This window comes from Streptomyces sp. NPDC042346, assembly GCF_055581845.1.
Map to the genome: position 1 here is coordinate 206,620 of NZ_JBVJEH010000006.1, position 55,416 is coordinate 262,035.

At 73.3% G+C, this 55,416-nt stretch carries 51 protein-coding genes (1 of these 51 only partly in view); 18 read left to right on the forward strand and 33 right to left on the reverse strand.

From position 1 onward, the window contains the following. The 3 genes in view from argB to argC are tightly spaced (each overlapping or abutting the next) and all read right to left on the reverse strand, a layout consistent with a single transcriptional unit that may run on beyond the window. Nucleotides 1-436, reverse strand: partial view of an acetylglutamate kinase gene (gene argB, locus ACZ6K0_RS24815; protein WP_376411358.1) — the 5' end (the start) only. Its footprint begins 488 nt before the window's first position; 436 of the gene's 924 nt are visible here — the first part of the coding sequence; its start codon is at nt 434-436; its stop codon lies beyond the left edge, outside the window. Next, nucleotides 433-1,608: a bifunctional glutamate N-acetyltransferase/amino-acid acetyltransferase ArgJ gene (gene argJ, locus ACZ6K0_RS24820; protein WP_469234633.1), complete on the reverse strand. Its 1,176-nt coding sequence runs from the start codon at nt 1,606-1,608 to the stop codon at nt 433-435. The genes argB and argJ overlap by 4 nt, the downstream gene beginning before the upstream one ends. Beyond that, a complete protein-coding gene (gene argC / locus ACZ6K0_RS24825; RefSeq protein WP_376411363.1) occupies nt 1,605-2,633 on the reverse strand; it encodes an N-acetyl-gamma-glutamyl-phosphate reductase in 1,029 nt (342 codons plus the stop codon). The genes argJ and argC overlap by 4 nt, the downstream gene beginning before the upstream one ends. A gap of 142 nt (nt 2,634-2,775) precedes the next feature. Here argC and ACZ6K0_RS24830 point away from each other — a divergent pair, with 142 nt between their 5' ends. The 3 genes from ACZ6K0_RS24830 to ACZ6K0_RS24840 all read left to right on the forward strand — a co-directional run bounded on the left by ACZ6K0_RS24830 (nt 2,776) and on the right by ACZ6K0_RS24840 (nt 6,944). After that, a complete protein-coding gene (locus ACZ6K0_RS24830; RefSeq protein WP_469234632.1) occupies nt 2,776-4,155 on the forward strand; it encodes a M48 family metallopeptidase in 1,380 nt (459 codons plus the stop codon). 127 nt (nt 4,156-4,282) lie between these two features. Then, nucleotides 4,283-5,194, forward strand: coding sequence for a DUF4440 domain-containing protein (locus ACZ6K0_RS24835; RefSeq protein ID WP_469234631.1), 912 nt, complete (start codon nt 4,283-4,285; stop codon nt 5,192-5,194). A gap of 151 nt (nt 5,195-5,345) precedes the next feature. Next, nucleotides 5,346-6,944, forward strand: a complete 1,599-nt coding sequence (locus ACZ6K0_RS24840) for an ABC-F family ATP-binding cassette domain-containing protein (protein WP_469234629.1) — start codon at nt 5,346-5,348, stop codon at nt 6,942-6,944. Here ACZ6K0_RS24840 and ACZ6K0_RS24845 read toward each other — a convergent pair. Together ACZ6K0_RS24845 and ACZ6K0_RS24850 are read right to left on the reverse strand one after the other, a co-directional pair. Continuing rightward, the gene (locus tag ACZ6K0_RS24845) at nt 6,931-7,344 is read right to left on the reverse strand and encodes a MerR family transcriptional regulator (protein ID WP_469234699.1); all 414 of its coding nucleotides are present in this window, start codon (nt 7,342-7,344) and stop codon (nt 6,931-6,933) included. The two genes, ACZ6K0_RS24840 and ACZ6K0_RS24845, sit on opposite strands and share 14 nt — an antisense overlap. 44 nt (nt 7,345-7,388) lie before the next feature. After that, nucleotides 7,389-8,411 (reverse strand): MDR family NADP-dependent oxidoreductase, encoded by a 1,023-nt coding sequence (locus ACZ6K0_RS24850; RefSeq protein WP_469234626.1) that lies wholly within the window; start codon nt 8,409-8,411, stop codon nt 7,389-7,391. A 132-nt stretch (nt 8,412-8,543) separates the two neighbouring features. On the opposite strand from ACZ6K0_RS24850, the gene ACZ6K0_RS24855 reads away from it, so the two are divergent. Further along, nucleotides 8,544-8,945, forward strand: a complete 402-nt coding sequence (locus ACZ6K0_RS24855; protein WP_469234625.1) for a VOC family protein — start codon at nt 8,544-8,546, stop codon at nt 8,943-8,945. A 4-nt stretch (nt 8,946-8,949) separates the two neighbouring features. Here the strand turns inward: ACZ6K0_RS24855 and ACZ6K0_RS24860 are convergent, their stop codons facing one another. From ACZ6K0_RS24860 to ACZ6K0_RS24875, 4 genes are all read right to left on the reverse strand, one after another. Next, on the reverse strand, nt 8,950-10,131 hold the full coding sequence (locus ACZ6K0_RS24860) for a methyltransferase (protein WP_376411379.1): 1,182 nt from the start codon (nt 10,129-10,131) through the stop codon (nt 8,950-8,952). A 117-nt stretch (nt 10,132-10,248) separates the two neighbouring features. Beyond that, a complete protein-coding gene (locus ACZ6K0_RS24865) occupies nt 10,249-10,824 on the reverse strand; it encodes a histidine phosphatase family protein (RefSeq protein ID WP_376411382.1) in 576 nt (191 codons plus the stop codon). Between the two features lie 69 nt (nt 10,825-10,893). Beyond that, a complete protein-coding gene (locus tag ACZ6K0_RS24870; RefSeq protein WP_469234623.1) occupies nt 10,894-11,355 on the reverse strand; it encodes a GNAT family N-acetyltransferase in 462 nt (153 codons plus the stop codon). A 104-nt stretch (nt 11,356-11,459) separates the two neighbouring features. Continuing rightward, nucleotides 11,460-13,151: an aminotransferase-like domain-containing protein gene (locus ACZ6K0_RS24875; protein WP_469234621.1), complete on the reverse strand. Its 1,692-nt coding sequence runs from the start codon at nt 13,149-13,151 to the stop codon at nt 11,460-11,462. Between ACZ6K0_RS24875 and ACZ6K0_RS24880 the strand changes: the two genes are divergently transcribed. Both ACZ6K0_RS24880 and ACZ6K0_RS24885 read left to right on the forward strand, forming a co-directional pair. Continuing rightward, complete coding sequence (locus ACZ6K0_RS24880; protein ID WP_469234619.1) at nt 13,051-13,872, forward strand: DMT family transporter; 822 nt, start codon at nt 13,051-13,053, stop codon at nt 13,870-13,872. The two genes, ACZ6K0_RS24875 and ACZ6K0_RS24880, sit on opposite strands and share 101 nt — an antisense overlap. A gap of 83 nt (nt 13,873-13,955) precedes the next feature. Continuing rightward, nucleotides 13,956-14,159, forward strand: a complete 204-nt coding sequence (locus tag ACZ6K0_RS24885) for a DUF1918 domain-containing protein (RefSeq protein ID WP_376411394.1) — start codon at nt 13,956-13,958, stop codon at nt 14,157-14,159. Here ACZ6K0_RS24885 and ACZ6K0_RS24890 read toward each other — a convergent pair. Then, nucleotides 14,135-15,448, reverse strand: a complete 1,314-nt coding sequence (locus ACZ6K0_RS24890) for a glycoside hydrolase family 10-like protein (protein WP_469234617.1) — start codon at nt 15,446-15,448, stop codon at nt 14,135-14,137. The two genes, ACZ6K0_RS24885 and ACZ6K0_RS24890, sit on opposite strands and share 25 nt — an antisense overlap. Nucleotides 15,449-15,618: 170 nt before the next feature. Here ACZ6K0_RS24890 and ACZ6K0_RS24895 point away from each other — a divergent pair, with 170 nt between their 5' ends. Next, the gene (locus ACZ6K0_RS24895; protein WP_376411400.1) at nt 15,619-16,479 is read left to right on the forward strand and encodes a 3-hydroxybutyryl-CoA dehydrogenase; all 861 of its coding nucleotides are present in this window, start codon (nt 15,619-15,621) and stop codon (nt 16,477-16,479) included. Between the two features lie 83 nt (nt 16,480-16,562). Here ACZ6K0_RS24895 and ACZ6K0_RS24900 read toward each other — a convergent pair whose 3' ends face one another. The 3 genes from ACZ6K0_RS24900 to ACZ6K0_RS24910 form a co-directional block, all read right to left on the reverse strand. Continuing rightward, nucleotides 16,563-17,093 (reverse strand): NUDIX hydrolase, encoded by a 531-nt coding sequence (locus ACZ6K0_RS24900; RefSeq protein ID WP_376411403.1) that lies wholly within the window; start codon nt 17,091-17,093, stop codon nt 16,563-16,565. Between the two features lie 62 nt (nt 17,094-17,155). After that, on the reverse strand, nt 17,156-18,499 hold the full coding sequence (locus ACZ6K0_RS24905; protein WP_469234614.1) for a transcriptional regulator: 1,344 nt from the start codon (nt 18,497-18,499) through the stop codon (nt 17,156-17,158). Nucleotides 18,500-18,790: 291 nt separating this feature from the next. Next, the gene (locus ACZ6K0_RS24910; protein ID WP_469234613.1) at nt 18,791-19,858 is read right to left on the reverse strand and encodes a PP2C family protein-serine/threonine phosphatase; all 1,068 of its coding nucleotides are present in this window, start codon (nt 19,856-19,858) and stop codon (nt 18,791-18,793) included. A gap of 313 nt (nt 19,859-20,171) precedes the next feature. Between ACZ6K0_RS24910 and ACZ6K0_RS24915 the strand changes: the two genes are divergently transcribed. Together ACZ6K0_RS24915 and ACZ6K0_RS24920 are read left to right on the forward strand one after the other, a co-directional pair. Beyond that, nucleotides 20,172-20,753 carry a hypothetical protein gene (locus ACZ6K0_RS24915; RefSeq protein ID WP_376411411.1) on the forward strand — a complete coding sequence of 194 codons (582 nt, stop codon included), beginning with the start codon at nt 20,172-20,174 and terminating at the stop codon, nt 20,751-20,753. A gap of 41 nt (nt 20,754-20,794) precedes the next feature. Further along, nucleotides 20,795-21,520: a hypothetical protein gene (locus ACZ6K0_RS24920; RefSeq protein WP_376411413.1), complete on the forward strand. Its 726-nt coding sequence runs from the start codon at nt 20,795-20,797 to the stop codon at nt 21,518-21,520. Between the two features lie 86 nt (nt 21,521-21,606). Here ACZ6K0_RS24920 and pheT read toward each other — a convergent pair whose 3' ends face one another. The 7 genes from pheT to infC all read right to left on the reverse strand — a co-directional run bounded on the left by pheT (nt 21,607) and on the right by infC (nt 29,232). Next, a complete protein-coding gene (pheT, locus tag ACZ6K0_RS24925; RefSeq protein WP_469234610.1) occupies nt 21,607-24,135 on the reverse strand; it encodes a phenylalanine--tRNA ligase subunit beta in 2,529 nt (842 codons plus the stop codon). Further along, entirely contained in the window at nt 24,135-25,262 is a 1,128-nt protein-coding gene (gene pheS / locus ACZ6K0_RS24930) for a phenylalanine--tRNA ligase subunit alpha (protein ID WP_317593859.1), read from the reverse strand. Before pheS ends, pheT begins: the two co-directional genes overlap by 1 nt. Nucleotides 25,263-25,399: 137 nt before the next feature. Beyond that, a complete protein-coding gene (locus tag ACZ6K0_RS24935) occupies nt 25,400-26,659 on the reverse strand; it encodes a sensor histidine kinase (protein ID WP_469234607.1) in 1,260 nt (419 codons plus the stop codon). A gap of 81 nt (nt 26,660-26,740) precedes the next feature. Beyond that, complete coding sequence (locus tag ACZ6K0_RS24940) at nt 26,741-27,580, reverse strand: TrmH family RNA methyltransferase (protein WP_376411421.1); 840 nt, start codon at nt 27,578-27,580, stop codon at nt 26,741-26,743. Between the two features lie 112 nt (nt 27,581-27,692). Then, entirely contained in the window at nt 27,693-28,079 is a 387-nt protein-coding gene (rplT, locus tag ACZ6K0_RS24945) for a 50S ribosomal protein L20 (RefSeq protein ID WP_024760684.1), read from the reverse strand. A gap of 107 nt (nt 28,080-28,186) precedes the next feature. Then, on the reverse strand, nt 28,187-28,381 hold the full coding sequence (gene rpmI, locus ACZ6K0_RS24950; RefSeq protein ID WP_024760685.1) for a 50S ribosomal protein L35: 195 nt from the start codon (nt 28,379-28,381) through the stop codon (nt 28,187-28,189). Between the two features lie 122 nt (nt 28,382-28,503). After that, a complete protein-coding gene (gene infC / locus ACZ6K0_RS24955; protein ID WP_469234697.1) occupies nt 28,504-29,232 on the reverse strand; it encodes a translation initiation factor IF-3 in 729 nt (242 codons plus the stop codon). 381 nt (nt 29,233-29,613) lie between these two features. Between infC and ACZ6K0_RS24960 the strand changes: the two genes are divergently transcribed. After that, nucleotides 29,614-29,991, forward strand: coding sequence for a DUF1844 domain-containing protein (locus ACZ6K0_RS24960; RefSeq protein WP_376411425.1), 378 nt, complete (start codon nt 29,614-29,616; stop codon nt 29,989-29,991). Nucleotides 29,992-30,074: 83 nt separating this feature from the next. Here ACZ6K0_RS24960 and ACZ6K0_RS24965 read toward each other — a convergent pair whose 3' ends face one another. From ACZ6K0_RS24965 to ACZ6K0_RS24975, 3 genes are all read right to left on the reverse strand, one after another. Then, nucleotides 30,075-30,806 carry an SseB family protein gene (locus tag ACZ6K0_RS24965; protein ID WP_469234605.1) on the reverse strand — a complete coding sequence of 244 codons (732 nt, stop codon included), beginning with the start codon at nt 30,804-30,806 and terminating at the stop codon, nt 30,075-30,077. A 113-nt stretch (nt 30,807-30,919) separates the two neighbouring features. After that, entirely contained in the window at nt 30,920-32,059 is a 1,140-nt protein-coding gene (mycP, locus tag ACZ6K0_RS24970) for a type VII secretion-associated serine protease mycosin (RefSeq protein WP_469234695.1), read from the reverse strand. Nucleotides 32,060-32,181: 122 nt separating this feature from the next. Next, nucleotides 32,182-33,696, reverse strand: a complete 1,515-nt coding sequence (locus tag ACZ6K0_RS24975; protein ID WP_469234603.1) for a hypothetical protein — start codon at nt 33,694-33,696, stop codon at nt 32,182-32,184. Nucleotides 33,697-33,819: 123 nt separating this feature from the next. Here ACZ6K0_RS24975 and ACZ6K0_RS24980 point away from each other — a divergent pair, with 123 nt between their 5' ends. Both ACZ6K0_RS24980 and fabV read left to right on the forward strand, forming a co-directional pair. Further along, complete coding sequence (locus tag ACZ6K0_RS24980; RefSeq protein ID WP_469234601.1) at nt 33,820-35,022, forward strand: amino acid deaminase/aldolase; 1,203 nt, start codon at nt 33,820-33,822, stop codon at nt 35,020-35,022. A 237-nt stretch (nt 35,023-35,259) separates the two neighbouring features. After that, complete coding sequence (fabV, locus tag ACZ6K0_RS24985; protein ID WP_376411436.1) at nt 35,260-36,471, forward strand: enoyl-[acyl-carrier-protein] reductase FabV; 1,212 nt, start codon at nt 35,260-35,262, stop codon at nt 36,469-36,471. Here fabV and ACZ6K0_RS24990 read toward each other — a convergent pair. The 4 genes from ACZ6K0_RS24990 to ACZ6K0_RS25005 all read right to left on the reverse strand — a co-directional run bounded on the left by ACZ6K0_RS24990 (nt 36,468) and on the right by ACZ6K0_RS25005 (nt 41,342). Next, nucleotides 36,468-37,715 (reverse strand): HAD family hydrolase, encoded by a 1,248-nt coding sequence (locus ACZ6K0_RS24990; RefSeq protein WP_469234599.1) that lies wholly within the window; start codon nt 37,713-37,715, stop codon nt 36,468-36,470. The two genes, fabV and ACZ6K0_RS24990, sit on opposite strands and share 4 nt — an antisense overlap. Before the next feature lie 81 nt (nt 37,716-37,796). Continuing rightward, a complete protein-coding gene (locus ACZ6K0_RS24995) occupies nt 37,797-38,585 on the reverse strand; it encodes a 3-oxoacyl-ACP reductase (RefSeq protein WP_376411442.1) in 789 nt (262 codons plus the stop codon). Nucleotides 38,586-38,591: 6 nt separating this feature from the next. Then, nucleotides 38,592-39,947: an aldehyde dehydrogenase family protein gene (locus ACZ6K0_RS25000; RefSeq protein WP_376411445.1), complete on the reverse strand. Its 1,356-nt coding sequence runs from the start codon at nt 39,945-39,947 to the stop codon at nt 38,592-38,594. Nucleotides 39,948-39,977: 30 nt separating this feature from the next. Further along, complete coding sequence (locus tag ACZ6K0_RS25005) at nt 39,978-41,342, reverse strand: glutamine synthetase family protein (protein WP_469234596.1); 1,365 nt, start codon at nt 41,340-41,342, stop codon at nt 39,978-39,980. Nucleotides 41,343-41,432: 90 nt separating this feature from the next. Between ACZ6K0_RS25005 and ACZ6K0_RS25010 the strand changes: the two genes are divergently transcribed. The 3 genes from ACZ6K0_RS25010 (at nt 41,433) to ACZ6K0_RS25020 (ending at nt 44,455) form a co-directional block, all read left to right on the forward strand. After that, nucleotides 41,433-42,161, forward strand: coding sequence for a FadR/GntR family transcriptional regulator (locus ACZ6K0_RS25010; protein WP_056650167.1), 729 nt, complete (start codon nt 41,433-41,435; stop codon nt 42,159-42,161). A 112-nt stretch (nt 42,162-42,273) separates the two neighbouring features. Further along, nucleotides 42,274-43,731 carry an ethanolamine permease gene (eat, locus tag ACZ6K0_RS25015; RefSeq protein WP_469234594.1) on the forward strand — a complete coding sequence of 486 codons (1,458 nt, stop codon included), beginning with the start codon at nt 42,274-42,276 and terminating at the stop codon, nt 43,729-43,731. Between the two features lie 34 nt (nt 43,732-43,765). Beyond that, on the forward strand, nt 43,766-44,455 hold the full coding sequence (locus ACZ6K0_RS25020) for a gamma-glutamyl-gamma-aminobutyrate hydrolase family protein (RefSeq protein WP_469234592.1): 690 nt from the start codon (nt 43,766-43,768) through the stop codon (nt 44,453-44,455). Nucleotides 44,456-44,599: 144 nt separating this feature from the next. Here ACZ6K0_RS25020 and ACZ6K0_RS25025 read toward each other — a convergent pair whose 3' ends face one another. Beyond that, entirely contained in the window at nt 44,600-46,057 is a 1,458-nt protein-coding gene (locus ACZ6K0_RS25025) for a purine-cytosine permease family protein (RefSeq protein WP_469234590.1), read from the reverse strand. A gap of 91 nt (nt 46,058-46,148) precedes the next feature. Between ACZ6K0_RS25025 and ACZ6K0_RS25030 the strand changes: the two genes are divergently transcribed. Next, complete coding sequence (locus tag ACZ6K0_RS25030; protein ID WP_469234589.1) at nt 46,149-46,841, forward strand: TetR/AcrR family transcriptional regulator; 693 nt, start codon at nt 46,149-46,151, stop codon at nt 46,839-46,841. A gap of 55 nt (nt 46,842-46,896) precedes the next feature. Continuing rightward, nucleotides 46,897-48,528 carry an amidohydrolase gene (locus ACZ6K0_RS25035; protein ID WP_469234587.1) on the forward strand — a complete coding sequence of 544 codons (1,632 nt, stop codon included), beginning with the start codon at nt 46,897-46,899 and terminating at the stop codon, nt 48,526-48,528. 19 nt (nt 48,529-48,547) lie between these two features. On the opposite strand, the gene ACZ6K0_RS25040 is transcribed toward ACZ6K0_RS25035, so the two are convergent. After that, the gene (locus ACZ6K0_RS25040) at nt 48,548-49,510 is read right to left on the reverse strand and encodes a LysR family transcriptional regulator (protein ID WP_469234585.1); all 963 of its coding nucleotides are present in this window, start codon (nt 49,508-49,510) and stop codon (nt 48,548-48,550) included. 70 nt (nt 49,511-49,580) lie between these two features. Between ACZ6K0_RS25040 and ACZ6K0_RS25045 the strand changes: the two genes are divergently transcribed. Then, nucleotides 49,581-50,762, forward strand: coding sequence for a TDT family transporter (locus ACZ6K0_RS25045; RefSeq protein ID WP_469234583.1), 1,182 nt, complete (start codon nt 49,581-49,583; stop codon nt 50,760-50,762). Here ACZ6K0_RS25045 and ACZ6K0_RS25050 read toward each other — a convergent pair. The 4 genes from ACZ6K0_RS25050 to ACZ6K0_RS25065 form a co-directional block, all read right to left on the reverse strand. Then, complete coding sequence (locus ACZ6K0_RS25050) at nt 50,689-51,444, reverse strand: helical backbone metal receptor (RefSeq protein ID WP_469234581.1); 756 nt, start codon at nt 51,442-51,444, stop codon at nt 50,689-50,691. The genes ACZ6K0_RS25045 and ACZ6K0_RS25050 overlap by 74 nt on opposite strands. Next, nucleotides 51,441-51,992: a helix-turn-helix domain-containing protein gene (locus tag ACZ6K0_RS25055; protein WP_376411473.1), complete on the reverse strand. Its 552-nt coding sequence runs from the start codon at nt 51,990-51,992 to the stop codon at nt 51,441-51,443. Before ACZ6K0_RS25055 ends, ACZ6K0_RS25050 begins: the two co-directional genes overlap by 4 nt. Nucleotides 51,993-52,181: 189 nt before the next feature. Then, the gene (locus ACZ6K0_RS25060) at nt 52,182-53,990 is read right to left on the reverse strand and encodes an ABC transporter permease/substrate binding protein (RefSeq protein WP_469234578.1); all 1,809 of its coding nucleotides are present in this window, start codon (nt 53,988-53,990) and stop codon (nt 52,182-52,184) included. Beyond that, a complete protein-coding gene (locus ACZ6K0_RS25065; RefSeq protein ID WP_376411479.1) occupies nt 53,983-55,050 on the reverse strand; it encodes a quaternary amine ABC transporter ATP-binding protein in 1,068 nt (355 codons plus the stop codon). Before ACZ6K0_RS25065 ends, ACZ6K0_RS25060 begins: the two co-directional genes overlap by 8 nt. Between the last annotated feature and the right edge of the window lie 366 nt (nt 55,051-55,416).

The following is a 55,416-nucleotide window of genomic DNA, read 5'->3' on the forward strand; positions in this document are numbered from 1 at the left end:
TGGTGGCGGTGATGGTGTGCGCGTCCTCGCCGGTCATGCCGATGGCGAACGGACCGTGCTGGTTGAGCAGGCCGACGAGCTCGCGCTGGACCTGGCCGGCGAGGACCATCCGTACGACGTCCATGGCGTCCTCGGTGGTGACGCGCAGGCCGGCCTTGAACTCGCTGACGATGCCGTGCCGGTCGAGGGCGGCGCTGATCTGGGGGCCGCCGCCGTGCACGACGACCGGCTTGAGGCCGGCGTGGCGCAGGAAGACGACGTCCTGGGCGAACGCGGCCTTGAGGTCCTCGTCGATCATGGCGTTGCCGCCGAACTTGATGACGACGGTCTTGCCGTGGTGGCGGGTGAGCCAGGGCAGGGCCTCGATGAGGATCTGGGCCTTCGGCAGGGCGGTGTGCTTCCGCGCGGGGGTGTTGGGGTTGTCGGCCTTGGTCATGACGAGTACGCGCTGTTCTCGTGGACGTAGTCGGCGGTGAGGTCGTTCGCCCAGATGACGGCGGTCTCGGAGCCGGCGGCGAGGTCGGCGGTGATGGTGACCTCGCGGTAGCGCATGTCGACGAGCTCGCGGTCCTCGCCGACGGAGCCGTTCCTGCAGACCCACACGCCGTTGATGGCGACGTTCAGCCGGTCCGGGTCGAAGGCGGCCCGCGTCGTGCCGATGGCGGAGAGCACCCGGCCCCAGTTGGGGTCCTCGCCGTGGATGGCGCACTTGAGGAGGTTGTTCCGGGCGATGGAGCGGCCCACCTCGACGGCGTCGTCCTCCGTCGCGGCGTTGATCACCTCGATGCGGATGTCCTTGCTGGCGCCCTCGGCGTCGCCGATGAGCTGGCGGGCGAGGTCGTCGCAGACGGCCCGTACGGCCTCGGTGAACTCGTCCTGCGCGGGGGTCACGCCGGAGGCGCCGGAGGCGAGGAGGAGCACGGTGTCGTTGGTGGACATGCAGCCGTCGGAGTCGACCCGGTCGAAGGTGACGCGGGTGGCGCCCCGGAGGGCGCTGTCCAGGCCCTTGGCGTCGACGTCGGCGTCGGTGGTGAGGACGACGAGCATGGTGGCGAGGCCGGGGGCGAGCATGCCGGCGCCCTTGGCCATGCCGCCGACCGTCCATTCGCCCTTGGTGACCACGGAGGTCTTGTGGACGGTGTCGGTGGTCTTGATGGCGATGGCGGCCTTCTCGCCGCCGTGCTCGGAGAGCTCGCCCGCGGCCTTCTCGACGCCGGGGATGAGCTTGTCCATGGGGAGCAGGATGCCGATGAGGCCGGTGGAGGCGACGGCGACGTCGCCGGCGCCTACCTCCGCGCCCTCCGCGCCCTTGGCGCTCAGGACCTCGGCGACCTTCTCGGCGGTGGCGTGGGTGTCCTGGAAGCCCTGGGGGCCGGTGCAGGCGTTGGCGCCGCCGGAGTTGAGGACGACGGCGGTCAGTTCGCCGTCGGCGAGGACCTGCTGGGACCAGAGGACCGGCGCGGCCTTGACGCGGTTGGAGGTGAAGACTCCCGCGGCGGCGCGGCGGGGCCCGGTGTTGACCACGAGGGCCAGGTCCGGGTTGCCGTTCTGCTTGATTCCGGCAGCGATGCCCGCCGCCGTGAATCCCTTCGCTGCGGTCACGCTCACGGCGCAACTCCAATCGTGGAAAGTCCGGTGTCCTCGGGAAGGCCCAGGGCGATGTTCATGCTCTGCACCGCACCGCCCGCGGTGCCCTTGGTGAGGTTGTCGATGGCGCTGATGGCGATGATCCGGTTCGCGGCCGCGTCGTACGTGACCTGCACCTGAACGGCGTTGGAACCGTAGACGGACGCCGTCGCCGGCCACTGCCCCTCGGGCAGCAGGTGGACGAAGGGCTCGTCGGCGAAGGCCTTCTCGTACGCGTCCCGTACGGACTCGGCGGTGACGCCCGGCTTCGCGGCGGCCGTGCAGGTGGCGAGGATGCCTCGGGGCATCGGGGCCAGGGTCGGCGTGAAGGAGACGGTGACCCGCTCCCCCGCCGGACCGCTGAGGTTCTGGATCATCTCGGGGGTGTGGCGGTGGCCGCCGCCGACGCCGTACGGCGACATGCTGCCCATGACCTCGCTGCCGAGGAGGTGGGGCTTGGCGGCCTTGCCCGCGCCGGAGGTCCCGGAGGCGGCGACGATCACGGCCTCGGGCTCGGCGAGACCGTTCTCGTACGCGGGGAAGAGCGCGAGCGAGACGGCGGTGGGGTAGCAGCCGGGCACCGCGATGCGCTTGGACCCTTCGAGGGCGGCGCGGGCACCGGGCAGCTCGGGAAGCCCGTAGGGCCAGGTCCCGGCGTGCGGGGAGCCGTAGTACGTCTCCCAGTCGGCGGGGTCCTGGAGCCGGAAGTCGGCGCCCATGTCGACGACGAGGACGTCGGGGCCGAGCTGCTCGGCGACGGCGGCCGACTGTCCGTGCGGCAGGGCCAGGAAGACCACGTCGTGCCCGGCGAGCTCCTCGGCGGCGGTCGGCGCGAGGACGCGGTCGGCGAGCGGGAGCAGGTGGGGCTGGAGGGCGCCGAGCTTCTGGCCCGCGTTGGAGTGGCCCGTCAGGGTGCCGATCTCGACGTGGGGGTGGGCGAGAAGGAGGCGCAGGAGTTCTCCGCCCGCGTATCCGCTCGCACCCGCGACCGCTGCTCGTACCTTCATCGAAACCCTCCTCATAGATGGCATGACTATACGTGCGTCCGCAGTTTTATGCAACGACGGTCATCGGCCACGCGCGGTGGCCGGTTACCCTCTCCGCCGTGAAAGAGGCGGTCCCACCAGGGCCGCAGGGGAGGAACAGAACATGACGGTGACGACTGACGTCGCCCAGGGGGCCGAGCCGCAGTGCCCCGAGTGCGGGACACCGGTGACGGGCGGAGGGCGGTACGTCGCCTGGTGCGCCGCGTGCGAGTGGAACGTCGATCCCGAGGTACGCGACGAGGAGTCGCCGGGACGGATCGAGCGGATGCGACGGGGGCTCGCGCGGCGCTACGGGGAGCAGCTGTTCGACGAGCTCGGCGCCGCCGACCGCGACGGCGATCGCGACCGCGATACCGGTAGCGACGGCCATGGCGGTGGCGACGGCGACGGTGGGCGGACCGGCGGTGCGGCGGCCGGGCTGCGGCCGCGGCGCGGGGCGGCCGGGGCGCTCGCCACGGCGCTCGCGCTCACCGTCCACGGCGTCACGCTGGCGATGCTCGCGGTCGGGGTGTGGCTGGTCGTGGCGGGGTGGGGCACGAGCGCCCTGCCCGTGCTCGGCGGGTTCCTGCTCCTCGTGGCGTTCGTGCTGCGGCCCCGTTTCGACAGCCTCGCGAAGGTCGAGGACCGGCTGCCGGTGCTGCGCCGGGATGACGCGCCGAAGCTCTTCGCCCTGCTCGACGAGGTCGCTGCGAGCGCCGGAACCACCGGCGTACGGGCCGTGGTGATCGACGCCGACACCAACGCCTCGGTCAGCGCGTACGGCATCCGGCAGCACCGGGTGCTCCACCTCGGGCTCGGCCTGTGGCAGACGCTGTCGCCGCAGGAGCGGATCGCGCTCCTGGGCCACGAGTTCGGGCACTACGCCCACGGGGACACCCGCCACTCCCTGGTCGTCGGCAACGCCTTCCGTTCGCTGTCGACCTGGCGCTACGCCCTGGCGCCCGAGCCCGCCGACGGCCTCATGGGGCACTTCGTGAACCTGGTGACCGCGCTGCCCCGCCTGCTCGTCGAGGGCGTCGTCGTCCTCCTGGACCAGCTGACCCTGCGCGGCTCGCAGCGCGCCGAGTACCTGGCCGACTCGACCGCCGCCCGCGCCGCGGGGACGGAGGCGGCGGCCGGCCTGATGGACCGGCTCCTCGTCTCCGACGGCGTCACCGGTGAACTGCGCCGAGAGGCCGTGGCGGCGCGGACCCGGATCGGGGGCGCACGCCGGGACGATCCGGCCGAGGGGCTGTGGGAGCGGCTCGCCGCCCACGCGGCGTCCGTGCCAGAGCACGAGTACGAGCGTCTGCGCCGGGTCGCGGAGCGGCGCGGGCACAGCGTGGACTCCACGCACCCGCCCACCCATCTGCGCCACCGCCGGCTCACCGGCGGCGAGCGGCGCGAGGCCCTGATCGTCCTGGACGCGCCGCGGGCGGCGGAGGTCGACGCGGAGCTCGCGGACGCCCGTCGGGTCATCGCCCGTGAGGTCGTACGGGGGTAGGCGGCCGGCGTCGCGTGCGGGGGCGGGAGCCGGAGGGCCTGCAGCGGGGGCCGTGTCAGGAGCCGTGTCACATCCGGGGGCGTCCTCGCGTCAACGCGGTGACGGAACCGACGAGGAGTGAGGCCCCATGCACGACGACACATTGCTCACCGCTCTGACCAGGTGCTTCGACGCCGATCAGGAGCAGCTGCGGGGCGTGGCCCTGCGGATGACGGGGTCGCGGGCCGAGGCCGAGGACGTGCTCGCGGCCGTGCGGGCGGAGCTCGGGCGGGACGGCGCGGTGGCCGTACGGAGCTGGCTGGCGGCCCATGTGGGGCAGGCGTGCGTACGAGGCGTCCAGGAGCGGGTGGCGGCGGGGCGGACGAGGCCCGGGGGCTTCGAGAGCGGGGGTGTCGGGAGCGAGGAACACCGGAGCGAGGGCCTCGGGAGCGAGGGCTTCGCGAGCGGGGACGGGGGTGGAGGCCGTGCGCTCGGTGGCCTTGCCGGGGCGGACGCCGTGTGGCTCGCGCTGCTCGTGGTCCTGGAGTCCTTCGGGGCCGAGGAGCGGCTCGCGTACGTCCTTCACGACCTGTTCGGGCTGCCGCCGTACGAGACCGCGCGGGTCACCGGCGGCTCCCCCGTGGACGCGGCGCGGCGTGCCCGGCGCGTCCGGGAGCGGCTCCGGGGCGGCGGGGCGGCGCGTACCGACGGTGATCCGGGGCGGCAGCGGGCGGTGGTGGAGCGGTTCCTGGCGGCGGCACGCGCGCGTGACGCCCGCGCGCTGGCCGCGCTGCTCGCCCCGGATGCCGTGGCGTTCTCCGAGCGCGGGCCGGTCCACGGCGCCCCGGCCGTCGCGGAGGCGGCCGCCGCCTTCGCCCGCCTCGCCGACGTGGCGAGGCCCGCGCTGATCGACGGGTCCGTCGGGCTCGTCGCCTTCGTGGCCGGCGTCCCGGTCTCCGCGGTGGCGTTCGCGCTCCGGCACGACCGGATTGCCGTCCTCGACATCACCACGGGGGACGAGCGTGTGCGCGCCCTTGACCTGGCCTTTCCTGACGGGTGAGAGGGGGCGGGGTCCGCGCCGGGGCGAAATTCCGGTGCGGCGGGGTGCCCGCTCCCGTAGCCTGGACGGATGTCTACGCCCCGAATCTCCTAGCTGCGGACCCACACCCACGCCACCCGTGTGTCCCTCAGCTGTTTCGGAGCGTTATCCCATGATCACCGTTCGTGGTGCCGACGTGCGCGTCGGCGCCCGGCTCCTGCTGTCCGGCGTCTCCTGCCACATCGGCCCCGGCGACCGGATCGGCCTCGTCGGCCGCAACGGCGCCGGCAAGACCACCCTGCTCGACACCCTGGCCGGGCTGCACGCCCCGGCCGCCGGCACCGTCACCCGTACCGGCAACGTCGGCCATCTCCCGCAGGACTCGCGGGCCGCCGACCCGGCCGTGTCCGTCACCGACCGGATCCTCTCCGCGCGCGGTCTCGACCGGGCCGTCCGGCGCCTCGCGGAGGCGGCCCGCCGGCTCGGCGAGGCGTCCGACGCGCGGGCGCTCGCCGCCTACGACCGGGCCGAGGCCGCGTTCGAGGCGGGTGGCGGGTACGCGGCCGAGGCGGAGGCGGCCCGGGTCGCCGCCGGGCTCGGCCTGCCCGCCGAGGTGATGGACCGGCCCGTCGGCCGGCTGTCCGGCGGGCAGAAGCGCCGGGTCGAGCTGGCCAGGATCCTCTTCGCCGGTCACGGCCCGGAGGACACCCTGCTCCTCGACGAGCCGACCAACCACCTGGACGCCGACTCGATCGGCTGGCTGCGCGCCTTCCTGACCGCCCACCGGGGTGGCCTGGTGCTGATCAGCCACGACGTCCGGCTCCTCGCCGACACCGTCAACCGCGTCTTCCACCTCGATCCGCAGCGCGCCGCGCTCGACGTCCACAACACCGGCTGGCGGGCCTACCTCGCCCAGCGGGAGGCCGACGAGCGGCGCCGGGTGCGCGAGCGGGCCAACGCCCAGCGGAAGGCGGCCTCCCTGCACGCGCAGGCGGAGCGCATGAAGTCCCGGGTCGCGACGGCGACGACGGCGCGCAGCATGGCGCGCCGGGCCGACCGGATGCTTGCCGGGCTCGACCCCGCGCGCCAGGCCGAGCGGGTCGCCCGCATCCGGCTGCCCGAGCCCGCGCCCTGCGGCCGCATGCCCCTGGGTGCGGTCTCGCTGACCAAGGCGTACGGGGGACGCCCCGTCGTCGACGGAGTGGACCTGGCGGTCGACCGGGGCAGCCGATTGGTCGTCCTCGGGCTCAACGGAGCCGGGAAGACGACGCTGCTGCGGCTCCTAGCCGGGGCGGAGACGCCCGACGCGGGACGGGTCGTGCGCGGCCACGGCCTGCGCCTGGGGTACTTCGCCCAGGAGCACGAGACGCTGGACCGGGGCCGTACCGTCCGGGAGAACCTCGCGGCGGCCGCGCCGCACCTGACGGACGGTGAGGTACGGGCGGTCCTCGGCGCCTTCCTGTTCCGGGGCGACGACGCCGACAAACCGGCCGGGGTGCTCTCCGGCGGCGAGAAGACCCGGCTGGCGCTGGCCGCCCTGGTCCACTCCGGCGCCAACGTGCTGCTCCTCGACGAGCCGACGAACAACTTGGACCCCGCGTCCCGCGACGAGGTCCTGGCGGCCCTGGGCACCTACCCGGGCGCGATCGTGATGGTCACGCACGACGTGGGCGCCATCGACGCGCTGCGCCCGGAGCGGGTCCTGCTGCTCCCGGACGCGGACGAGGACCTTTGGAGCGAAGAGTACCGGGAGCTCGTCACCCTGGCGTGACGGGGAGGGCCCCGGGCGGCAGGGCGCCGGGCTGCGGGGCGCTGCGCGCCGCCAGTTCGTCGCGCTGTCGCGTCAGGCGGGCGATCTCCGCGTCGAGGGCCGCGATCCGGTGGCTGACGACCGGGGACGCCCGGAAGCAGACGCCCTCCGGGACCTGCCGGGCGCGGATCGTCGCCGCGTCGAGCAGCGGCAGGCGGTCCACGCAAGCGCGGACGTCCTCGACCGTCAGCCCGAGGGAGAGGAGTTCGCGCACGACCCGGACGCGCGCGACGTCGTCCGGACCGTAGCGCCGCTGACCGGTGGCGGTGCGGTCCGGCGGCGGGAGGAGGCCCCGCTGCTCGTAGAAGCGCAGGGCTCGGGGTGTGGTCCCCGCCGCTGCCGCCGCGTCACCGATCCGCATCCCGGCTGCCCCCGTCGTCACATTGGTCCCCTTCGCGGCCGCCGTCAGGGCAACTCGACGACGACCGTGCCGAGATGACGCCCCTCCATCACCTCACGCAACGCCTCGGCGGCGCGTTCCATGCCCGCCACCCTGACGTGCGGGAAGGTGATCTCGCCGGCGCGGAGCCAGTCGCCGAAGCGGGTCCGCCACTCCTCCCCCGTCTCCGGGTGGTCGAGGGGGCTGAAGCCGCGCAGTGTGATCCGCTTGAGGATGAGCGGGTACGCGTCGAGCTCCACGCGCGCGCTGGTGCCCGTTCCGCGCGGGTCGAGCTGGCCGGAGAGCGCGCCGACGAGCACGAACCGGGCACCGGGGCGGGCGGCGTCCGCCGCCGCGCTCAGCTGCTCGCCGCCGACGTTGTCGAGGAGTACGTCGATGCCTTCGGGCGCGGCCGCGGCGAGCTGCTCGGCGAAGGGGACGTCCGTGCCCCGGACGACGGCCGCGTCGTAGCCGAGTTCGGCGACGAGCCGCTCGGCCTTGGCGCGCGTCCCGGTGCTGCCGATGACCCGGCCCGCGCCGAGGAGCCGGGCGATCTGTCCGGCCATCGTCCCGACGGCACCGGCGCCGCCGGTCACGAGGACCGTGTCCCCTGCGCGTACCTCCACGCCCCGGGTGAGGGCCGCGTACGCCGTCCAGCCCTGGGAGAGGTGCGCGACCGGGTCGGGCAGCGCCTCGCCGAGGGGGGTGCAGGAGGCGGCCGGCACGCGCGCGTACTCGCGCCAGCCCTGCCAGTGGGAGACGAGGTCCCCGGCCCGCAGGCCCGTGCCGGGAGCCGCCGACACGACCTCTCCGACGGCCGCGCCGAAGAGGGGATCACCCGGGTCGATGCCGGGGAACGGCGCGCCCGGGACCCCTCCCCCGATGAGGGTCCGCAGCGCGGCGGAGACCACGAACCAGCGGTTCCTGACGAGGACTTCGTCCGGAGCGGTCGGCTCGGGGAGCGGGGTGCGGACGAGGTCGAGGTGCTCGGGCCCGGGGAGGCCACTGCCGGGTCGGGTGCGCAGCCGGATCTCGCGGTGGGTGGTCATGAGGCGCTCCGGAGGGAGGGTCGGTCAGGTCGCCGGGACCGTAAACCCTGACCCGCGCGTCAGGGTCAAGTCCGGGGCCGGGGAGGGTGACCCCGGAGGGACTGACGCCCGGGATCCGCCTAGCCTGAAGGCATGATCATCGATGCGCGGACCCATGTACGGATCGCCCGCCCCTCGCGGGACCTCGCCGCCGCCGAGCGGTTCTACGTCGACGGGCTCGGGCTCGACGTGCAGTGGCGGACCACTGCCCGCGAGCCCGGCGAGCACGACCTCCTGATGGTCGGCCCGGCCGGCGGGGGCTGGCATTTCGAGCTGACCCGCGACCCCGACCACCCGGTGGAGCCGGCCCCGACCGTCGAGGACCTGTTCGTCGTCTACCTCGGCGCGCCCGTGGAGGAGCAGCAGATAGAGCGGCTGCTCGCGGCGGGCGGTACGCGCATACCCGCCCACAACCCGTACTGGGACGAGTACGGCGTCACCGTCGCCGACCCCGACGGCTACCAGCTCGTCCTCTGCTCCCGCACCTGGGGCTGACGCCTCAGGCGGTGTCGTCCCGGTCGGGCTGGCGGACGGCCCGGATGACCACGAACTTCGGGTCGCTCGCGACGAGCTCGCTGTTGCCGAAGATGCGGCGGAGGGTCACGTGGTAGCCGAGGTGGCGGTTGCCGACGACCCACAGTTCGCCGCCCGGCCGCAGCGCGCGCCGCGCTTCGGTGAACATGCGGCGGGCCGTGCGGTCGGTGGTGGCCTGGTGGCTGTGGAACGGCGGGTTGTTGAGGACGAGGTCGACCGAGCCGGCGGGCAGGTCCGAGAGCCCGTCGCCGACGAGGAACTCGGCCTTGCGTCCTTCGCCCACGTGGGTGCGGAAGTTCTCCTCGGCCGAGGCGACCGCCTGGTACGACTCGTCGGTGAAGACCAGTTCCGCGTCGGGTTCGTGGAGGGCGATGGCGAGGCCGACCACGCCGTTGCCGCAGCCGAGGTCGGCGACGCGGGCCCGGCCGAGGTCGCCCGGCAGGTTCGCGAGCAGGAAGCGGGTGCCGATGTCGAGGCGGTCCGCGCAGAAGACGCCGGCGTGGTTGGTGACGGTCAGCCCGGGGAGGCCGGGCGCGGGGGTGTCCGCCGGGAGGGCGTACCGGTGCGGCCAGGGGTTCGGGCGCGGGACGAGGCCGGACTCGGGCGTGGTGTGGATCAGCCGGGCCTTCTTCACCGCGAGGGAGGTGCGGGTGGTCCCGAGGATCCGCTCGAAGAGGCGGAGGGTGGAGGTGTGGATGTCCTTGACCATGCCGGTGCCGACGATCACGGTGCCCTCGTGCACGGCGGGTGCGAGCCGGTGCAGCTGGTCCTCCAGGAGCGCGAGGCTCTTGGGGACGCGGACGAGGAGGACGTCGATCCGCTCGGGCGGCGGGTCCTGGGTGGTCAGCAGCCGGACGGCGTCCGGGGCGGCCCCGGCGCGCGCGAGGTTGGCCCGCGTGGCCTGCCGACCGAGGTAGGAGTCGGAGATCTGGACGAGCTCGCCGGTCCCGGCGGCCTGGAGTGCGGTGACGAGGGCTCCCCAGCGGTCGCCGAGGACGGCGACGGTGCCGGACAGGTCGGTACCGCTCTCGGCCAGATGGCCCAGGAGGTACTCGTCGGACGCGTCCCAGGCCCGCAGCGGATCGCGCGGGTCCTCGGGATGACGGGTCAGCGTGAAGGCGCCCCATGACGTGGTCAAACGGTTCATCGTGCCCTCAGGCTAGCCGGTCGCGGCCCCGCGTGCGGACCTACGGAGTCGGCGTCCGCCGGCTGGGGAGGTGCAGGACCGGCCGGGCCGGGACCGCCGGAGGGGGCGGCTCCCAGGTCAGCGGAGGGCCGCGTCGAGGTGGAGGTGCCAGAGGCCGGGGCGGCCGGTGAGGGTGACGGTGGAGAGGGGGCGGACGTCGACGTTCCAGTACGTGGCGGGCGGGGCCTTCAGGGCGTACACGAGTGCGGCCCGGACGACGGAGGGTTCGGCGACGGCGACGATGGAGCAGTCCTCGGCGGGGCGGGTGTCGAGCCAGCCCCCTATGCGGGTGATGAAGGCGAGGAGCGGTTCCCCACCGTGCGGGGCGGCGCGGGCGTCGGTGAGCCAGGCGTCGACGGCGGCCGGTTCGAGGGCGGCGACCTCGGCGAGGGTGAGCCCGCGCCAGCGGCCCATGTCGCACTCGCGCAGCGCGGGCTGGGCGAGCGGCGCGTAGCCGAGGGCGGTGCCGGTGGCGCGGCTGCGCGGGGTCGGGGAGCAGTAGCGGAGTTCGGCCGCGCCGAGCGGGATGAGCGCGGGCGCGGCGACCTGCACCTCGTACCAGCCGGCCTCGTCGAGCGGCCGGTCGTCGTCGAAGCGTTCGGCGAGCAGGGAGGAGCTGCGTGCCGCCGCGACGAGCGTGACCCGAAGACTCATGGCCGCGATCGTGAGGCCGGTGGCCTCCCAGGTCAAGGGGTCATTTCCCGGGACCGGAGGGGCGCCGGGTCACTGCTGCCCGAGAGCCATCCACTTGTCCGGATTCTGCAGTGGCGTGAAACCGACCTTCTCGTACACGCCGTGCGCGTCGGCGGTGGCGAGCAGGATGCGGCGCAGTCCGTGCGGTGCGAGGTGGTCGCGGACGGCGGCCACGAGCGCGGTGCCGAGGCCGGTGCCGCGGGCCTGCGGGTCGACGTAGACGTCGCAGAGCCAGGCGAAGGTGGCGTAGTCGGTGACGATGCGCGCGTACGCGGCCATCTCGCCGCTCTCGCGGTGGTAGGCGCCGAAGTTGAGCGAGCCCGCGATGGCCGCGTCCTGCTTCTCCCGAGGTCGGCCGAGGGCCCAGTAGGCGTCCGTGGAGAGCCAGTGGTGGACGCGGGCCGCGTCGATCCGGGCGGGGTCGGCTGAGATCTCGTACGCCCCGTGCATGACGGTGGCGCCGGAGGGGGCGGATGCGGTGCCGGAATTCATGGCCGCAGCGTCGCAGGGGGCGCGGGAAGTTGTCAGGTGAATTTGCCACGCGGGGGAAGCGTGGTGCGGCCGGTCCGGGCCTCCGCCCGGACCGGGTCCGCGGCTCAGGCCGTGAGTTCGTCGACCGCCGCCCGCAGGCGGCGCACGCCCTCCACGATCTCGATGGGGCCCGCCACACCCGCGAAACTCAGCCGGATGTGTCCGGCGGGGGGTTCGGCGCAGAAGTAGGGGCGGCCGGGGGCGACGGCGACGCCGGCGCGCAGGGCGGTGGCGAGGAGCGCGGCCTCGGGCACGGAGTCGGGGAGGCGGAGCCAGAGGTGGTAGCCGCCGGAGGGGACGCGGGGCAGGGCGAAGTCGGGGAGCTGGAGGGCGACGGCGGTGGTCATGACCTCCCGGCGGTTCCTGAGCTCCTGGGAGACGGCCCGGAGGTGGCGGTGCCAGGCCGGGGAGCCGACGAGTTCGAGGGCGGCCTCCTGGAGGGGCCGGGGGACGAAGAAGCTGTCGACGACCTGGATGGCGCGCAGGCGTTCCAGGACGGGGCCGCGGGCGGCGAGGGCGCCGACGCGCAGGCTCGGCGAGGTGGGCTTGGTCAGCGAGCAGACGTGGACGACGACACCGTCGGGGTCCTCGGCGGCGAGCGTCGCGGGGAGCGGCCCCGCGTCGTCGTGGACGAGGCGGCGGGCGAAGTCGTCCTCGACGACGAAGGCGCCTGCGGCGCGGGCGATGCGGACGACCTCCCGGCGCCGTTCCGGTGGGAGCGCGGTGCCGGTCGGGTTCTGGAAGAGCGGCTGGCAGACGAAGACCCGGGCCCCGGTGGCACGGAAGGCGGCTTCGAGGAGGTCGGGGCGGACCCCGTCGGCGTCGGCCGGTACGGGGACGGGGCGGAGTCCGGCGGCGCGGGCGACGGCGAGCATGCCGGGGTAGGTGGGCGACTCGACGAGCACGGGGGTGCCGGGCGGGGCGAGGGCGCGCAGGGCGGTGGTGATGGCGGACTGGCCGCCCGCGGTGATCAGCACCTCGGCGGCGGTGACGCTGCCGCCGATCTCGCGGGCGAACCACTCGCGCAGCTCGGGCAGGCCGTCGGTGGGCGGCCGGCTCCAGGCCCCGGGGCGGCGGCCCGCCCGGGCGAGGGCGGCGGCGAGGGCCCGCTCGGGCTGGAGGGAGGAGTGGAGGTAGCCGCCGTTGAACTCGATCACTCCGGGCGGCGGCGCGGACAGGGTGACGAGGACGCCGGAGGCGTCGACGGCCCGGGGGACGAGTTCGGTGGCGGTGTCGGCGCTGAGCGCGAGCTCCTGCCAGGAGGTGTCCCCCGCCACGGGGGTGGTGCGCGGCTCGGCACGGAAGGCGCCGGAGCCGGGGCGGGTGACGACGAGCCCTTCGGCGGCGAGCTGGGCGAGGGCTCGGGTGACGGTGACCGGGGAGACGCGGTAGCGCTCGACGAGCGCCCGGCTCGACGGCAGCTTTCCACCAGGTGAGTAGCGGTTGAGCTCCGTCTTCAGGGATTCTGCCAGTTCCGCCACACTGCTACGCTCATGCATGAGACCACAGGATAGCGCTACTGCCACCACCACGATAGCGGTCACGGCCACCGGGGGAAGCACTTCCCCCCGGGCCGGGGGCGCCCCGGACGCCGCGGTCAGCGGCCGGACCGCCCTCGCTCCCCGGAGCAGCGGCACCCTGCTCGCCCTCCTCGGCGTGGTCTCCTTCTCGCTGACCTTCCCGTCGACCGTCTGGGGCCTGGAGAGCTTCGGCCCCTGGTCGCTGGTGGCCGTGCGCTCCACGCTCGCCGCGCTCATCGCCGGTACGTTCCTCCTCGTCGGCCGGGTGCCGCTGCCGGAGCGCCGCCACTGGGCCGGCCTGGCCGTCGTCGCCGGCGGTGTCGTGATCGGCTTCCCGCTCCTGACCACGCTCGCCCTGCAGACCTCCACCACCTCGCACGCCGCCGTCGTCGTGGGCCTGCTGCCGCTCACCACGGCGACGTTCGCCGCGATCCGGACCGGGCGGCGCCCGTCCCGTACCTTCTGGTCCGCCGCGATCTCGGGGGCCGTCGTGGTGATCGCCTTCACGCTCCAGCAGAGCGGCGGCGCGGTGTCCACGGGCGACCTGTACCTCTTCGGGGCGCTGCTCGTGTGCGCCGCCGGCTACACGGAGGGCGGCCGGCTCGCTTCGCTCATGCCGGGCTGGCAGGTCATCGGCTGGGCCCTGGTCCCCTGCCTGCCGCTGATGGCGGTCGCCTCGGCCGTATCGCTGTCCGTCGAGCCGGTCCACCTCACCGCCCACGGCGTCATCGGCCTGGTGTGGGTGGCCGTCGGCTCCACGTTCTTCGGCCTGTACGTCTGGTACCGGGGCATGGCCGAGATCGGCATCCCGAAGGCCAGCCAGCTCCAGCTCGCCCAGCCGCTCCTCACGCTGATCTGGTCGGTCTTCCTGCTCGGCGAGAGCCTGCCGCTCGCCGCCCCGCTCGCCGCCGTCGGGGTGCTCGTCTGCATCGCGGTCACCCAGCGGGCGAAGGGCTGACGCGACGGATCAGGGTGATCCGGGTCACAATGGCAGACAGAGGCCCCGAGTAGGACAGGCGCGTTCGCGAGGAGGTCACCCCGATGCAGGCGAGTGTGGGCGACAAGCTGCTGGTGCACGGCCGCACCGTCGGTCATCACGACCGTACGGCCGAGGTTCTGCAGGTACTGGGGGAGAACGGCACTCCCCCGTACCGCGTGAAATTCGACGACGACGGTCACGAGGCCCTGATGTCGCCGGGCCCCGACACCGTCGTACGCCATCACCCGGAGGCGGAGGCCCGCTGAGCCCCCTCCTTCGGCGGACGGACCCTGGTCGGGTAGTGATCGGCCACCACGGCGGCCATCGCCCCGGCCCGGTCCGTGGCGACCTCCTTCGCCGCGAAGAAGCAGTGCCCGCCGACCGACCCGTACCCGGCGGCGAGCTCCAGGTGGCGTGACAGCTCCTTCGGGTCCTGCCAGGGCGGCGGCTGGGCGGGGTCGCCCGCCTTGTAGAGCGCCTCGCCGATGTACAGGCCGACACCTGTCCCGCGGACGACCGCGTCCCACCAGGGCAGCAGCTTCGCGTAGTCGGCGGCGGGCAGCCCGATGTTCCAGTACAGCTGCGGGACGACGTGGTCGATCCAGCCCTCCCGGATCCAGGTGCGGGTGTCGGCGTACAGGTCGTCGTACGTCTGGACTCCGGCGCGGGTGTCCGAGCCCTCCGGGTCCGTGGCGATGTTCCGCCACACGCCGAAGGGGCTGATCCCGAAGGCCACGGGCTTCCGCTTCCTGGTCTCCCTGATCCGGGCGGACATCTCGGAGACCAGCAGATCGATGTTGTTCCGCCGCCAGGACGCCTTGTCGGGAAAGTCACCGCCGTACCGCGCGTACGCCTCGTCGTCGGCGAAGACCTGCCCGGCCACCGGGTACGGGTAGAAGTAGTCGTCCCAGTGCACGGCGTCGATGTCGTACCGGCTCAGCGCGTCCAGCATCGCGTCCTGGACGAAGCTGCGGACCTCCGGCAGGCCCGGGTTGTAGTACAGCTTCCCGCCGTACGGCAGCACCCAATCGGGATGGATCCGGGCCGGGTGGTCGGCGACGAGCCGGGTCGGATCCGTGTGATTCGCCACGCGGTACGGGTTGAACCAGGCGTGCAGTTCGAGCCCCCGCGCGTGGGCCTCCTCGACGGCCGTGCCCAGCGGGTCCCAGCCCGGGTCGCGGCCCTGCGTACCGGTCAGGCACTGTGCCCACGGCTCGTACGGCGAGGGCCACAGGGCGTCGGCGGTCGGCCGGACCTGGAGGACCACCGTGTTGAGGCGGCGCTCGACGGCCGTGTCGAGGTGGGCGAGGAGCTCGGCGCGCTGTTCCCCGGCGGTGAGGCCGGACCGGGAGGGCCAGTCGCGGTTGGCGACCGTGGCCACCCACATGCCGCGGAACTCGCGCCGCCGGTGCGGCCGCTTCCGGCCCGGGGCCGCGGCGGCGGCCACCGCCGTCTCCCCCGTCGCCACCGCCGTCTCCCCCGCTGTCGCTCCCGTCACCACGAGCGCCGCCCCGGTGGCACCGGCCACGAACCCTCTTCTGCCGATAGGCCGCACTTGTACCCCTCCTCTGTCGGATACGTCACACGCACCCGGACAGCATGCCCGGCCCGGACGATCGATCATCGGTTAATGAGCGGTAACGTCGTGGGGTCGAGGCGGACGCACCGGAATCACACGGGGGCCCGCCGCCAGAGAAGAGCGAAAGGCACGAGGTGACGGACTCCATGGCCGACATTGAGCGCGTCGGAGTGGTGGGTTGCGGCCAGATGGGCGCGGGCATCGCAGAGGTGTGTGCCCGGAGCGGCCTTGAGGTGAAGGTCGCCGAGACCACCGGCGAAGCGCTGGAGCTCGGCCGCACACGGCTCTACAACTCGTTGTCGAAGGCCGCCGAACGCGGCAAGATCAGCGAGGAGGAGCGGGACGCGACGCTCGCGCGCCTCAGCTTCACCACCGACCTGGGCGAGTTCGCCGACCGCGACCTCGTGATCGAGGCGGTCGTGGAGAACGAGCAGGTCAAGACCGAGATCTTCCAGGTGCTCGACCAGGTGATGACCCGGCCCGACGCCATCCTGGCCTCGAACACCTCCTCCATCCCGCTGGTCAAGCTGGCCGTGGCGACCTCCCGCCCCGACCATGTCATCGGCATCCACTTCTTCAACCCGGCCCCGGTGCAGAAGCTCGTCGAGCTGATCCCGGCCCTCACCACCTCCGAGGGCACGATCAGCCGTGCGCAGGCCTTCGCCGAGAAGGCGCTGGGCAAGCACGCGATCCGCGCGCAGGACCGCTCCGGCTTCGTCGTCAACGCCCTGCTCGTGCCGTACCTGCTCTCCGCGATCCGGATGTTCGAGTCGGGCATCGCGAGCCGCGACGACATCGACAACGGCATGGAGTTCGGCTGCGCCCACCCGATGGGCCCGCTGAAGCTCTCCGACCTCATCGGTCTGGACACGATCGCCTCGATCGCCGACTCGATGTACGCCGAGTTCAAGGAGCCGCTGTACGCCGCTCCCCCGCTGCTCCAGCGCATGGTGGACGCGGGCCGGCTCGGCCGGAAGACGGGCTCGGGCTTCTACCCGTACTCCTGATCTCCCCCGAACACCGGACGGCCCGTACACACGCACAGGTACGGGCCGTCCGGCATGTCACGGCGACACTCCTTCCCCGGGCGTCAGCCGAGGCGCAGATGGTGGAGCATGAGCAGCCCGGCGGCCATGTTGGCGGCCGGGATCTCGCCGCGGCGGATCATGTCGGGCACCTGTTTGAGCGGGATCCACGCCCGCCGTGAGGACTCGAACGCGTCCTCGGGCGGACCGGTGTACGTGGCCCGTTCCGCCCAGTAGAGGTGGTGGCGGGCATCGGTGAGGCCGTTCGACGGCTCGACGGTGAGGAGATGGCGCAGCGGCCCCGGCCGCCAGCCGGTCTCCTCCTCCATCTCGCGGGCGGCGGCCTTCTCGATGTCCTCCCCGTCCTCGACGACGCCGGCGGCCAGCTCCCAGCCCCAGCTGTCGGTGATGAAGCGGTGGCGCCAGAGCATCAGGACTTCGTCGGCCTCGTTGACGACGGTCGCGACGGCGACCGGGCGGAGCCGGATCAGATAGTGGTCGAGGTGGCGGCCGTCCGGGAGTTCGACGTCCGCGAGGTTCACCTGGAACCAGCGATTCTCATAGACAGAGCGTTCGCTCAGTTTCGTCCACTGCACGTTCTTGCCACCTTCCGACTGGTCGGTGCTTGTTTGGTGGCAATATCGCAGCAGTTGGCGGTCTACAGGGGAACGCGCAACGCTCCGTCGATGAGAGCCGCCGCGTCCCGGGCGTCGACTCCGCCGCTCGCGAGGAGATGCTCCCGCACCTGCCGCAGCCGGTCCCGCAGCCGCCGCGACTCCATCCCCCGGGCCCGCTCGGTCATCTCCACCGCCGTGCGCGCCGCCCCGTCGGCCTCGCCCCGCCGCAGCTCGATCTGGCACAGCATGGCCAGCCGGTGCACGCGGCCCCGGTCGTGCGAAGGCGTCCGGACCGCCGCCGAGGCGTGCTCGTGGGCCGCAGGAAGATCACCCAGACTGAGCAGGGCCTCCGCGACCTGCACGTTGACGAGTCCCGGCTGGACGTACCCCGTCTCGGCGGGCTCCGCTCCCGGACTGATCCGCTCCGCCTCCGCCTCCGCCCGCCGGATGCAGGCCAGCGCCGCCGCGCCGTCGCCCAGATGCGCGTACGCCTTCGCCTGCATCGCCGTCAGATCGGCGGCGAGCGCCGGGGTGATCTGCCGGCCGGCGGCCCGCAGCGCCGCCTCCGCGAAGGCCACCGCCTGCCGGTACTCCCCCATGAACAGCGACTGGTTGACCAGGAGCGCGATCACATAGGCACCGAGCCCCCGGTCCCCGCTGGCCTTCGCGAGCCGCAGCGCCTGGTGGAAGTAGCGCTGGGCGAGACCGTGCGCGTCCGCGTCGTACGCGCAGATCCCGGCCACCGCCACCAGCCCGCCGGTGGCCCGGTGCAGCCGCCGGCCGAGCGCGTCGCTGTACGCGCCCCGCAGCAGCGGCGCGGTCTCGGTGGTCAGGAAGCCGACGATCCGGGCCCGCGTCGCGATGCCCCCGGCCTTCCGGTACATCTGCTCGTAGTGGGACCTGGCGGCGCTCAGTACGGCGATGTCGGCGGCCGACACCGTGGTGCCCCGGCCGTCGCGGGAGACGTCCACGTCCTCCGGCGGGTTCTCCCACTCCCACACCGGCATCACCGCGGGCGTACCCGTCACGGCCTGCGCTCCGACTATGTGCGGGCGCTGCTGCTCGTCGGAGCGCCACAGGGCCGCGGCGCGCTCGACGAAGCCGGAAAGCGGCGTCCCGAAGGCGGGCGGCGGCCCGCCCGGCACCCCGAGGCCGATGTCGTCCAGCGTCACCTGCCGGTGCAGCCGGGCGGCGAGCACCTCGCAGATCAGGTCGGGCACCTGGCCGCGCGGCCGCTGCCCCTTCAACCAGCGGGCCACGGCGGTGTGTTCGTACCGCAGGGGAATGCCCCGGGCCCGGCCGGCCCGGTTCACGCGGGCGGCGAGCCCGGCGTGGGAGACGCCCGCTTCGTCGAGCAGGGCGTCGAGCAGGGTATTGGGCTGCATGCCCCCTCCGGTCGCTCGGTGAACTCAGCCTAGGGGGTGCCGGACCCGGCCCGTGGCCGATTCCCTACGGGTGATTTCGCACGGGGTGTGAACGAAGTACCCGTTCTTCCGGTCCGCGCACTCTGCCCGGCCCGGACCCGTACCGCTTGACTGTGCTTCTCGCCGCAAGGCGAAGACCGGGCCGCCGGCTCCCCCCTCGTACAGTGCGGCCGCCCGGTCCGCGTCGCCCGCTCCGCTGATCTGCCCGACACTCCGTGGCGGGGCGGGCGACGCCGGCGCCGGCCCCTCCGCTCAACAGTGGGAGGAGGGGGCGGGCCGGGGGCGGCGCAGCCCGGGTTCGGCGGGCTGCGCCGGCACCCGGACACGGTCGTTGCGGACGACGAGGAGCGCGATGTCGTCGGCGAGCCGGCCGCCCGTGTGGTCGAGGAGCTCCGCGTGGACCCGGCGGACCAGCGCCGCGGGCGCCTCGCCGGCCGCACCGGCCAGGGCCGCGTCGAGCGCGAAGAACCGGCCGCGATGGTCGCGGGCCTCCTCCGCCCCGTCGGTGTACAGGACCATCGTCTCGCCGGGAAGCAGCCGGGAACCGGCGTACGGCGCGAGCACGGCGGGCAGCGGAAGGACCCCCAGCGGCGGAAGCGGGTCGCCGAGCGGCAGCCGCTCCACCCGCCGTCCGATGCGGTACGGGCCGGGGTGACCGCAGTTGAGCGCGGAGAGCCGCCCGTCGGCCGCGACCTCCAGGAGCAGCAGGGTCACGAACTCCTCGGCCACCGGATGCTCCGGCTCCACCCCGCTCCGCGCCGGGTGCTCGTCGCGCGCCCGCTCCCGCAGATGCCGTTCGAGTGCCCGCTCCAACCGCCGCAGGACACCGCCGAGTTCCGCTTCGTCATGGGCGGCCTCGCGAAAGCTCCCCAGCACGGCGACCACGGCACCGAGCGCGGCGAGGCCGTGGCCCCGCACGTCCCCGACGACGATCCGCACGCCGTACGGGGTGGCCACCGCCTCGTACAGATCCCCGCCGACGGACGCGCCCCGCGAGGCCGACAACTGCCCGGCGGCGAGGGCCAGTCCGTCGAGCCGCGCCGGGGGCGGCCTGAGCAGCACCTGCTGCGTGGCATCGGCGACGGCCCGCACCCGGGCCAACTCGCGCACGAACCCCCGCCGGACACCGAGGACGAGCCCGGTACCGACGGTGAGGAAGACGACGCTGGTGGCGATCCGCATGGGCAGCCCCGGCTGCCGGGCCAGCGGACAGCCGAACTTCCACACCACGGCCACCGCACCCCAGGCGGTGGGAAGAGCGAGCGGGGCCAGCCGGCGGAGCCGGGAGCCAGCGGAGACCAACGACCTGGAACGGATCATGCACGGCCCTTCCCGAGCCCCGACAGCGCCCGAAGGCCCTGCGGCCCACAGGTCCGCCCCTGCGGCCGCGTCGATTCTGCCGACCGTACGGGCCACGGGGGAACACCCCCCGGCGATCTCACCCGAAGGAGTGAGCACCCCCGGCGCGCCGCCTTTCGCCAGGGCTCCGCCACGCGCACGCGCGGCCGAATACCCGTCCGGCGTGCGACCCGAGGGTCGCTGGGCGGCTGAGCGAGCGAGATGAGGAGCGCGGGCATAATCTGAAGGAGGAAGTCTTGAAGAGGCCCCGTGATCGTCACATGTGAGGCCACTCATGATGAAGTTCCTCAACTCCCCCCGTGTGCTGGCCACGTCGGTCGCGCTCACCGCCGCGTTCGTGTTCGGATCGCTGGGCACCGCGGCTCCGGCCTCCGCCTATGCTCCCGACACGACGGCCGGGCAGCCCGGTCAGGTGGTACTGCCCCAGGTCCAGGTGTCCGACGTCGGCAACACCGCGCAGGACCAGCGACTCACGTTCCACGCCGGCGCCGTGCCTCGGGTGTTCCGCTCTGCTGCCGTTCCGGCCACGGACGCGCAGAACGTCGTGGCCGCCTATGACCTCCAGCGGTGGAACGGCTCTCAATGGGTCGATGTCGCCCACCAGATGCACCGAGGTCAGATCCTCCCCGGCGAGAACGAGATCCCCCTGCCCATGGTCTGGATCCAACCGCCCACGAGCGAGGGCACGTACCGGATCGTGTTCAGTTTCGGCTGGAGCCCGACGAGTGCACCCGGTCGCGTTCTGGGCGAGCAGAGTTGGACGTCCAGCACGGCGGACGACCTCACGTGCGGCGGAATTCTCCGGGCGTGCGAGTCCCGCTCCGGACACATCGTGGTCGGTCCGCTCACTCCCTAGAGCGACCCGGTGCGCGTGGGGGCCCTTCGGAGGGAGGCCTCGTGTTCCGCTCACTCCGCTTCCTCGCCGTCGTCGTGGCAGCCGTTCTCTGCGTGCTCGCTCTGGGCGGCGCCGCCCTCCCGCCCCCGCCCGTGCCGAACCCCGTTGCGTGGATGAGGAGTTTCGACGACGTCTTCAGCCGGGGCACGAGACTCGTGGAGACGTACCGCCCCGGGGAGACGACCGTGCTGACCGAGCTGACCTCGCAGAAGACGAGACTGGACGAACTCTTGTCGGCGGTCCCCGCAGACCCGCCGGAGGCGGTCGTGGCGGCCGTCGTCCGAGGACAGCGGCTGGCGGTCGAGCTGGATGCGATCAACGTGGCGTACGCCGCCGTCGTCCCCGTCGAGGGCACCCCTCTTCGCACATGGGTGCAGCTGCAGCTCGACATGAGGAGGGTGGCGAAAGAAACGATCGAGGACGTGGCGTGCGGCGAGGTGTGGGCCCTGCTCTCCAACGACCAGAAGGAGCGGCTCGGCGTACCCGTCGAAGGGCACGACCACCTGGACAGCGCGCTGGGGACGATCGGGGAGAAGACTCGGGCGAACCTGGCCACGAGCTGGAATCCCGAATTCCTTGACAGGGCCGTCCGTTGGCTCACGTACGCGCAGGGCATCCAGGTGAAGGCCTTCGCGGTGGCGGAGTTCGTCAAGGGCGGCCAGTTCACCTCGACGGACGCGCTGGCCTTCTCCTACTACTTCCACTATTGCGCGAAGCCCCCGGGCTAGGCATCGCCCCCGGCAGCCGGAGAACGGCGGAGGGCCGCCCCGGGAATCCCCGGGGCGGCCCTCCTCGTGCTGCTCTGCCGTGTCGCTCAGGCGCCGCGCAGGACGGCGCCCGTGCGCTCGGCGGCCAGGGCGACCGCCGCGTCGCGGGCCGCGGTGGCCTCGTCGACCGTGAGGGTGCGGTCCGTGGCGCGGAACTTCAGGGCGTACGCCAGGGACTTGGTGCCCTCGTCGAGCTGGTCGCCGGTGTAGACGTCGAACAGGCGGATGGACTCAAGGAGTTCACCCGCGCCCTCGCGGAGGGCGATCTCGACGTCGGCGGACGGGACCTCCGCGGCGACGACCAGGGCGACGTCCTGGGTGGCGACCGGGAAGGAGGAGATACGAGGGGCCTTCAGGGGGCCCTCGTTCGCCTTCTCCAGGAGGTCCAGGTCGATCTCCATCGCGCAGCTGCGGGCCGGAAGACCGAAGGCCTTCACGACGCGCGGGTGGAGCTCGCCGGCGTGGCCGACGAGGACCTTCTCGCCGTCGACCTCGACGTGGAACGCGGCGCAGCGGCCCGGGTGCCACGGGGCGTGCTGGTCGGCGCTGATGATCAGCTCGACCCCGGCCTCGGCGGCCACGCTCCGGCCTGCCTCGACCGCGTCGGCCCAGTCGGACGGACGGCCCTTGCCCCACCAGCCGGCCTGCTCGCGCGCACCGGCGAGGACGACCGCGGCGCGGCGCGGCTGCGCGGGCAGCGCGGCGTTGACCTCGGCGACCTCCTCGTCGGTGGGACGGCGGTCGACGGGCAGCCGGACGGCGACGCCGGGCTGTCCCTCGGGCCGGAAGACGAGACCGGTCTCGAAGAGCGCCAGGTCGTGGCTGCCCCGGCTGTCGTTGCGGCGGAGCGCACCGAGCAGGCCCGGGAGCAGCGTCGTACGGAGCGCGGGCTCCTCGTCCGAGAGCGGGTTGACCAGGGTCACGAGCCGGCGACGGGCGTCATCCGCGTCGAGGCCGAGGTTGTCGAGGGCCTGCTCGCCGATGAACGGGTAGTTCAGCGCCTCGACGTAACCGGCGCCGGCCAGGGCGCGGCCCACGCGGCGGTGGGTGCGCTGGCGCTCGGTGAGCCCGCGGCCGGCCGGGGGCTTCGGCAACGTGGAGGGCAGGTTCTCGTAGCCCTCCAGGCGGATGATCTCTTCGGCGAGGTCGTTCGGCTCGTTGAGGTCGGGGCGCCACGAGGGCACGGTGACGACGAGCTCGTCCTGGCCGTAGACGTCGCAGCCGACCTCCTGGAGGCGGCGGACGACGGTCTCGCGGCCGTAGTCGACGCCCGCGACCTTGTCCGGGTGGTTCGCCGGCAGGGTGATCGTGCGCGGCGCGGACGGGGCGCTGATCTCGGTGACGCCGGCCTCGGCCGTGCCGCCCGCGAGCAGCACGAGGAGGTCGACGGTGCGCTGCGCGGCAGCGGCGGCGGCCTGCGGGTCGACGCCGCGCTCGAAGCGCTTGGACGCCTCGGAGGACAGCTTGTGGCGGCGGGCCGTGCGGGCGATCGAGATCGCGTCGAAGTGCGCGGCCTCGATGACGACCTCGGAGGTGCCGGTGACGAAGCCGGTCTCCGGGTCGGTCACCGGGTCGGCGATCTCCGTGTTGGCGCCGCCCATGACACCGGCGATGCCGATCGGACCGCGGTTGTCGGTGATGACGAGGTCCGCCGCGTCGAGGACGCGGACGGTGCCGTCGAGCGTGGTGATCTTCTCGCCGGCCTCGGCGCGGCGCACCCCGATCGGGCCGTCGAGACGGTTCCGGTCGTAGGCGTGCAGCGGCTGGCCGAGCTCCAGCATGACGTAGTTGGTGACGTCCACGGCCAGCGAGATCGGGCGCATGCCGGCCTTCTGCAGGCGGCGCTGGAGCCAGATCGGGGAGCGCGCCTCGGGTGCAAGGCCGACGACGGTGCGCGCGGTGAAGCGGTCGCAGCCGATCGGGTCGGAGACCTGGACCGGGTAGCCGTACGCGTTCGGCGCGGGCACGTCGAGGAGCGCCGGGTCGCGCAGCGGCAGGCCGTACGCGGTGGCGGTCTCGCGGGCGACGCCGCGCATCGAGAGGCAGTAGCCGCGGTCCGGGGTGACGGCGATGTCGAGGACCTCGTCGTACAGCTCCAGGAGGACCGTGGCGTCGATGCCGATCTCGTACTCCGGCGGGAGCACGATGATGCCGTGCGTGCCGTCGTCGCCCATGCCCAGCTCGTCGCCGGAGCAGATCATGCCGCGGGAGACCCGGCCGTACGTCTTGCGCTCGGCGATCCGGAAGTCACCGGGGAGGACGGCGCCGGGCAGGGCCACGACGACCTTGTCGCCGACGGCGAAGTTCCGGGCGCCGCAGATGATCTCCTGGGGCTCGCCGGTGCCGTTGGCCTGGCCGACGTCGACGGTGCAGAAGCGGATGGGCTTCTTGAACTCCGTCAGTTCCTCGATGGTGAGGACCTTGCCGACCACCAGGGGACCGGTCAGGCCGGTGCCGAGCTGCTCGACGGTCTCGACCTCGAGGCCTGCCGAAATGAGTTTGGCCTGGACGTCTCGGCCGGTCTCCGTCGCCGGCAGGTCGACGTACTCCCGCAGCCAAGAAAGCGGGACCCGCATCAGATCTCCATCCCGAACGGTCGGGTGAACCGGACGTCACCCTCGACCATGTCTCGCATGTCGTCGACGTTGTGGCGGAACATCAGCATCCGCTCGATGCCGAACCCGAAGGCGAATCCGCTGTACTTCTCGGGGTCCACACCGCAGGCGACGAGCACCTTCGGGTTGACCATGCCGCAGCCGCCGAGCTCGATCCAGCCCTCGCTGCCGCAGGTGCGGCAGGGGCGGTCCGGGTTGCCGACGGACTCGCCGCGGCAGACGTAGCAGAGCATGTCCATCTCGGCGGACGGCTCGGTGAAGGGGAAGAAGTTCGGGCGGAGCCGGGTCTTCATGTCCGGGCCGAAGAGCGCCTGGACCATGTGGTCCAGGGTGCCCTTGAGGTCGGCCATGGTCAGGCCCTCGTCGACGGCGAGCAGCTCGATCTGGTGGAAGACCGGGGTGTGCGTGGCGTCGAGCTCGTCGGTGCGGTAGACGCGGCCGGGGCACACGACGTAGACCGGGGGCTCCCGGTCGAGGAGCGTGCGGGCCTGGACCGGCGAGGTGTGCGTGCGCAGGACGACACCGGACTCGTCACCCGTGGTGCCCTCAGGGCCCTGGATGAAGAACGTGTCCTGCATCTGGCGCGCCGGGTGGTCCGGGACGAAGTTGAGGGCGTCGAAGTTGAACCACTCCGCCTCGACCTCGGGGCCCTCGGCGACCTCGTACCCCATGGAGACGAAGACGTCCGCGACGCGCTCCATGAGCGTGGTCAGCGGGTGCCGGGCGCCGGCCGGGACACGGTCGTACGGCAGGGTGACGTCGACGGCCTCCTCGACGAGGACGCGGGCGTCCCGCTCGGCCTCCAGCTCGGTCTGGCGGGCCGCGAGCGCCTTGGAGACGGCGCCGCGGGCCTGGCCCACGACCTTTCCGGCGGCGGCCTTGGCCTGCGGGGGCAGGGCGCCGATCTCGCGGTTGGCGAGCGCCAGCGGCGAGGTGCCGCCGGTGTGCGCGGTCTTCGCGTGCGCGAGTGCGTCGAGGTCGCCAGCGGCCGCGAAGGCGGCGAGCGCCTCGTCCCGCATGCGCTCGATCTCTTCCGGTTTCAAGGCCTCGACCTCGACCGGGTCGTACGACTTATTCGGTGCCGACATCTCTTCCCGTGCTTCCGTTTGGCTGGCTGGGCGCGGCCCCGCTCGACGACAAGGGCGCAAACGTGCCAAAGGTCGAGTCTAACGGGGCGCTCGGACGGTCATGAGCCCGTGGGCAGGCGGGGCGGCCTCTGATCTCGTCAGATGAGATGGGCCGGCGTGCCGACGGGCAAGGTAAATCGGAACTCGGCCCCGCCCCGGGGGCCCCGTCCGACGGTGATGGTGCCGCCGTGGGCCTCGACGATGCCCTTGACGATGTAGAGGCCGAGGCCGGTGCCGCCGCGTTTGCTGCCCCGCCAGAAGCGGGTGAAGACGCGGCTCATCGACGCTTCGGGGATGCCGGGGCCCTCGTCGCTCACGGTGACCTCCGTCCCCTCTTCTCCGTCGTCGCCCGCCGTACCGGGTCTCACCTCGATGGTGACGGTTCCGTCGCCGTGGCGCACCGCGTTTTCCAGGAGGTTGCCGAGGATCTGGTCGATCTTGTCGGGGTCGGCCCAGAGCGCGGGCAGCTGCGGCCTGATCCGTACGAAGAAGCGGTCCGGGGACTGGCCGCCAGTGGTGTGGACCTGGATGTGGCGCCCGATGGCGGCGGCGAGGTCGACGGGCTGGCGGCGCACCTCCAGGCGGCCCGAGTCGATCCGGGAGATGTCGAGGAGTTCGGCGATGAGGCGCTTGATGCGGCCCGCGTCGGCGTCGACGGTCTCCAGCATGAGCCGCTTCTGCTCGTCGGTGAACCGCTCCCACTTGTCGAGGAGGGTGGCGGTGAAGCCCTTGACGGAGGTGAGCGGGGAGCGCAGCTCGTGGGCGACGGTGGCGATGAGCTCGGCGTGGCTGCGCTCGGTGCGGCGGCGGGCGTCGGTGCCGCGCAGCGAGACCACGACGCGGCGGACGGGGCCGGTGGGGTACTCGCGGACGTACCGGGCGGAGACGAGGACCTCGCGGCCGCCGGGGAGCAGCAGATTGCGCTCGGGCTGGCCGCGGCGGGTGGCGAGTCCGCCGTACGGGTCGGTCAGGGTCCACCAGCGACGCCCCTTGAGGTCCTCCAAGGGGAGGGCCTGGTCGAGGGAGAGGCCGAGGGCCCGGTCGGCGGGTACGGCGGTGATGCGGCCGGCCGCGGCGTTGAAGCAGACGACCCGGCCGGTCTCGTCGGCGACGACGAGGCCGTCGGGCAGGTCGTCGGGGTGGACTCCCGCGAAGGCGGAATCGGAACCGGAACCGGCTTCGACATCGGCATCGACAGCGACAGCGACAGCGACAGCGGCATCGACAGCGGTACGGGGACCGGAGTCGGTACCGGTGGCGCGGGGCCCGTCGGCAGGTGTACGGGCGGCCTCGGGCCGCTCCGGGGCGTGCGGCGCGTCGCTCCGTGCCTGTGCGGGACTGTCCGTGCCGAGCGTCATCCCCGTACCCCACCTCTCCGTGTAGCGCAGTGGGCCCCCGAGTGCGTCACTCTACTGGGCGCAGATGCCGGAATGGACCCCTCAGGCGGAGGTTCGGGGGCGCTGCGCGCGGGCGGAGGCGTACAGGCAGACGGCGGCGGCGGTGGCGAGGTTGAGGCTCTCGGCCTTGCCGTGGATGGGGACGCGGACGACGGCGTCGGCGAGGGCCCTGGTCTCCTCGGGCAGGCCCCAGGCCTCGTTGCCGAAGATCCAGGCGGTGGGCCCGCCCATGGTGCCGGCGTCCAGTTCGTCGTCGAGGTCGTCCTGACCCGCTCCGTCGGCGGCGAGGATCCGTACGCCCGCGCTCTTGAGCCCGGCGACGGCCTGTTCCACGGGGACGCCGACGGCGACCGGCAGGTGGAAGAGCGAGCCGACGGAGGCCCGGACGGACTTGGGGTTGTAGAGGTCGACGGAGGCGTCGGTGAGGACGACGGCGTCGGCTCCGGCGGCGTCGGCGCAGCGCAGCACGGTGCCGGCGTTCCCGGGGTCGCGGACGTGGGCGAGGACGGCGACCAGCTTGGGCTTGGCCGCGACGATCTCCTCGAAGGGCGAGTCCAGGAAGCGGCAGACGCCGACGATGCCCTGCGGGGTGACGGTCTGGGAGACCTCGGCGAGGACGGCGTCGGAGGCGTGGTGGACGCGGGCTCCGGAGGCGAGGGCGGCCTCGATGATCGGGGCGTACCGCTCGGCGGCCTCGACGGTGGTGAAGAGCTCGACGAGGGTGGGTTCGCCGCCGGCCCCGCGGTGCTCGACGGCCTCACGGACGGCCTGCGGGCCCTCGGCGATGAAGAGGCGGTCCTTGCCCCGGAAGTTGCGCTTGGCGAGCCGCCGGGCGGCGACGACGCGCGGGGAACGCGGGGAGATCAGCTCGGGGGTGACCATGAGGTGCGGCGGTTCTCTCTTCGAGGGGGACGGCGACTTCGGGGGCCGACGCACCCGGACCCGCAGGCGCACGCGCCTGCGGGTCCGGGCAGAGGTACTGCGGCCTGGAAGATCAGGCGGCGGCCTTCGGGGCGTTGACGTCGGCCGGCAGAGCCTTCTGCGCGACCTCGACCAGCGCGGCGAACGCGTTGATGTCGTTGACGGCCAGCTCGGCGAGGATCTTGCGGTCCACCTCGATGTTGGCGGCGTTCAGACCCTGGATGAGGCGGTTGTACGTCATGCCGTTCTGACGGGCAGCGGCGTTGATGCGCTGGATCCACAGACGGCGGAAGTCGCCCTTGCGCTTCTTGCGGTCGTTGTAGTTGTAGACCAGGGAGTGGGTGACCTGCTCCTTGGCCTTGCGGTACAGGCGCGAACGCTGACCGCGGTAGCCGGAGGCCGCCTCGAGGATCGCCCGGCGCTTCTTGTGGGCGTTGACTGCCCGCTTGACGCGTGCCACTTGTTAACTCCTTGTAGCGGGGTCGTGGTGGTCCTCACACGACCCGAAAAACGAATGGATCCCGGTCTGAGCCGGATGCCCCCGTCGCCGAGGGCGGGAGATCAAGATCAGATGCCCAGCATCTTCTTGATCTTGGCGGCGTCACCCGGGGCCATCTCGGCGTTGCCGGTGAGGCGACGCGTCAGCTTGGACGACTTGTGCTCGAGCAGGTGGCGCTTGCCGGCGCGCTCGCGCATGATCTTGCCGGTGCCGGTGACCTTGAAGCGCTTCTTGGCACCGGAGTGCGTCTTGTTCTTCGGCATCGCGCCGTATCTCCTCGTCAGTGGCGCTCCCCCGGTGCGGACACCGGACTGCGGGAGCGTCAATTCTTAGTTTTGGTGGTTCCGGGCGGGTCCCGGGGCTGCCTGGGTGGCAGCCCGTCGGGTCACGCCTCGGGGTTCTCGACCGGAGCGTCGGCCGGAGCCTCGGCGACCGGAGCCTCGGCGACCGGAGCCTCGGCGACCGGAGCGTCGGTGGCCGGAGCCTCCTCGACCGGAGCCTCGTCCGCCTCGACCTCGTCGGCCGCCTCGTCGGCGGCGACGCCCTGGCGCTCGGCCTTGCGTGCGGCCTGGGCCTCACGCGCCTCGGCCATGGCCTCGGTCTTCTTCTTGTGCGGGCCGAGAACCATGATCATGTTCCGGCCGTCCTGCTTCGGGTTGGACTCGATGAAGCCAAGCTCCTCGACGTCCGACGCCAGCCGCTGAAGCAGCCGGAAACCAAGCTCGGGGCGGGACTGCTCACGACCACGGAACATGATCGTGATCTTGACCTTGTCGCCCTGCTTGAGGAACCGGACGACGTGACCCTTCTTGGTGTCGTAGTCGTGCGGGTCGATCTTCGGCCGGAGCTTCATCTCCTTGATGACCGTGTGCGCCTGGTTCTTGCGCGCCTCACGGGCCTTCATGGCCGACTCGTACTTGAACTTCCCGTAGTCCATGAGCTTGCACACGGGCGGACGGGCGGTCGCCGCTACCTCGACCAGGTCGAGGTCGTACTCCTGTGCGAGCTCCAGGGCCTTGGCAAGCGGAACAATCCCGACCTGCTCGCCGCTGGGTCCGACAAGTCGCACCTCGGGAACGCGAATCCTGTCGTTGATGCGGGGCTCGGCGCTGATGGATCCTCCTAGGTAGCACCACGCGACCGCCTGGCGGACGGACGCGCAACGTCTGTTTCACTGAGACCAACCGAGCCGGCGCATAAAAAACGCCCCGGACGGGACACAGGCGGGGCTCCACGGAAATACCGGAGCACCGTCGCGATCAACCGCGGGGCGCAAACTCGGGCGGTTCCATCGTCCGTACGGAACGATGGGGACCACCTGACCGGTGACCCGCCACCCGTGAGGGTGGTCAGGTGGGAGTACGGAGCCTCCACTTGTGGGCCGGGCACATAGGTGTCCGGCCGGTCGTTACACAAGGTTAGCAGGACCCGAGCCCGTACGCGAACGGGGACGGCGGCGACGGGAAGACGCGCCGGTCGGCTTATCGTGTGAGGCATGAGCGAGACGCCCCAGAACCAGTCCGCGGACTCCCCCGAATCCCCCGACTTCGACGCCATGACCCGCGACATCGCGGAGGTCCCCGCGGTCGAGGTGATCGTGACGGTCGCCGTCAACCTGATGAGCGCCGCCGCGGTGAAGCTCGGGCTCACCGAGGAGGGCGACAAGTACAAGGACCTCGACGAGGCCCGCAAGCTGGTGCACGCGCTCGCGGGCCTGCTGGACGCCGGCGCGACGGAGGTCTCCTCCTTCCACGCCGCTCCCCTGCGGGACGGCCTGAAGTCCCTCCAGCTCGCCTTCCGCGAGGCGTCCCTGATCCCGGACGAGCCGGGCCAGGGGCCGGGCGAGAAGTACACGGGGCCTGTGTACGGCTAGTCCGGGGGTACGGGGGTCGCCCCCCGGAAGAGCAGTCACCGGACCGGTGTACGGCTCGGACTTGCTTTCAGTACTTCAACGCTTCAACGCTTCACGTAGAAGGGCTCGCCCGGAGGCGTGGCCGAGGCCGGCAGCAGTGCCAGGTCGAGGCCCCGCACCAGGCGGGCCCTCAGTGTTTCGTCGGCGGCCAGGGCGCGGGCCACGCGCTGGGCGGCCTCCACCGCGGCGGTGTCGCCGTCGAGGACCAGGGCGAGCGTGCCGTCGGCGGTGCCCGGGCCCAGGTGCGCGCGGAGGACCGCGGGCTCGGCCGCGACGGCGGCCCGTACGGCCTCCCGTACGGCCGGGTCGTCGAGCGGGTCGGCGCTGGAACGGCCCTCGGCGAGGGCGAGCAGCGCCGGTCCCGTCAGCTGGTACGGCACGGGGCCCGCGAGGTCCAGGACGACGGTGTCGGCCTTCTCGTGCGCGGCGGCCTGGAGCGCCTGGTGGAGCGGGACGGCCACGGGCCGGGCCTCCGGGTCCCACAGGGCGAGCGAGGCGATCGAGGTGAACGCGGGCAGGGCCCGGCGGTCGCCGGCGGTGAGGGTGGGGACCGCCATGTCGCTGGTCTTCTCGCGGCGCAGGCCGTTCTCGTCGGTCTCGACCTCGCCGAGGACGGCGACCACGGGGACGAGCAGCCGCGCGCCCTTGAGCGCGTCGAGGATCGGGCCGTGCGCGGTCCTGTCCTCCGCCCAGGCCGCGAGGGCCGCGGCGAGCCGCGGGTCGGCGGTGCCGTCGTCGTCGGAGAAACCGGGGTCCGGGATGTTCTTGAGCGCCACGCACCGAGCCTAACCGTCGGCGGCGGCCGTCCCGTCCGCCGGGTCCTCGACGTCGACGTCGACGCCTGTGACTGCGTCTGCGTCTGCGTCTGCGTCTGCGTCTGCGTGGGACGTCAGCGGGTGCGCCGGGTGCGTCCGAGCGCGACGGCGGTCAGGAGCAGCAGGGCGCCGAGTCCGCCGGCGGCGGGGGCGAGCAGACCGAGGGGGCGGCTCTCCTCGACGGGCGTGGTCGGGCCGGGGCCGAAGTACCGGCCCCGGTAGCCGGTGGTGGCGTTCTTGGGGTCGCCGCCCTTGCGTGCGGCGCCGGCCTCGATGGCGGCCGCCGGGTCGACCGTCCCGTACCCCTTGGAGTCGCTGCGGCCGCCCTTGGGACGGTTGCGGGCGGTGTCGATGAGGAGCTGCTTGATCTGGGCCGGGGTGAGGTCGGGGTGGGCGGACCTGACGAGGGCGACGGCGCCGGAGACGAACGCGGCGGCGGCGCTGGTGCCCCAGCCCTCGTAGTAGCGGCGGTCGGGGTCGGCGATGACGATGTCGTCGCCGGGGGCGCTGACCGTGGCGTACCAGCGGCGGGTGGAGAACGAGGCGTGGGTGCCGTAGCGGTCGACGGCGGTGACGGCGATGACGCCGGGGTAGGCCGCGGGGTACGAGATGTGGTCGCCCTTCTCGCCGCCGTTGCCGGCGGAGGCGACGACGGAGACGCCCTTGGCGAGGGCGTACTGGACGGCGGCGTCCTCGCCCGCGTCGGCGTGGGCGGACTTGGAGTCGTCGCCGAGGGAGAGGTTGATGACGTCGGCGCCGTGGTCGGCGGCCCAGCGGATGCCCTCGGCGAGGGCGGTGCCGCGGGTCTTGCGGGCCTTGTCGCGGGACTTGTCGGCGCTTTCGAGGATGACCCGGACGGGCAGGATCCTGACGTCGGGGGCGATGCCGAGGACGCCACTCTCGTCGCCGGGGCCGTGGCCGTGTCCGGCGATGATGCCGGCCATGGCGGTGCCGTGGCGGGCCCAGGCACGGTCGCCCTTGGAGGCGCCGAAGCCGATGAGGTCGTGGCCGGGGAGGACGGAGCCGGCGAGGTCCGGGTGGCTCGCGTCGACGCCCGTGTCGAGGACGGCGACCGTGATGCCCTTGCCCTTGGTGGTGCTCCAGGCGTCCGTGGTGTGCAGGGCCTCCAGGCCCCACTGGCGGGCGCGGATGGTGTCCGCGTGGGCGGGGGCGGTGGTCGCGGGGAGTACGGAGAAGGCGGCGGCGAGGAGCACGGCGGTGGTCGCGCGGGCGGGGGTGGCCGTCCGCGCGGGAGTGGTCGCCGGGGCGAGAGCGGTCGCTGGGGCGGGGGTGGTCGCCGGGGCGGGAGTGGTCGCCCGGGCCGGGGTGGGGCGGGTCACCGGGCGTTCTCCTTCTCCTTGACCGCCGCGGCGACGGTCTTGCGCAGCAGCGCTTCGAAGCGTCCCGTGATGCCCTTGGCCTCGTGGCCGAGGCCGGACTGGGCGGTGGCGTCGGTACGGCCCCGGGTCATGGCCCGGTCGGCGGGCTGCGGGCGGTCGACGGCCCGGCCGTCGGCGAAGCCGGAGACGGCGGTGACGACGACGGGGAGGTCGGCGGGGGCGCTCAGCCACCAGCTCGCGCGCTGCCGGGCGCCGAAGCGGGCCGCGACGGTGGAGGGGCCGGAGAGGGCCGGGGGAACGTCCTCGCCGAGACGGGCGGTGAGGCCGCCCTGGCCGAGGGTGCGCTGCGCGTCGGCGTCGGCGCGGGTGAAGACGAGGCCGACGGTGATCACGCTGCTGGCGGTGGCGTCGGTGTACGTGGCGCGCAGGACGCGCTCGCAGCCGAGCGGCGTGAGGGTGGCGAGGAGGCCCTTGGCCAGGACGGCGGGCGAGCAGCGGGTGTCCGGGGCGACGACGATCCGGGTCCAGATGCGGTCGGCGGCGCCGGGCCCCGCGCCGGGGCCGGCGAGGGTGCGGGGGAAGAGGGTGTCGACGGGGGCGTTGTGCCAGAGGTCCTTCGCGTCGGTGTACCCGGCGGGTTCGGCGGGCCCCGCGGGGTCGGTGGAGGCCAGCCATATCCCGGCGAGGGCGCCGCCGATGAGGCCGACGCCGAGGACGACACAGGCCGTGACGGCGAGGACGCGCCCGGTGCGGCGCTCGCGTACGGGCCGCAGCCGGGTGGTGGTCTCGACGGGTGCCTCGGGCGGCAGGGCGCCCGCGAGCCCGTTCCCGTACGCGGGCCTCGACAGGTGAGGCGAGCGGGCCGTGTCACGGATCGGCCGGAGCCGGGTGGTGGTCTCCACCTCGGGCAGGTCGCCCGCTCCGTGCGGCGCCGCCCAGGCGCGGGCGGGCGCGGGCGCCTGACGGGGCGGCAGCGGCGCGGAGGCCGAGCCTGCGCCCGTACGGGGGCGCGGCGGGGCCGCGGTCGGCTTGGGGGGCGTGGGGGCGGCCGGGCGGGTCGGGGCCGGGGGGTACGCGGGCGCCGGGGTACCCGTCGCCGTGGGCGCCTTCGGCGCGGCTGCCGTCGCGGGGCGCGGCATGGGCTGTGGGCGACCGGTCGCCGTGGGGCGCTCGGGGGCCACCGGAGAGGCCGGGGAGGCCGGAGGGGCCGGAGGGGCCGGGCGCTGCGGCGCCGCAAGGGGCGCGGGTGCCGGGGCCCTGCTCGCGGCGGGGGTCTCCGGGGAGGCCGGGCGGCGCGGGGCCACCTGCGGCGCGGGGGCCGGGGCCCTGCTCGCCGTGGGGCGCTCGGGGGGCTCCGGGGAGGCCGGGCGGCGGGTGGTCGCCGGCGGTGTCGGTGCCGGGGTGCCCGTCGTCGTCGGTGCCTTGGGGCCCGGCGGTGCCGGGGGTGCGGGTGGGGTCGGCAGGAGGGCGTCGGTGATGCGGGACGTGGGGCGCGGGTGTTCGCTGGTCATCCCCGTCCCCCGCTCGTGTCGACAATGCCCGTCACTCTACGGGCTGTTCCCCGCCGTACGGGAACCCGGGCGGACCGCGGCCGGGGGCTACCCACCCGTATACCTGTCTGGCAAGCTCGGGCCATGACTCCCCGCGCCGCCGACCGGGCCCGTTACGACCGTGCCACCGCTCATCTCGACGCGCCCGTGGCGATCGTCGACCTGGAGGCCTTCGACGACAACGCCGCGGATCTCGTCCGCCGGGCCGCCGGCAAGCCGATCCGTGTCGCGAGCAAGTCCGTGCGCTGCCGCGCGCTCCTGGAGCGGGTGCTCGCGCGGGACGGGTTCGCCGGGATCATGTCGTTCACGCTCGACGAGTCGCTGTGGCTGGCGCGTGCCGGGTTCGAGGACGTGCTGCTCGCGTATCCGTCGGCGGACCGCGCCGGCTTCGCGGAGCTCGCGCGGGACCCGAAGCTCGCCGCCGCCGTGACCGTGATGGTCGACGACGTCGCGCAGCTCGATCTCATCGACGCCGCCCGCGCGGGCGGGGCGGAGGAGGTCCGGGTCTGTCTGGAGATGGACACGGCGCTCCAGCTCCTCGGCGGGCGGGTACGGGTCGGGGCTCGGCGTTCGCCGCTGCGCACCCCCGCCGACCTGGCCGAACTGGCCCGTTCCGTGGTGCGGCGCCCGGGTTTCCGGCTGGTCGGGATCATGGCGTACGAGGGGCACGTCGCCGGCGTCGGCGACGCGGTCGCGGGCCGGCCGCTGCGTTCGCGGGCGATCCGGCTGATGCAGTCCGCCGCCCGCCGGGAGCTGGCGGAGCGCCGGGCGGCCGTCGTCCGTGCCGTACGGGCGGTGGCGCCGGACCTGGAGTTCGTGAACGGCGGCGGCACCGGAAGCGTCCAGCACACGGCCGCCGAGGACGCGGTGACGGAGATCGCCGCCGGTTCGGGGCTCTTCGTGCCGCGTCTCTTCGACAACTACACGTCCTTCAGCGGGCGTCCGGCCGCGCTCTTCGCGCAGCCCGTCGTCCGGCGCCCCGGCGTGGGCGTGGTGACCGTGCTCGGGGGCGGCTATCCCGCGTCCGGGGTGGCGGGCCCGGACCGACTGCCCGTGCCGTATCTGCCGGAGGGGCTGCGCTACGACCCTCAGGAGGGTCCGGGCGAGGTCCAGACCCCGCTGCTCGGCTCGCCGGCCGACGACCTGCGGATCGGCGACAAGGTGTGGTTCCGGCACGCGAAGGCCGGTGAACTGTGCGAGCGGTTCGACCGGCTGAGCCTGGTCGAGGGCGACCGCATCACGGCCACCGTGCCGACCTACCGGGGGGAAGGGCAGACCTTCCTCTAAGGCCTGTCCGGCGAATTGGGCCCCGCGACCCCGGCCATGATCCGGCCTGATCGACAAGACACCCCCTAGCCTCTCCGGCGGCGGAGTGCGGCTGGTGAATCCCTCCAAAGTCCGGCCGGGGATCCTTGTGCCGGTCAAGATCACCATGTGTGTCCCGACGGCCGCAGACTGGCGGGACGGGGTGGCCGAGGCGGCCGCCTCGTCCTTGTCGTGACGACACACCTGGGGGACCACACCGTGAGCGAACGCGTCATCGCGCCCAAGAGCCGGGGCTTCCTGTTCCTCGATTCCCACCCCGACGGCTGCGCCCGGCTGGTGGACGAGATGTGGCAGGCCGTCCCCGCCGCGGTCGATGCCGAGGCCGAGCGGCCGGTGGCTCTGGTCATCGGCTCCTCCGCCGGGTACGGCCTGGCCGCCACGATCGCGGGCCTGGCCCGGGTCGGCATCCGCGGCATCGGCGTGTGCTTCGAGAAGGCGCCCGCGCGGCGCACCGGCACGGCCGGCTGGTACCGCACCGCCGCCACCGCCCGGCTCGCCCGGCAGCACGGGCGGGACATGGTCTTCCTCAACGGCGACGCGTTCGGCGACGCGATGAAGGAGCAGGTCGCCGACCTCTTGGCCGAGCGGTTCGGCGGGCGGCTCGACTACCTGATCTACTCGGTGGCCGCCCCGCGCCGCACCGACCCGGACACCGGCGACGTGTACGCCTCGGTGCTCAAGCCGATCGCCGAGCCGTACACCACCAAGACCCTCGTCTTCGACGACTCCGGTGCCCCGGAGGTGAAGGAGGTCACCACCGCGCCGGCCGAGGGCGACGACATCGAGCAGACCGTGGCCGTGATGGGCGGCGCCGACTGGGAGCGGTGGATCACGTTCCTGGCCGACCGGTCCCTGCTCGCCGACGGCTTCACCACCGCCGCCCTGTCCTACATCGGTTCGCCGCTCACCGCGGCGATCTACCGGCAGGGCACCATCGGCGCCGCGAAGGCCCACCTGGAGGCCACCGCGCGCACGTTGGACGAGCGCCTCGGCAAGACCGTGGGCGGCCGGGCCGTGACCTCGGTCAACGCCGCAGCCGTCACCCAGTCCTCGACCGCCATCCCCGGCATCGCCCTGTACGTGGGGCTGCTGCGCGGTGTCCTCGGCGACGGCATGGTGGCCCCGATCGGTCAGCTGGTGGAGCTGTGGGACCGGCTGACCGGCGCCCGCCCCCTCGACCTCGACGACGAGGGCCGGGTCCGTCTCGACACGTGGGAACTCGACCCCGCCGTGCAGGACGCCGTCGCCGCGCGCTGGTCCACCGCCACCAGCGACACCATCACCGGGCTCGCCGACCTCGGCTGGTTCGGCGACGAGGTGCGGCGCCTCTACGGTTTCTCCGTCCCCGGCGTCGACTACACCGCCGCCGTCGAGACCGACGTCCCCTGGCCCGCGGCCGGCAGCGTCTAGAAGACGGTGTCCCGCTGGTCCGGGATCACCGTGCCGTCGGTGCGGCGGACCGGTTCCGCCGCACCGTCGCCCGCCGTGTAGCCGGTCGTGGCGCAGGGGTACGGGGTGGCCTTCTGCCGCTTGGGCTCGATGAACATGGGGTTGACGAGCCAGCGGCCGTCGCCGTTCTCGTAAGCCCGGCACATGAGTTCGTTCTTGTTGCGGTTGAGGACCAGCCGCAGGCCGGTCGCGTCCCGCAGGAACGAGATGTCCGTGTCGGAGTCCCCGGCGGCGAACACCTGGCGCCGGGAGGCCGGCTGGACGCGTTCGGCGGCGGGTCCGCGCACGCCGAGGATCTCCTGGTTGATCCAGCAGCGCTTGCCGTCGACGTAGGTGATCATCTCGTCCTCGCCGTCCCGGACCGTTCCGCAGCCCTTGAGGTGGGCTGTGAGGCGGCCGTGTTCGGTGGTGTTGCGGATGCCGAGGGTGTGGGAGGGGTCGACGCCGACGCCCTTCGCCCAGACGTCGACGACGGGTTCGGGTGAGGCGGAGACGATCCAGACGTCGAAGCCGGCGGCCCGGAGGGTGCGGATGAGGTCGCGCTGCTGCTCGTAGTAGCGGACCCAGCCGGTGACCCGGGCCGTGCCGACCTGCTGGGTGGCGCCCTGTGGGGCGGCGAGGTTCTCGGCGCGGGCCGCGGCGGCGAAGGACTCGGCCTGGCGGGTGGTCCAGCCGCGCAGGAGCTGGGCGAGCCAGGCGTACTGGGGTTCCATGCGGCGGTGGTCGTAGCCGGCGAAGGCGGTCCTCCCGCCGGTGGTGGTGCCCGAGCCGTAGACGGCGAGGAGCTCGTCGGCGCAGCGGGTGTCGGTGGCCGTGGGGAGGGTGCGGACGCCGGTGGGACAGGCCTCGCCGAGGGCGGTCGCGGCCTCGGGGGTGAGGTGGCGGCTGGTGGTGGACCAGTCGCCGTTCCGGGGCGGGCGGATGCGGTCGTTGCGGAGGAGCCAGTAGAAGGTGGCGTCGCCGACGTCGTTCTTGATGACGGTGTTGTCCCAGTCGAAGACCGCGACGGGGTTCTTTCCTCTGTCGTGGCAGTGGTCGGCGATCAGCGCGTCGACGCGCGCCTTGTTCTCGCCGTACCAGCCCTCGGAGATCTTCAGGGTGGGGCAGCCCGCGGGCTTCGCCTCGGCCTGGGTGGCGGAGACGAGGCCGGTCGTCGCGAGGACGAGGGCGGCGGCGGCCGCGGACGTACGGAGTCGGTGCTGCACGGTCACTCTCCAGGTCGGTACGCGGAACAGCCGGGCGCCTTGCGACGCCCGGCTGCCGGGGGGAGGTGGGGCGGGTGGGGTCTAGAGCGGGGTGACGTACGCGCCGGAGATGCCGCCGTCGACGACGAAGTCGCTGGCGTTGACGAACGACGAGTCGTCGCTCGCGAGGAACGCGACGGCGGCCGCGATCTCGTCGGCCTCGGCGAAGCGGCCGACCGGGATGTGCACGAGGCGGCGCGCGGCCCGCTCGGGGTCCTTGGCGAACAGCTCCCGGAGGAGCGGGGTGTTGACCGGCCCGGGGCAGAGGGCGTTGACCCGGATGCCCTCGCGGGCGAACTGGACGCCCAGTTCGCGGGACATGGCGAGGACGCCGCCCTTGGAGGCCGTGTACGAGATCTGGCTGGTGGCCGCGCCCATGATCGCGACGAAGGAGGCGGTGTTGATGATGGAGCCCCTGCCCTGGCGGCGCATGTAGGGGAGGGCCGCCTTGCAGCACAGGAAGACGGAGGTGAGGTTGACGTCCTGGACGCGCTTCCAGGCCTCCAGGCCGGTCTCCAGGATGGAGTCGTCGTCGGGCGGCGAGATGCCGGCGTTGTTGAAGGCGATGTCGACGGAGCCGTACGTGTCGAAGGCGGTCTTGAAGAGCGCCTCGACCTGCTCGGGGTCGGTGACGTCGACCTGGACGAAGGTGCCGCCGACCTCCTCCGCCGCGGCCTTTCCTGCGGTCTCGTCGATGTCGCCGCAGACGACGTTCGCGCCCTCGGAGGCGAGCCGCCGGGCGGTGGCGAGTCCGATGCCGCTGCCGGCTCCGGTGATGACGGCGGTACGGCCGACCAGGCGGCGGCAGACGATCTCTTCGGTGCTGGTCATGGGTGCTCAGGCCTCCGTGCTGATGAAGACGTTCTTGGTTTCGGTGAAGGCGGTCAGGGCGTCGGGGCCCAGTTCGCGGCCGAGGCCGGACTGTCGGTAGCCGCCGAACGGAGTCCAGTAGCGGACGCTGGAGTGGGAGTTGACGGAGAGGTTGCCGGCCCGGACGGCGCGGGAGGCGCGCAGGGCGCGGCCGACGTCCCGGGTCCAGATCGAGCCGGAGAGGCCGTACTCGGTGGCGTTGGCGAGGCGGATCGCGTCGGCCTCGTCGTCGAAGGGCAGGACGACGGCGACCGGGCCGAAGATCTCCTCGACGGAGCAGGGGGCGTCCTCGGGTACGCCGGTGAGGACGGTCGGCGGGAACCAGAAGCCGGGGCCTTCGGGGGCCTTGCCGCGGATGCCCTGGAGGTCCTCGGTGACGTACGAGCGGACGCGGTCGAGCTGGGCGCGGGAGATGAGGGGGCCCATCTGGGTGCGCTCGTCGAGCGGGTCGCCGACGACGATCTCCTCGATCGCGGGGGTGAGGAGCTCCAGGAAGCGGTCGTACGCGCTCCGCTCGACGAGGATGCGGGTGCGGGCGCAGCAGTCCTGGCCGCTGTTGTCGAGGAAGGCCATCGGGGCGGCCGCGGCGGCGGCCTCGATGTCGGCGTCGGCGAAGACGATGTTGGGGCTCTTGCCGCCGAGTTCGAGGGTGAGCCGCTTCACCTGGTCGGCGCACTTGGCCATGATCGATTTTCCGACCCTGGTGGAGCCGGTGAAGACGATCTTCGCGATGCCGGGGTGCTCGACGAGGGCGTTGCCCGCGACCGGGCCCGTGCCGGGGAGGACCTGGAAGAGGCCCTCGGGCAGGCCGGCCTCCAGGGCGAGTTCGGCGAGGCGGAGCGCGGTGAGGGGGGTGGTCTCGGCGGGCTTGAGGATCACCGCGTTGCCGGCGGCGAGGGCGGGTGCGGTGGCCCAGGCGGCGATCGGCATGGGGAAGTTCCAGGGCGCGATGACGCCGACGACCCCGAGGGGTTCGAGGATCGTGACGTCGAGGCCGCCGGCCACCGGGATCTGACGCCCGTTGAGGCGCTCCACTCCCCCGGCGGCGAAGTCGAGCAGGTCGCGGACGTTGCCGGCCTCCCAGCGGGCGTTGCCGAGGGTGTGCCCGGCCTCGGTGACCTCCAGGCGGGCGAGTTCCTCGACGTGCTCGTCGACGACGGCGGCGAAGCGGCGGAGCAGCCGGGCGCGGTCGGCCGGCGCGGCGGCGGCCCAGCCGCGCTGGGCGGCGGTGGCGCGCGCGACGGCGGCGTCGACGTCGGCGGGGGTGGCGGCGGGGACGGTGGCGACCAGCTCCTCCGTCGCCGGGTTCAGTACCTGGAGCAACTCGTTCTTCTCTCTTGTCGCACGTGCCGGTCAGAGGCGTTCGAAGGAGCGGCGCAGTTCCCAGTCGGTCACCGCGGCGTCGAAGGCGTCGAGTTCGACGCGGGCCATGTTGCGGTAGTGGGCGACGACCTCGGCGCCGAAGGCGGCCTTGGCGATCTCGCTGGTCTCCCAGAGTTCGGCGGCCTCGCGCAGGGTGGTGGGGACGTGCGCGTACTCGGCGGTGTAGGCGTTCCCGGTGCAGGGCTCGGGCAGTTCGAGGCGCTGCTCGATCCCGTACAGGCCGGCGGCGACCAGGCCGGCGACGGCGAGGTGGGGGTTGACGTCGCCGCCGGGGAGGCGGTTCTCGAAGCGGGTGGAGCGGCCGTGGCCGACGACCCGGAGGGAGCAGGTGCGGTTGTCGTGGCCCCAGGCGACCGCGGTGGGGGCGAAGGAGCCGGGCTGGAACCGCTTGTAGGAGTTGATGTTCGGGGCGTAGAGGAGGGAGAAGTCGCGGAGGGCGGCGAGCTGCCCGGCGAGGAAGTGCCGCATGGTCTCCGACATGCCGTGCCGGTCGTCCCCGGCCATCACGTTCTCTCCGTCGGCGTTCTGGAGGGAGAGGTGGATGTGGCAGGAGTTGCCCTCGCGCTCGTTGTACTTCGCCATGAAGGTGAGCGAGTAGCCCTCCTGGGCGGCGATCTCCTTGGCGCCCGTCTTGTAGACGGCATGCTGGTCGCAGGTGACGAGGGCCTCGTCGTACTTGAAGGCGATCTCGTGCTGGCCGGGGTTGCACTCGCCCTTGGCGGACTCGACGGTGAGTCCGGCGGCGGTCATCTCGTTGCGGATGCGGCGCAGGAGGGGTTCGATGCGACCGGTACCGAGCACGGAGTAGTCGATGTTGTACTGGTTGGCGGGGGTGAGGCCGCGGTAGTTCGCGTCCCAGGCCTGCTCGTAGCTGTCCTGGAAGACGATGAACTCGAGCTCGGTGCCGACGTGGGCCGTGAAGCCGTGCTCGGCGAGGCGCTCCAGCTGGCGGCGGAGGATCTGGCGGGGGGCCGCGACGACCGGGGTGCCGTCGGCCCAGGCGAGGTCGGCCGTCACCATGGCGGTGGCCTCGTTCCAGGGGAGGCGGCGGAGGGTGGTGAGGTCGGGGTGCATCGCGAAGTCGCCGTAGCCGCGGTCCCAGGAGGACATCTCGTAGCCCTCGACGGTGTTCATCTCGGTGTCGACGGCCAGAAGATAGTTGCAGCCCTCGGTGCCGTGGCCGAGGACGTCGTCCAGGAAGAACTGCGCGGCGAACCGCTTGCCCTGGAGCCGTCCCTGCATGTCGGGGAAGGCCAGGACGACGGTGTCGATCTCGCCGCTCGCGACGAGGGCACGCAGCTCCTCGACGGAGAGCGGGGGTGTGCGGTCTGCCACGGGATTGCTCCTCCTTCGGCCTGCCGGGAGCCATAAGGTATTGCCGAAGACCATTGCTTGGGAAGTGCTGGAGAAGGGGAAACGAGGAACGTGGCCAGTACGAGTGAATCGGCGGACCGGCTGACGCCCGTGCTGCGGCCGGTGCGGGCGGGCAACGGCTTCGAGGAGGCGCTGCAGCAGATCCTCCAGGTCGTGCGGCTCGGTCTCGTGCCGGGCGGGGAGCGGCTGCCCGCCGAGCGGGAGCTGGCCGACCGGATGGGGATCAGCCGGGTGACCCTGCGCGAAGTGCTCAAGGTCCTCCAGGAGCAGGGGCTCGTCGAGAGCCGGCGCGGCCGGTACGGCGGGACGTTCGTCCTGCCCCGCGTGCAGACCGCCGACGAGGACGAGCTGCGCCGCCGGATCGCCTCGGTCGACATGGAGGACACCCTGCGCTTCCGTGAGGTGCTCGAGGTGGGGGCCGCCGGGCTCTGCGCGGCCCACGGGCTCGACGCGGCGGGCGCCGAGCGGCTGCGGGCCGCCGTGGCGGCGACCCATGACGCACCTTTGGCCGAATACCGCCGCCAGGACACCCTGCTCCACCTCACGCTCGCCGAGCTCTCCGGCTCGCCGACGCTGACCGCCCAGTACGCCGCCGTACGGGCGACGGTGAACGACCTGCTGGACTGCATCCCCCTGCTCGTCCGCAATCTGGAGCACTCCCAGCACCAGCACACCGCACTGGTGGAGGCGGTCCTCGACGGGGACGCGGACGCGGCGCGCGAGGTGATGCGGGAGCACTGCGCGGGCACGGCCGCGCTGCTGCGGGGGTTCCTGACGTAGGGAAGGGGTACGCGTAACCCGAAAGTAACGCACGGGGGTTGCGCATCCCGTACGGGCGCCGCAAAGGTATGGCTCCAATCCATTGGGCCCGTTGCGGGGAGCTGACGCTGCCATGACGCTCGAAGACACCACCGGAAACACCTCCGGCGGCACCACCCCACCGAAGGACGACTATCTGGAGCGCCGCGCGCTGCGCCGCGGCAGCGCCGGCTGGCTGCTGCTCACCGGCCTCGGCGTCGCCTACGTCGTCTCCGGGGACTTCTCCGGCTGGAACATCGGTCTGTCGAAGGGCGGCTTCGGCGGACTCGCCGTCGCCACCGTCCTCATGGGCGCGATGTACGCGTGTCTGGTCTTCGCGCTGGCCGAGCTCTCCGCCATCCTGCCCACGGCGGGCGGCGGCTACGGCTTCGCCCGCCGGGCGCTCGGCACCTGGGGCGGGTTCCTCACCGGCACCGCGATCCTCATCGAGTACATCCTGGCGCCCGCCGCGATCTCCATCTTCATCGGCGACTACGTCGAGTCCCTCGGCCTCTTCGGCCTGGAGTCCGGCTGGCCGGTCTACCTCGTCTGCTTCGCGCTCTTCATCGGGATCCACCTGTGGGGCGTGGGCGAGGCGCTGCGCTTCAGCCTGATCGTGACGGCGATCGCGGTCGCCGCGCTCGTCGTCTTCGCACTCGGCGCGTTCACCGACTTCCACGTCGACGGCCTGAACGACATCCCGGTCGACGCCGAGGCCTTCGGGTCGAACTCCTGGCTGCCCTTCGGACTCCTCGGGATCTGGGCCGCGTTCCCCTTCGGCATGTGGTTCTTCCTCGGCGTGGAGGGCGTGCCGCTCGCCGCCGAGGAGGCGAAGGACCCGGTGCGGTCGATGCCGAGGGCCCTCTCCCTCTCCATGGGGATCCTGGTGCTGCTCGCCGTCGTGACCTTCCTCGCCGCCACCGGCGCGCGCGGCTCGGCCGCCGTCCAGGAGGCGGGCAACCCGCTCGTCGTGGCGCTCCAGGGCGACGGGGAGCCGACGGCGCTCAGCCGGTTCGTGAACTACGCGGGCCTCGCGGGCCTGGTCGCCTCCTTCTTCTCCCTCATCTACGCCGGATCGCGCCAGCTCTTCGCCCTCTCCCGGGCCGGCTACCTGCCCCGCTTCCTCTCCCTCACCAGCCGCCGCAAGTCGCCGTACCTGGGGCTGCTCATCCCGGGCGCGATCGGCTTCGCGCTCGCCGCCGGGACCGGGAACGGGGCGCGGATGCTGAACATCGCGGTCTTCGGCGCCACCATCTCGTACGCCCTCATGGCGCTCTCCCACATCGTGCTGCGGCGCCGCGAGCCCGGCCTGCACCGGCCGTACCGGACGCCCGGCGGGATCGTGACCTCGTCCGTCGCCTTCGTCCTGGCCCTCTCGGCGCTCGTCGCGACCTTCCTGGTGGACCGGACGGCGGCGTTCATGGCACTCGGGGTGTACGTGATCGCTCTCGCCTACTTCGCGTTCTACAGTCGGCACCACCTGGTGGCCGGCGCGCCGGAGGAGGAGTTCGCGGCGCTCGCCGCGGCCGAGGCCGAGCTCGCACGCGACTGACGCATCGACTCACCGACGCTCCTGGAGGAAGCACGTGTCCCAGCCGCTCATCGGCGTGACCACCTATCTGGACCAGGCCCGTTGGGGGGTGTGGGACATGCAGGCCGCCTTGCTCCCCGCGCCGTACCCGCGACTCGTCCGGGAGAGCGGCGGGCTCGCCGTGATGCTGCCGCCGGACGAGCCGGCCGCCGCGGCGGCGCTCGTCGCCCGGCTCGACGGCCTGGTCGTCGCGGGCGGGGCGGACGTCGAGCCCGTACGGTACGGGGCCGAGCCCGACCCCCGTACCGGACCGCCGGCCCGCGCCCGTGACTCCTGGGAACTGGCCCTGATCGACGCGGCGCTGGCCTCCGGCACCCCGCTGCTCGGGATCTGCCGGGGCATGCAACTGCTGAACGTCGCGCTCGGCGGGACGCTGATCCAGCACCTGGACGGGCACGTGGAGGCGGTCGGGGTGATCGGCCGGCACGCGGTCAAGCCGGTGCCGGGCACGCGGTACGCCTCCCTGGCGCCCGAGCTGACCGAGGTCCCGACCTATCACCACCAGGCCGTGGACCGGCTCGGCGCCGGGCTCACGGTCTCGGCCCACGCGGAGGACGGCACGGTGGAGGCGGTGGAACTGGCCGCCCCCGTCTGGGCCCTCGGCGTGCAGTGGCACCCGGAGATGGGCGAGGACCTGCGGGTGATGCGGGGACTCGTCGAAGCGGCGGCGGCCGCCGGGCGGTGAGGAGCCGGGCCTCGCTGAGGAGCCGGGCCTCGTCGAGGAGCCGGGCCTCGTCGAGGACCCGGGCCTCGCGTCACTGGCGGGCCGTGTCCGGAACGTAGCGCCGTCTGCCCGCGTCCCCGCCGACCCGGAGGGGCGTACGGCCGTTCACGCGCGTGCCCGGGCGGCGAGCACGGTGGAGTCGTTCCGCATCAGGAGGGCGTAGAGGGCTGCGGCGACCGTCATGCCGACGGGGAGGGAGAGGTCCATGCCGTCCAGCGCTCCGGCGACGGGGCCGGTGTAGAGGGTGTTGACGCAGAGCGCGGCCGAGGTCACGCCCGCCACGACGGCGAGGGCGCCCGCGAGGTTGACGCCGCCCGTGTACCAGAAGGGGCCGCCGGGGGTCTCGTCCGAGAGCGCGGGGCCGTCGTAGCGGCAGCGGCGCAACACGACGTCGGTGGCGTAGACCGCCATGAGGGGGCCGATGAGGACCCCGATCACCTGGAGGGCGTTGCTGACGGTGTCGAGGAAGTTGGAGACGAGCAGCCCGTAGAGGGTCAGGGCCACGGCGACGGCGCCGTCGAAGAGGACGCTGACGGTACGGCGGATGCGGAGGCCGACGGCCTGGAGGGCGAGGCCGGCGCTGTAGGCGGTCAGGGCGTTGATGGAGATCGTGCCGAGGACCAGCGCGAGCAGGAAGACGGGGGTGAACCAGCCGGGCAGGATCGTCTGGAGCGCGTTCTGCGGGTCGGTCATGTCGACGGCGGTCGCGGCGAACGCGCCGAGCGAGCAGACGACGACGCTGGGCAGGAAGGCGCCGAGGGCGGTCCAGGCGACGATCGCCTTCCTCGAGGCCGTGCGGGGCAGGTAGCGGGAGAAGTCGGCACTCGTCGTGTACGAGAGCGGGCCCGAGGCGATCAGCGTGGTGCCCGCGACGAGGAGGGTCCAGAGCGGGGCGCCGCTGAGCCGTTCGGCGGGGGCGTACGAGAAGTCGGCGTGGCGCAGGACGGCGTACGCGACGACGCCGAAGGTCGCGGTCAGGGCGAGGGTGATCGGCAGGTACAGCTTGATGATCAGGGCGTGCCCGTAGACGCTGATGGCCAGGGTGAGCGCGGCGATGACCACGATCACGGCCACCTTGACGGGGGTGCCGGCCGTGATGCCGGTCTTCTCGACGAGGGCGAAGGCGGCGGTCGCCGCGGCGGCGAGGTTGAGGGCGAAGTAGCAGACCGAGACGAGCCAGCCGCCGACCGCGTTGTTCACGCGGTTGCCCAGGACGCCGTAGACGGCGCGGGTGATCACCTCGCTGGGCGCGCCCGCGGCGGGGCCCGAGGTGGCGAGGAGGCCGGTGAGCAGCCAGAAGAGGTTGCCCACGACGATCACGGCGACGGCCTGCCAGAGGGTCAGGCCCATGAGGACGAGGGCGCCGCCGATGACGAGGCTGAGGTAGTTGACGTTGGCCGCCGCCCACACGGAGAAGAGCTCGCGGGGGTGTCCGTGGCGTTCGCTGTCGGGGATGTGATCGATGCCGTGGGCCTCGATGCGGCCGGGTCTGTCGGCGGCGGCCGACGGGGTGACCCGGTCGCCCTGGGAGCGGGGGATCGGGTCGGGGATCGTGGAAGCCATGCGGCCCTCCGGATGCTGGCGGTGCCCACCAGGCGCTCGTTCGCCGCCCGCCTGGTTGCTTATTGGTCGCACACTCAATAGCATCGCGGGTATGTCGTCAAGCGTCCAGCGCAAGCGAGTTCGGAAAACCCCAGAGGCCCGGCGGGCGGAGATCGTGCAGACCGCGGCCCGGGTCGCCCTGACCGAGGGGCTCGAGTGCGTCACCCTGCGGCGGATCGCCGAGGAGCTCGCCGTCCGGCCCGGTCTGATCAGCCACTACTTCCCTTCGGCGGAGGATCTGGTGGGCGAGGCCTTCAGCGTCGCCTCCACCGGTGAGCTCGACGCCCTGCTGCCCGCGGACCGGCCGCACGGGACCCCCACGCAGTACCTCGCGCGCTACTTCGCCCTCTCGGCCGGGGACGCGTACGACGACATCAGCCGTCTCTGGATCAACGCCCGGCACCTCAGCCGCTACCGGCCCGTCCTGCGCGACCGGGTCGCCGAGCAGGAGCTCGCCTCCGACGACCGTCTCGAGAGGCTCATCCGCGAGGGCGTCGAGCGGGGCGAGTTCCGCACGGACGACCCGCGGACGGCGGCCATCCAGATCCTGGTCGTCCTCGACGGCCTGGGCGCCCACGCCAACACCGACCGCAGCAACCGGCCGGAGGCCGTGACCCGGATGGCCGTCACCACGGCGGAGCGGGAACTCGGCCTGGCGCACGGCACCCTGACCGAGGCGGCACCTCTCAGGGAACCGACGGAGCCCCAGGCCCCGGAGCCCGCCGCCCCGGCCGCTCCCCACTGACCACCGCGACCCGCAGCACCCCTCGTACCGCCCTTCGCCCTCCCCTGGAGCCCCCGTGCGCACCACCCGACTCGTCCTGCTCTCCGCCCGACTGCTCGACCCCGGCACGGGGGCGTTCCTGCCGCAGACCGCGCTCGCCGTCTCCGACGACGGCCGGATCTCGGCCCTCGGCGACGACCGCGAGATCCGCGCCCTCGCCGGGCCCGCCACCACCGTCGTCGACCTCAAGGGCGCCGTCGTCACACCCGGTCTCGTCGACGGCCACGTCCACCCGGTCACCGGCGCCGAGCTGACCGGCGGCCTCGACCTGTCGGGCTGCGCCGGCCTCGACGACGTACGGGAGGCGCTCGCCCGGGAGGTGCGCCGCCCCGGCCGCGGGGAGTGGCTGTTCGCCTGGGGCCTCGACCCGAACGTCTTCGGCGACCGGCCCGTCGGCATCGCCCCCTTCGACGCCGTGCTCGACGGGGTGCCCGCCTTCCTGCTGCTCTTCGACGCCCACTCGGCGCTGGCCAGCCGCCGGGCGCTCGAACTCGCCGGGGTCGACGGGCCGCGTACCTTCGCGCAGGCCTCCGCCGAGGTCGTCTGTGACGCGGACGGCCGCCCGACCGGCCTGCTCCAGGAGGACGCGGCCTGCGCGCTGGTCGAGCGGGTCGCCCCGCGGCCGACGCGCGCGGAGCGCCGGGAGGGGCTCGCGACCGCCCTGCGGTCCATGGCGGCGGCCGGTCTGACCGGCGGGCACGTCATGGACGCCAACGGCGAGAGCCTCGCGCTGTACGGGGAGCTCGACGCCGCGGGTGAGCTGCCGCTGCGGCTCCGCGTCGCGCCCTGGTGCCAGCCCGGCACCGACGCGGACGGGGTACGGGCCCTGATCGCGCAGCAGGGCACGGGCGGCGCGCTGTGGCGGGTCGCGGGCGTGAAGCTCTTCATGGACGGGACCATCGACAACGGCACCGCGTGGCTGGAGCGGCCCGACCGCCACGGCGAGTCCACGGCCGCGTTCTGGCCGGATCCCGCCGCGTACAGCGACATCGTCGGGGAACTGCACCGGGCGGGCGTGGCCACCGCGACGCACGCGATCGGCGACGCGGCCGTACGGCACGTCCTCGACTCCGTCGAGAAGGCCCAGGCCTCCGCGTCGGTCCGGGTACGGCACCGGGTGGAGCACATCGAGACGGTGCCGGACGACACGCTGCGCCGCTTCGCGGAGCTCGGCGTCGTCGCGTCCATGCAGCCCACCCACTGCTGCGACTTCACCCGGGCCGACCACACCGACAACTGGTCGCGGCGCCTCGGCGAGGAGCGTGCCTCGCGCGCGTGGCGCTGCCGCGATCTGGTGGACTCCGGGGCGACCGTCGTCCTGGGGTCCGACTGGCCCATCGCGCCGTTCCCGCCGCTCGGTGTGCTGGCCGGGGCCCGGCACCGCCGCCCGAGCCGCGACCTCGGGCAGGCCCCGCACGGGCCCGAGCAGGCGCTGACGGCGCTGGAGGCGCTGCGGGGCCTGACGACGGGACCGGCGTACGCGGCGGGCGAGGAGCACGAGGCGGGCCGGCTCGCGCTCGGCCACCGCGCCGACCTCGCGGTCTTCGCGGACAGTCCGGTCACCACGCCGGCGGTCGAGCTGCCGGACCTGCCGGTCCTCCTCACGGTCCTGGACGGCCGGATCACCCACCGGGCGGCGGGGGTCTAGCCCGTCCGCCGGACACCCCCTAGCCCGCCGGGCGGGCGCGGGTCAGCGAGAGGAGGTCGCGGGCCGGGCCCGTGGGGCGGTGTCCCGCGGGCCAGACCGCGCGCAGGTCGCGGCGGAGCGTCACGCCCTCGACGGGGATGGCGACCAGCCGGCGGGAGGCCAGCTCCTCGGTGATGGCGAGTTCACTGAGGACGGCCGGACCCGCCCCGCTGACGGCGGCGGCCTTCACGGCCGTCGTGGAGGCGAGTTCGAGGAGCGGCTCGGCGAGCCCGCCGTGGCCGGCGAGCGCCGCGTCCAGGACCTGCCGGGTGCCCGAGCCGCGCTCCCGCAGGATCAGCGGGGTCGCGGCCAGCTCCGCCGGGTCCAGGGCGCCGCGGCGGCGGGCCCAGGGGTGCGAGGGCGCGGCGACGATCGCGAGCCGGTCGTGCGCGACGACGACCCCGTCGAGGCCGTCCGGCACGGCGAGCCCCTCCACGAAGCCGACGTCGGCCTCGCCCGTGAAGAGCCGCTGCGCGACCGCCGCGGAGTTCCCGGCCTGGAGCGACACGGCCGTGTCGGGACGCTCGGCGCGCAGCGCGATCAGCCAGCCCGGGAGCAGGTACTCGGCGATGGTCATGGACGCGGCGACCCGCAGCCGCGAGTCGCGCCGCCCGCGCAGGGCCTGCGCGCCCGCGTCGAAAGCCTCCGCGGCCTCGACGATCCGCCGTGCCCAGTCCGTCACGAGCGCGCCAGCGTCGGTGAGCCGCGAGCCGCGCGGCGAGCGGTCGACGAGGGCGACCCCGAGCTGGCGCTCCATCGAGCGGATCCGGCTGCTCGCGGCGGGCTGGGTGATCCCGACCTCGCGGGCGGCCGCGCCGAGGCTGCCGTGCCGGGCGACGGCGATGAGCAGTTCGAGGGCGCCGAGGTCCGGGACCCGGTGGGAGAGGTGCGGCCTCGGCTCTCCGCCCTGCGTGCCGTGCCGCTCTGGTATCTCACTGCTCATAAACCCAGCTTATGACGTCATAGTCCCAAGATCCCTGGTGGGTGCGTCGAAAGGGCGCGACGGTGGGGTCATGGCAAGCCTCGCAACACCCCGCTCGGCCCCCCGTCCGGCCCCCCGCGCCACCACCCCCGGCGCACGGCCGCTCTCCCCGGCCCGTTCCGTCCGTCACCTCGGACCCAACTGGTACGCCTCCGTCATGGGGACGGCGATCGTCGCCAACGCGGGCGCGGCCCTCCCGGTGGACGTCCCCGGTCTCCGTACGCTCTGCGCGGCGGTGTGGGCCCTGTCGCTCGCGATGCTGCTGGTCCTCGTCTCCGCCCGTGCGCTGCACTGGATCCACCACCGCGACCAGGCCCGCGCCCACCTCATGGACCCGGCGATGGCGCCGTTCTACGGCTGTCTGTCGATGGCGCTGCTCGCCGTCGGCGGCGGCGCGATGATCGTGGGCCGGGACTGGATCGGGCTCCCCGCGGCCCTGGCGCTCGACACCGTGCTGTTCACGCTCGGCACGGCGACAGGGCTGGCGGCCGCGGTGGCCGTGCCGTACCTCATGGTGGTGCACCACCGGATCGAGAGCGCGTCCCCGGTGTGGCTGCTGCCGGTCGTCGCCCCCATGGTGTCCGCCGCGCTCGGCCCGCTGCTCGTGCCCCATCTGCCCGCCGGGCAGGCCCAGCAGACGCTGCTCCTCGCCTGCTACGCGATGTTCGGTCTCAGCCTGCTCGCGACCCTGGTCATGCTGCCGCTGATCTTCGGCCGGCTCGTGACCGGCGGCCCGCTGCCGCTCGCGCTCACCCCCACGCTGTTCCTGGTCCTCGGCCCGCTGGGCCAGTCGACGACCGCCGCGAACAAGTTCGCCGACGCGGCCCCCGGCGTGCTGCCCGACCCGTACGCGCACGGCTTCGCCGCCTTCGCCGTCCTCTACGGGGTGCCCGTGATGGGGTTCGCGCTGCTGTGGCTGGCGCTCGCCGGGGCGATGGTGCTGCGGGCGCGGCGGCGTGGCATGGGCTTCGCGATGACCTTCTGGGCGTTCACCTTCCCCGTCGGGACCTGTGTGACCGGTGCCGAGGGGCTCGCCCAGCACACCGGTCTGGCCGCCTTCCGGTGGCTCGCCGTCGGTCTGTACGTGCTCCTCGTGGCGGCCTGGCTGGTGGCGGGTGTCCACACGGTGCGCGGGCTGCTCAGCGGTGCGCTGCTCGCAGGGCCCGGGACAGCGCCTGCGGCGCCTGTGCCAGCGACGGCCCGTACCAGGTGAGCAGGCGTCCGTCGACGAGGGCGGCGGCGGTCCCGGGGAAGGCCTCGGGGCCGTCGTCCGCCGTGAAGCGGTAGGGCTCGTCGGGCAGGACGACGAGGTCGGGTGCGGTGGCGCGGAGCTCGTCGATCGGGATCCGCGGATAGCGCTCGGGATGACCTTCGTACGCGTTGCGGACGCCGAGGCGGCCGAGCAGGTCGCCGGCGAAGGTGTCGCTGCCGAGGACCATCCAGGGGCGACGCCAGATCGGTACGACGGCGGTGAGCGGCGTTCCGTCCGGCGCGGGCTCCAGGGGGGTCACGGCCTCCCAGGCGGCTTCGGCCTCCTCCAGCCAGCGGGGCCGCCGGGGCGCGCCGCAGGCGGCGAGGACCCGCTCCAGCTCGCGCAGGCCCTGGTCGAGGGTGCGGATCTCGGTGACGAGGACGTCGAGCCCGGCGGCCCGCAGGGCGGCGAGGTCGGGGGCGCGGTTCTCCTCCTCGTTGGCGAGGACGAGGTCGGGCCGGAGCGCGGTGATCGCGGCGACGTCGGGGTTCTTGGTGCCGCCGATCCGTACGACGTCGAGGTCGGCGGGGTGGCTGCACCACTCCGTCGCGCCGACGAGGACGCCGGGCGCGGAGACGGCGACGGCCTCCGTCAGGGAGGGGACGAGGGAGACGACTCGCGGTCCGGCGCCGGCGGCCCTCACTCCTCCTCGACCTCGACGTGCTCGGCGACGGCGACGACGAGGAGGCGGGTGCCGGGCTCGGTGGCGCGCCAGCGGTGCCGTACGCCTCCGGAGAGGTAGAGCGTGTCGCCGCGGCCCAGCCGGTGGGCGCGGCCCTCGGCCTCGACCTCGGCGGCACCGTCGGCCACGTACAGCAACTCGTCGTTCCGGTGCTGGAATTCGCGGCCCGCGTCCTGTTCGCCGGTGAACTCCAGGGCGTGCAGCTGGTGGCGGTCGCGGACGAGCCGGCGGACGCCGCTGGGCAGTGCCGCGGAGCGCTCCTCCGCCCGGACGACGTCGACGGTGCGGGCGGCCTCGGCGGCGGCGAGGAGCTCGCCGGCGGTGGTCTCCAGGGCATCGGCGACGAGTTCGAGGGAGCGGCGGCTGGGCCGGGCGCGCTCGTTCTCGACCTGGCTGAGGAAGGGCACGGAGAGGCCGCTGCGGGAGGCGACGACGGCCAGGGTGAGGTGGAGCGCTCTGCGCCGTCTCTTGACGGCCGCGCCCACGCGGGGTGTTTCCTTCTCGTCCATGTCGGCTCCCTCCCTCGTGCCTCGTGTGCCTCGTGCGCGTCGCGTTCCCTCGGACCGCGTACCGGTCGGTTACCTGAACCTTACGCAGCTTTGGCTCCGGGTTTCGCGTCGTGACGAAAAGGGGTGGTCGCCGAACACGTTCGGCGACCACCCCTTTCCGGACAGGAACGAATCCCGGTCCGCCGGGTGCTACTGCGGGGCGAGCTTCTCCGCGAGGCCGGGGTTGCGGTCCAGCCAGACGCGGACGGCCTGCTGCTCCTTGCCCTTGCCGGTCTCCTGGATGACGGCTTCGAGGTCCGTGAGCTGCTTCTCGGTGAGCTCGAAGTTCTTCAGCCAGGCGCCGACCTCGGGGTTCTCGGCGGCGAAGCCCTTGCGGGCGAGGGTGTGGACGCCGTCGCCCTTGCCCCAGCTGCCCTTGGGGTCGGTGAGCTTCTTCAGGTCGTGGGCGGAGTAGGCCCAGTGCGGGGACCAGAGGGTGACGACGACGGGCTCCTTGCGCTCGTACGCGCGCTTCAGTTCGGCGAGCATGCCGGGGGTGGAGCCGTCGACGACCTTGTACTCGCCCTCCAGGCCGTACTCCTTGAGCACCTTGTCCTTGAGGATGCCCATCATTCCGGCGCTGGGCTCGATGCCGACGATGCGGCCCTTGAACTGTCCCGCCTTGCCCTTGAGGTCGGCGAGGGAGTCGACGCCCTTGACGTAGGAGGGGACGGCGAGCTCCAGGGAGGTGGGGCCGTACCAGGAGCCGAGGTCTTCGAGCTCGTTCTTGTACTTCTCCCAGTACTGCTCGTGCGTGACGGGGAGCCAGGCGTCGGTCTGGAAGTCGAGCTGCCCGCCGGCGAGGCCGGTGTAGAGCGCGCCCGCCTCCAGCTGCTTGGTGTCGACCTCGTAACCGCGGCGCTCCAGCAGTTCCTTCCACAGGTACGTGGAGGCGATGCCCTCGTCCCAGGGGATGTAGCCGATGCTGATCTTCTTGCCGTGGCCGCTGTTCTTGCCCGCGGCGGCGGTGGAGGTCGCGCCGCCGGAGCCGAGGAAGCCCATGCCGCCGGCGACGAGGGCGAGGACGACGACGCCTACGAGGGCGGCGACGGGCTGCGGGCGGTGGGCCCAGAGCTTCGCGCCGGGCCGCTTGGCGCTCGCGGCGCGGGCCTTGGCGGCGGCGCGGCGGCCCAGCGGGGAGACCTGGCGGCCGAGGGCGCCGGTCATCCGGTCCAGGTACATGGCGAGGACGACGATGGAGACGCCGGCCTCGAAGCCGAGGCCGATGTCGACGTTGCCGATGGCGCGGTAGACGGCGCCGCCGAGGCCGCCGCCGCCGACCATGCCCGCGATGACGACCATGGAGAGGCCGAGCATGATGACCTGGTTGACGCCCGCCATGATCGTCGGCAGGGCGAGCGGGAGCTGCACGCGCAGGAGGGTGTCGCGCGGGGTGGTGCCGAAGGCCTCGGCGGCCTCGACGAGTTCGCCGTCGACCTGACGGATGCCGAGCTCGGTCATCCGGACGCCCGGGGGCAGCGCGAAGACGATGGTGGCGATGATGCCGGGGACGACGCCGACGCCGAAGAAGATGATGCCGGGGATCAGGTAGACCATCGCCGGCATGGTCTGCATGAAGTCGAGGACGGGCCGGAGCACCGCGCTGACGGTCTTCGAGCGCGCCGCCCAGATGCCGAGGGGGACGGCGATCACCAGGGTGACGAGGGTGGCGACGAGGACGAGGGAGAGCGTCGCCATCGCCTCGTCCCACAGGCCCACCGAGTCGACGAGCGCGAAGCCCGCGAAGGCGAGGACACCGGCGGCGAGGCCGCGCAGCCACCAGGCGACCACGGCGAGGATGCCGGCGAAGAGCAGCGGCTGGGGTGCGGACAGGACGGCGTCGATGCCGTCGTAGAGGCCGGTGACACCGGTGCTGACGGCGTCGAAGAGCCAGGAGAACTGGGCCTGGAGCCAGTCGACGGAACTGTCGACCCACTCGCCGAGGGGGAGCCTAGGCACGGGCGGTCACCTCCTTCTTCTGCATGTCCTGCGCGGAGAGCCCGCCCATGACGCCGAGGAGGCGATCGGCCGGTACGACTCCGAGGACGGTGCCGTCGGAGTCCTCGACGGTCACGGGGTGCGGGGCCAGGGCGGCGACGGCGCACAGGTCGGCGACGAGGGTGTCGGGTCCGACGGCCCGGCAGGCGCAGTCGGCGGGGCAGTCGGCCGGGGTGGCGCCCGCCGTCATGACGGCGGAGGCGGTGAGGACCCGCGAGCGGTCGACGTCCTGGATGAAGGAGGCGACGTAGTCGTCGGCGGGGCGGACGAGGATGTCCTCGGCGGTGCCGAGCTGGACGATCCGGCCGTCCCGCATGACGGCGATCCGGTCGCCGATGCGCATGGCCTCGTTGAGGTCGTGGGTGATGAAGACGATGGTCTTGTTCAGCCGCTGCTGGAGCACGAGGAGCTGGTCCTGCATGTCGCGGCGGATGAGCGGGTCGAGCGCGCTGAAGGACTCGTCCATGAGGAGCAGGTCGGCGTCGGTGGCGAGGGCGCGGGCGAGGCCGACGCGCTGCTGCATGCCACCGGAGAGCTCGTCGGGCCAGGACTTCTCCCAGCCGGCGAGCCCGCAGAGTTCGAGGGCCTCGGCGGCGCGGGTCTCGCGCTCGGCGCGCGGGACGCCCTGGACCTCCAGGCCGTAGGCGGCGTTCTCCAGGACGTTTCGGTGCGGGAAGAGCGCGAAGTGCTGGAAGACCATGCTGATCTTGGTGGCCCGGACGGCGCGGAGCTCGCGGGGGGAGAGCGCGGTGAGGTCGCGGCCGTCGAAGAGGACCCGGCCCGCGGTGGGTTCGAGCAGGCCGTTGAGCATGCGCAGGAGGGTGGACTTCCCGGAGCCGGACAGGCCCATCACGACGAAGATCTGACCGGGTTCGACGACGAAGCCGGCGTCGACGACGGCGGCCGTCGTGCCTTCGGCCCGCAGTTCGTCGCGGTCGGCGCCGTCGGCGAGGCGCCGGACGGCTTCATCGGGTCGTCTGCCGAACACCTTGTACAGGTGGTCGGCCTGGAGCCTGGACACATAGACCTCACGGGTAGCAATGAGAACGGCCCGCCACCCCCGCGCGGCCGGGCCGTGGAGCAGCGCGGGATCCGCCCGCGACCCGTCGCGTACGGGGATTCCGTTGTTGAATCCCGTACCGGGCTCCGCTCCGGGCTCGCGCCTGCCCGGCTTCACCGGGTGCAAACGCAAAGGTGACGGGGGTCACGTGTGGGACGGATGGGGCGGGCGCGGCGGGCGGGGCGGGGCGGGCGGGCGAGTGAGCGGGCCGGCGGGCGAGTGAGCGGGCGGGCCGGGCGGGGCGGGGCGGGGCGGGCGAGTGAGCCGAAGGGGCGCGGCCGGGGGAACAGCCCCGAGCGCGCGGAGCCCCCGACGAAGGAGGGGGCG

Excerpts from the sequence above, each read along its gene's own strand:
- ACZ6K0_RS24910 (WP_469234613.1), bottom strand. The coding sequence starts at position 19,858 with ATGATCCGTTCCAGGTCGTTGGTCTCCGCTGGCTCCCGGCTCCGCCGG.
- ACZ6K0_RS24860 (WP_376411379.1), bottom strand. The coding sequence starts at position 10,131 with ATGAACCGTTTGACCACGTCATGGGGCGCCTTCACGCTGACCCGTCAT.
- ACZ6K0_RS24870 (WP_469234623.1), bottom strand. The coding sequence starts at position 11,355 with ATGAATTCCGGCACCGCATCCGCCCCCTCCGGCGCCACCGTCATGCAC.
- ACZ6K0_RS24895 (WP_376411400.1), top strand. The coding sequence starts at position 15,619 with ATGGCCGACATTGAGCGCGTCGGAGTGGTGGGTTGCGGCCAGATGGGC.
- pheT (WP_469234610.1), bottom strand. The coding sequence starts at position 24,135 with ATGCGGGTCCCGCTTTCTTGGCTGCGGGAGTACGTCGACCTGCCGGCG.
- ACZ6K0_RS25045 (WP_469234583.1), top strand. The coding sequence starts at position 49,581 with ATGGCAAGCCTCGCAACACCCCGCTCGGCCCCCCGTCCGGCCCCCCGC.
- ACZ6K0_RS25055 (WP_376411473.1), bottom strand. The coding sequence starts at position 51,992 with ATGGACGAGAAGGAAACACCCCGCGTGGGCGCGGCCGTCAAGAGACGG.
- ACZ6K0_RS25030 (WP_469234589.1), top strand. The coding sequence starts at position 46,149 with ATGTCGTCAAGCGTCCAGCGCAAGCGAGTTCGGAAAACCCCAGAGGCC.
- ACZ6K0_RS24850 (WP_469234626.1), bottom strand. The coding sequence starts at position 8,411 with ATGACCACCCACCGCGAGATCCGGCTGCGCACCCGACCCGGCAGTGGC.
- ACZ6K0_RS24960 (WP_376411425.1), top strand. The coding sequence starts at position 29,614 with ATGAGCGAGACGCCCCAGAACCAGTCCGCGGACTCCCCCGAATCCCCC.
- ACZ6K0_RS25040 (WP_469234585.1), bottom strand. The coding sequence starts at position 49,510 with ATGAGCAGTGAGATACCAGAGCGGCACGGCACGCAGGGCGGAGAGCCG.
- ACZ6K0_RS24855 (WP_469234625.1), top strand. The coding sequence starts at position 8,544 with ATGATCATCGATGCGCGGACCCATGTACGGATCGCCCGCCCCTCGCGG.
- ACZ6K0_RS24875 (WP_469234621.1), bottom strand. The coding sequence starts at position 13,151 with ATGAGCGCGGCGAGCGTGGAGCGCACGGCCACCAGCGACCAGGGGCCG.
- ACZ6K0_RS24845 (WP_469234699.1), bottom strand. The coding sequence starts at position 7,344 with ATGCGGATCGGTGACGCGGCGGCAGCGGCGGGGACCACACCCCGAGCC.
- argC (WP_376411363.1), bottom strand. The coding sequence starts at position 2,633 with ATGAAGGTACGAGCAGCGGTCGCGGGTGCGAGCGGATACGCGGGCGGA.
- ACZ6K0_RS24940 (WP_376411421.1), bottom strand. The coding sequence starts at position 27,580 with ATGGTCACCCCCGAGCTGATCTCCCCGCGTTCCCCGCGCGTCGTCGCC.
- ACZ6K0_RS24830 (WP_469234632.1), top strand. The coding sequence starts at position 2,776 with ATGACGGTGACGACTGACGTCGCCCAGGGGGCCGAGCCGCAGTGCCCC.
- eat (WP_469234594.1), top strand. The coding sequence starts at position 42,274 with ATGACGCTCGAAGACACCACCGGAAACACCTCCGGCGGCACCACCCCA.
- pheS (WP_317593859.1), bottom strand. The coding sequence starts at position 25,262 with ATGTCGGCACCGAATAAGTCGTACGACCCGGTCGAGGTCGAGGCCTTG.
- ACZ6K0_RS24975 (WP_469234603.1), bottom strand. The coding sequence starts at position 33,696 with ATGACCAGCGAACACCCGCGCCCCACGTCCCGCATCACCGACGCCCTC.
- ACZ6K0_RS24935 (WP_469234607.1), bottom strand. The coding sequence starts at position 26,659 with ATGACGCTCGGCACGGACAGTCCCGCACAGGCACGGAGCGACGCGCCG.
- ACZ6K0_RS24840 (WP_469234629.1), top strand. The coding sequence starts at position 5,346 with ATGATCACCGTTCGTGGTGCCGACGTGCGCGTCGGCGCCCGGCTCCTG.
- rpmI (WP_024760685.1), bottom strand. The coding sequence starts at position 28,381 with ATGCCGAAGAACAAGACGCACTCCGGTGCCAAGAAGCGCTTCAAGGTC.
- ACZ6K0_RS24905 (WP_469234614.1), bottom strand. The coding sequence starts at position 18,499 with ATGCAGCCCAATACCCTGCTCGACGCCCTGCTCGACGAAGCGGGCGTC.
- ACZ6K0_RS24915 (WP_376411411.1), top strand. The coding sequence starts at position 20,172 with ATGATGAAGTTCCTCAACTCCCCCCGTGTGCTGGCCACGTCGGTCGCG.
- ACZ6K0_RS24835 (WP_469234631.1), top strand. The coding sequence starts at position 4,283 with ATGCACGACGACACATTGCTCACCGCTCTGACCAGGTGCTTCGACGCC.
- ACZ6K0_RS24995 (WP_376411442.1), bottom strand. The coding sequence starts at position 38,585 with ATGACCAGCACCGAAGAGATCGTCTGCCGCCGCCTGGTCGGCCGTACC.
- ACZ6K0_RS25025 (WP_469234590.1), bottom strand. The coding sequence starts at position 46,057 with ATGGCTTCCACGATCCCCGACCCGATCCCCCGCTCCCAGGGCGACCGG.
- ACZ6K0_RS24885 (WP_376411394.1), top strand. The coding sequence starts at position 13,956 with ATGCAGGCGAGTGTGGGCGACAAGCTGCTGGTGCACGGCCGCACCGTC.
- ACZ6K0_RS24865 (WP_376411382.1), bottom strand. The coding sequence starts at position 10,824 with ATGAGTCTTCGGGTCACGCTCGTCGCGGCGGCACGCAGCTCCTCCCTG.
- ACZ6K0_RS24980 (WP_469234601.1), top strand. The coding sequence starts at position 33,820 with ATGACTCCCCGCGCCGCCGACCGGGCCCGTTACGACCGTGCCACCGCT.